Origin of the sequence: Pseudomonas sp. HMSC065H01 (assembly GCF_001815235.1) — a bacterium.
GTDB lineage: Bacteria > Pseudomonadota > Gammaproteobacteria > Pseudomonadales > Pseudomonadaceae > Pseudomonas > Pseudomonas aeruginosa.
The window spans coordinates 199739-257409 of record NZ_KV819908.1; the positions used below are offsets into that span (position 1 = coordinate 199739).

A 57671-nucleotide genomic window follows, 5' to 3' on the forward strand; every position below is an offset into this window, starting at 1 on the left:
CGATCGCCCACTCCACCGTGTACCAGCCGATGAACAAGTCGGTGCATGACTTCAAGATCAGCCCCTTCTCGCGGAACGCCTTCTATGGCGTAGCCAACCAGCCCTGATGCCGACGCCACCCCGGTCGTGAAACGACCGGGGTGCAGAAGAACGGCACGACCCGTACTTCATTTCTTTGCTTTTCCTGCCCGTGTTCCAGAACGGCGCTGCGCGCGTTCCGCCAGGAGCGCTCGCCTCGCCGTATTCGACCGCCGCGCCCAGGCGCGGGCGAAACCGGCGCAAACCTGGTGGGTAAAACAGGTGCCATGACAACAATAAAGGGAGCAATCAGGTGATGAGATACCAACGAGTGACCGGCGCGACGCTGGGATTGGCCTTGATGGCATCGGCCGCGCCAGGCTGGGCAGCGGACGAGCAGGCAACCCCGCCGACCCCGGACAATCCCAGCTACGCCGCCCAGGTGCAGAGCATCCCCAGCGTGGAGAAACCGATCAAGGGCCAGGCCGGCGCCAGCGGGCTGTTCGAGGGGCAGAGCCTGACCCTGACCACCCGCAACTTCTACTCGCGGGAAAACATGAAGGACAGCTTCACCTTCCGCATTCCCAAGGCCGGCGGCGGCTCCCAGCGCATCCACCAGCGCAACGCCTGGGTCCAGGGCACGGTGCTCAAGTACAGCTCGGGCTACACCCAGGGCAGCATCGGCTTCGGCTTCGACGTCGCAGCCTTCAACGAGATCGCCCTGGAGCGCGGCAAGGGCCGCATCGGCGGCGGCGGCAACCGGACCCTGGCGAACAGCGATGGCGAGGCGATCGGCGAGTGGTCCAAGCTGGGCGTCGCCAACATCCGCCTGCGCGCCTCGAATACCGAATTCAAGGCCGGTCGCTTCCTGGTCAACACTCCAGTGTTCAGCTATATCGACAACCGTGCCCTGCCCTCCAGCTTCACCGGCTTCGCCGTGACCAGCGAGGAGCTGGACAACCTCAGCCTGCAGGCCGGCAGCTTCCGCAAGGTCAGCCCGCGGACCGGTTCCGGCGACGAGGACATGACCACCGAGTACGGCACCCGCCAGGTCAAGGGCGACCGCCTGAACTACCTGGGCGGCAACTACAAGCCGCTCGACGGGCTGGAAATCTCCCTCTATGGCTCGCATTTCCAGGACGTCTGGAACCAGTACTACCTGGGCGTGACCCACGACATCGGCGACCTCGAGAACGGCATCGCCCTGCGCACCGCCTTCAACGGCTACCACACCGGCGACACCGGCGCGCGCGAGGCCGGCTACATCGACAACGACACCTGGAGCCTGGCCTTCACCCTCGGCCATCGCGCCCACGCCCTGACCCTGGCCTACCAGCAGGTCGACGGCAACGAATACTTCGACTACGTGCACGAGACCTCGGCGATCTTCCTGGCCAACTCGATGCTGGCCGACTACAACAGCCCCAACGAGAAGTCCGCGCAGATCCGCTACGAGACCGACTGGAGCTACTACGGGGTCCCCGGCCTGAGCACCGGCGTGTGGTACGTGAAGGGCTGGGACATCGACGGCACCCACTACGACGGCGATCGCAACGGTGCCTACGGCAACTACGCCGAGGTGCGCGCCCAGGACGGCGAGAAGCACCACGAGCTGGGCCTGATGGCGGCCTACAAGGTGCAGAACGGGCCGATCAAGGACAGCACCTTCAAGCTCACCTACATGATGCACAAGGCCAGCCAGAACCAGGTCGACGGCAGCGTCAACGAACTGCGCCTGGTCAGCACCTTCCCCTTCAACCTGCTGTAAACCTGCGACAACCGGCGGCCCCGGCGACGGGGCCCACGAGGAGGACCCCATGCTCCATCCGTTGCTCCGACACCTGCCCCTGGCCCTGGCGCTATGCGCCGCCGGCGCGGCCCAGGCGAAGAACCTGGTGGTCTGCACCGAGGCCAGCCCGGAAGGCTTCGATATCGTCCAGTACACCGGCGCGGTGACCGCCGACGCCTCCGCGGAAACCGTGTTCAACCGCCTGCTCGCCTTCCGCCCCGGCACCACCGAGGTGATCCCGGGGCTGGCCGAGCGCTGGGACGTCAGCGCCGACGGACTGAGCTATACCTTCCACCTGCGCCCCGGCGTGAAATTCCATACCACCGACTACTTCAAGCCGACCCGGAGCCTGAATGCCGATGATGTGCTGTGGACCTTCCAGCGCGCCCTCGATCCGAAGCATCCCTGGCATGCCTCGGCGCTGCGCGGCTACGCCTACTTCGACGCGATGGGCATGGGCGAGCTGATCAAGTCGGTGGAAAAGGTCGACGAGCTCACCGTGCGCTTCGTCCTCAACCGTCCCGAAGCGCCGTTCCTGCGCGATATGGCGATGCCCTTCGCGTCCATCTATTCCGCCGAGTACGGCGACCAGTTGCTCGCCGCCGGCAAGCAGGGCCAGCTGAACAACCAGCCGATCGGCACCGGGCCGTTCGTCTTCAAGCGCTACGCCAAGGACGCCCAGGTCCGCTATACGGCGAACCCGGACTACTACGCCGGCAAGCCGCCGATCGACAACCTGGTGTTCGCCATTACCCTCGATCCCAACGTGCGCATGCAGAAGGTCCGTGCCGGCGAGTGCCAGGTCTCGCTGTACCCGAAACCGGAGGACGTGCCGCGCCTGAAGCAGGACCCGAACCTGGCGGTGGACGAGATCGATGCCCTGCTGACCACCTACATTGCCATCAACACCCAGCACAAGCCGCTCGACGACCCGCGCGTGCGCCAGGCGATCAACCTCGCGCTGGACAAGAAGGCCATGCTCGACGCGGTGTTCGGCCCCGGCGCGGCCAGTCCGGCGGTCGGTCCCTATCCCCCGACCCTGCTCGGCTACAACCATTCGATCCAGGACTGGCCGCACGATCCCGAACGCGCCAGGGCGCTGCTCAAGGAAGCCGGCGCGGAAAATCTCAGGATCACCCTGTTCATTCGCAACGGCACCTCGCCTACCATCCCCAACCCCGCCCTGGCGGCACAGATGCTGCAGGCAGACCTGGCCAAGGCCGGCATCCAGCTGACCATCCGTTCCCTGGAATGGGGCGAGCTGCTCAAGCGTTCGAAGGCCGGCGAGCACGACCTGTCGCTGCTTGGCTGGGCCGGCGACAACGGCGACCCGGACAACTTCCTCAGCCCGAACCTGAGCTGCGCCGCCGCCGAGTCGGGTGAAAACCAGGCGCGCTGGTGCGACAAGGACTTCGAGGCGCTGATGCGCAAGGCCCGCGAGGTGAGCGATCCGGCCGAGCGGGCGAAACTGTACGAGCAGGCCCAGGTGGTATTCCACGAACAGGCCCCATGGATACCGCTGGCCTACCCGAAGCTGTTCAACGTCCGGCGGAACACGGTGCAGGGCTACGTGATCAATCCGTTGAGCAACAACAACTTCGCCACCACCTCGGTGAAGCCGTAGAAGAACAAGGACCACAGCCCCGCCGCCAGCGGGGCGCACGGTCCGCGATGAGGAGTTACCCGCCAACATGCTTAGTTTCATTGCACGACGATTGGGGTTGCTGATCCCCACCTTCTTCGGCGTGACGCTGCTCACCTTCGCGCTGATCCGCCTGATTCCCGGCGACCCGGTGGAAGTGATGATGGGCGAACGTCGCGTCGATCCGCAGATGCATGCCGAGGCCCTGCACCGCCTGGGCCTGGACAAGCCGTTGTACCAGCAGTACCTGGACTACGTGGGCAACCTGGCACAGGGCAATCTCGGCGAATCGCTGACCACCCGCGAAGGCGTCTGGCACGAATTCCTCACCCTGTTCCCGGCGACCCTGGAACTGTCCCTGGCCGCCATGCTCTTCGCCGGCACCTTCGGTCTGCTGGCCGGGGTGATCGCCGCCCTGAAACGCGGTTCGCTGTTCGACCACGGGGTGATGACGGTGTCCCTCGCCGGCTATTCGATGCCGATCTTCTGGTGGGGCCTGATCCTGATCATGCTGTTCTCCGTGTCGCTGGGCTGGACGCCGGTGTCCGGCCGTCTCGACCTGCTCTACGACATCGAGCCGAAGACCGGCTTCATGCTGATCGACACCCTGCTTTCCGACGAACAGGGCTCGTTCCTCGATGCCGTGCGCCACCTGATCCTGCCGGCCATCGTGCTGGGCACCATCCCGCTGGCGGTGATTGCCCGCATGACCCGCTCGGCGATGCTCGAGGTGCTGCGCGAAGACTATGTGCGCACCGCCCGCGCCAAGGGCCTGTCGCCGGCCCGGGTGGTCTTCGTGCACGCCCTGCGCAACGCGCTGATTCCGGTGCTGACGGTATTCGGCCTGCAGGTCGGCACGCTGCTCGCCGGCGCGGTGCTGACCGAAACCATCTTCTCCTGGCCGGGCATCGGCAAGTGGCTGATCGACGCCATCAGCCGTCGCGACTACCCGGTGGTGCAGAACGGCATCCTGCTGGTCGCCACCCTGGTCATCCTGGTCAATTTCGTCGTGGACATCCTCTACGGCCTGGCCAACCCGCGCATTCGCCACCAACGCTGAGGAGCCAGCCGATGAACGCCATGCACAACGCTCCCGCCAGCGACCCGAGCCTGGTCTACCCGTCCCCGCTGAAGGAATTCTGGCAGGCCTTCGCGCACAACAAGGGCGCCCTCGGCGGCCTGCTGTTCATGCTGCTGATCGTGTTCTGCGCGCTGTTCGCCCCCTGGGTCGCCCCCTACGATCCGAGCGAGCAGTTCCGGGACTTCCTGCTGACCCCGCCATCCTGGCTGGAAGGCGGCCAGGCGCGCTTCCTGCTCGGCACCGACGAGCTGGGCCGCGACCTGCTCTCGCGGCTGATCCACGGCGCCCGCCTGTCGCTGCTGATCGGCCTGTCCTCGGTGGTGATCTCGCTGATCCCCGGCATCCTCCTCGGCCTGCTCGCCGGCTTCTCGCCGAACCGTGCCGGGCCGCTGATCATGCGCCTGATGGACATCATGCTGGCGCTGCCGTCGCTGCTGCTGGCGGTGGCCATCGTGGCGATCCTCGGCCCGGGCCTGATCAACACCGTGATCGCCATCGCCATCGTCTCGCTGCCGGCCTACGTACGCCTGACCCGCGCCGCGGTGATGACCGAGCTAAACCGCGACTACGTCACCGCCTCGCGCCTGGCCGGCGCCGGCACCCTGCGACTGATGTTCGTCTGCGTGCTGCCGAACTGCATGGCGCCGCTGATCGTCCAGGCCACCCTGAGCTTCTCTTCGGCGATCCTCGACGCCGCCGCCCTCGGCTTCCTCGGCCTCGGCGTGCAACCGCCGACCCCCGAGTGGGGCACCATGCTCGCCTCCGCCCGCGACTACATCGAGCGCGCCTGGTGGGTGGTCAGCCTGCCCGGCCTGACCATCCTGCTCAGCGTACTGGCGATCAACCTGATGGGCGACGGCCTGCGCGACGCCCTCGATCCGAAACTGAAGAACGCGGCATGAGGAGCACAACCATGAACAGCGCATCCGTATCCGTGCCACAGGAGACCGCCGCATGAGCCTCCTCGATATCAAGAACCTCAGCGTACGCTTCGGCGACACCACCGCCGTGCCCGTGGTCGACGGCCTCGACCTGAGCGTCGACAAGGGCGAGGTGCTGGCCATCGTCGGCGAGTCCGGCTCCGGCAAGTCGGTGACCATGATGGCCCTGATGGGCCTGATCGACGCCCCCGGCTGGGTATCCGCCGATCACCTGCGCTTCGACGGCCACGACATGCTCACCCTCAAGGGCCGCCAGCGCCGGCGCATCGTCGGCAAGGACATGGCGATGGTCTTCCAGGACCCGATGACCGCCCTCAACCCCAGCTACACCGTCGGCTACCAGATCGAGGAAGTCCTCCGCCTGCATCTCGGCCTGCGCGGCAAGGCCCTGCGCCAGCGCGCCCTGGAACTGCTCGAACGGGTCGAGATCCCGGCCGCCGCCAGCCGTCTCGACGCCTACCCGCACCAGCTCTCCGGCGGCATGAGCCAGCGCGTGGCGATCGCCATGGCTATCGCCGCCGAGCCCAAGCTGCTGATCGCCGACGAGCCGACCACCGCCCTCGACGTGACCATCCAGGCGCAGATCATGGAGCTGCTGCTGAACCTGCAGCGCGACCAGGACATGGCGCTGATCCTGATCACCCACGATCTCGCCGTGGTCGCCGAGACCGCCCAGCGCGTCTGCGTGATGTACGCCGGCGAAGCGGTGGAGATCGGCGGCGTGCCGGCGCTGTTCGACCGCCCGACCCATCCCTACACCGAGGCGCTGATCAAGGCGATCCCCGAGCACTGTGCCGGCGAAGCCCGCCTGGCCACCCTGCCCGGCATCGTTCCGGGGCGCTACGACCGCCCGCGCGGTTGCCTGCTGTCGCCACGCTGCCCCTATGCCCAGGAGCATTGCCGCCAGGAGCGGCCGGCCCTGGAAGCGCACGAGCGCGGCGCGGTGCGCTGCTTCTATCCGTTGAACCTGCTGAACGAGGTGGCCTGATGGAAACCGTTCTGACCGCCCGTGATCTGACCCGTCACTACGAAGTCTCCCGCGGCCTGTTCAAGGGCCATGCCCAGGTGCGCGCGCTGAACGGCGTATCGTTCGAACTGGAAGCCGGCAAGACCCTCGCCGTGGTCGGCGAGTCCGGCTGCGGCAAGTCGACCCTGGCGCGCGCCCTGACCCTGATCGAGGAACCCACCTCCGGCTCGCTGAAAATCGCCGGGCAGGAGGTCAAGGGCGCCAGCAAGGACCAGCGCCGGCAGTTGCGCCGCGACGTGCAGATGGTCTTCCAGAACCCCTACGCCTCGCTCAATCCGCGACAGAAGATCGGCGACCAGTTGGCCGAGCCGCTGCTGATCAACACCGCGCTGTCGCGCGAGGAACGCCGCGAAAAGGTCCAGCAGATGATGCGCCAGGTCGGCCTGCGGCCGGAGCACTACCAGCGCTACCCGCACATGTTCTCCGGCGGCCAGCGCCAGCGCATCGCCCTGGCCCGGGCGATGATGCTGCAACCCAAGGTGCTGGTGGCGGACGAGCCGACCTCGGCCCTCGACGTGTCGATCCAGGCCCAGGTACTGAACCTGTTCATGGACCTGCAGCAGCAGTTCCGCACCGCCTACGTGTTCATCTCGCACAACCTGGCGGTGGTCCGCCACGTCGCCGACGATGTCCTGGTGATGTACCTCGGCCGACCGGCGGAGATGGGGCCGGCGGACAAGCTCTACGAGAACCCGCTGCATCCCTACACCCGCGCGCTGCTCTCCGCGACCCCGGCGATCCACCCGGACCCGACGAAGCCGAAGATCCGCATCCAGGGCGAACTGCCGAACCCGCTGCACCCGCCGGAGGGTTGCGCCTTCCACAAGCGCTGCCCCTACGCCACCGAGCGCTGCCGCAGCGAGGTGCCCGAGCTGCGCCTGCTCGACCAGCGCCAGGTGGCCTGTCACCACGCCGAGCAGTTCCTCGGCTGAGCGCCACGGGGCGCTCGCCGCCCCGCAGCCCTTCAGAGCTGGCGCAGCAGCGCCAGCCTTACCCCGAACCCTATCAACAACCCACCGAAGCCCCACTGCTGCAGGCGCTGTGCCCGCGGCCGGGACGCCAGCCAACGGCCCAGGCGGCCACCGACCAGGGCGTAGGCGCAGTCGAAGGCCAGGCCAACCAGAACCAAGACCGTACCGAGCGCGGCGAACTGGACGGCCAGCGAACCGGCCCCGGGGCTGACGAACTGCGGCAGCAGCACCGAACAGAACAGCAGGGCCTTGGGGTTCAGCAGGTTGGTCAGGAGTCCGCGCAGCAAGGCCCGGCGGTCGGCGTAAGGGACCACCGGCGCGGAGCCCGCGTCGCTGGTCGGCAAGGCCAGTCCGCCACCGCGCAGCATCTGCAGGCCAAGCCAGGCGAGGTAGGCGGCGCCGAGCAAGCGCACCAGGTCGAAGGTCCAGGGAGCGGTACGGAACAGCAGCGCCAGTCCAGTCGCGGCCATCAGCACATGGCAGGCCCGAGCCAGCGCCAGGCCGAGGGCGGTGACCAGCGCCGCGCGACGGCCCTGGCGGGCGCCGGTCTGGAACAGCAGGAGCATGTCTGGTCCGGGCACCAGGTAAACCACCGCCAGGGCAATCAGGAAAGCGCTCGTGTCCATCGTATCGGCTCCAGGAAGGTGACCCGGATAACGATTCTATGCCCGCAAGGCAGGGCAGGTGCTTGCGTTTTCCACCAGCCTATCCATTCTATTTGGCAGTAAATTCCACTCTCTGGAGACTATCCATCCGGATATGCCAAGATGAAACTCGACGCCTATGACCACCGCATCCTCGCCGCCCTCCAGCGCGACGGCCGCCTGAGCAACGTCCAGTTGGCCGAGGAGATCGGTCTCTCCCCGTCCCCCTGCCTGCGCCGCGTGCGCCTGCTGGAAGAGGCCGGGGTGATTCGCGGCTACCAGGCCAGCATCGACCGCGACGAGGTCGGCCTCGGCCTCACGGTGTTCGTCGGGATCAAGGTGGAACGCCACCGCCAGGAGCAGGCCGAGGCCTTCCACCGTGCGGTGGTCGACCTGCCGGAGGTGATCTCGGTGCACCTCGTCTCCGGCGAGTCGGACTTCCTCCTGCAAGTGGTGGTCCCCGACCTGCGCGCCTACGAACGCCTGCTCAGCGAGACCCTGCTGCGCCTGCCCGGGGTCAGCGACATTCGCAGCAACTTCGCGATCAAGACGGTCAAGGCGCCCTCGCCGCTGCCGCTCGGCCACCTGGCCGGCTGAGCGCTCAGCCGCGGAAGAAGCGGTAGAAGCGCAGCAGATCGGCCTGCTGCGTCGCCAGGTCGCTCTCGACGAAGGTTACCTCGCTATGCGCGGGGCTTTGCGCCAGGCGCGAGAGGTCCAGTGGATGGACGAAGCCCAGCAGCGGATAGCCGCCCATGCTCTGGCGGTCGGCCATCAGCACGATGGGTTGGCCATCGGGCGGAACCTGGATAGCGCCCTCCACCACGCCCTGCGACCAGGCGCGCGGCGCCCCGCGCAGTGGCTTGCCGGCCAGGCGGACACCCATGCGATCGGACCGCGGGCTGATTCGCCAGGCGCTGGCGAAGAAGGCTTGCCGGCTGGCTGCGTCGAAGGCCGCTGCATCGCCGCCGAACAGCACGCGCAAGGGCCGCTGCTGCCGGTAGTCCGGCTGGAAACGCCAGGGCACGCTGGCATCCCACGGACACGCCGCTCCCGCTTCGGCACACGGCAGGCAATCGCCCTCCGCCAGGATCCGGCCATCGCCCTGTAAACCGCCGAGCCCGTCGCGAACCTGGCAGGCGACGCTGCCCAGTACCGGCCTCGCCCGGAAACCGCCGGCGCAGGCCAGGTAGGCACGCTGCCCGGCCTCGGCGAAGCCCAGTTCGATGCGTTGCCCGCGGCGGACCCGGAAGCGACTCCAGGGCAGGCATTCGCGACCGTCCACCGTCAGCGCCAGGCGCGCTCCGGTCAACGCCAGCCAGGTCGCCTTCACCCTGCACTCCAGCACCAAGCCGCCGAAAGCGATTTCCAGCAACGGCGTCCCCCAGGGATTACCGAGCAGACGATTGGCCCAGGCTGCCGCCTGGCGGTCCAGAGGGCCGCCCGGGGATACGCCGAGGTGCTGCCAGCCGCGCCGGCCGTCGTCCTGCAGCAGGCTCTGCGGACCCGCCTTGACGACCCGCAAACCATTCATTCGCGCCCGCCCAGGTCGAGGAAAGCCTCGCGCCCGATGGCGACGAAGCGCACCCGGTCGCCCAGCGCCAGTGGGCACGGAGGAGTGACGGCCGGATCGAACGGACGCCACGGACTGCGTCCCAGCAGGTGCCAGCCGCCGGGCGAGGCCTGCGGATAGATCGCCGTCTGCGCCTCGGCAATGGCCAGGCTGCCGGCCGGTACACGCGCCCGCGGGGTGGCCCGCCGCGGCAGGACCAGGCGCGGATCGAGGCCGCCGAGGTAGGCGAATCCCGGAGCGAAACCGATCGCGCCGACCCGGTATTCGGCCGCGCTGTGCAGTTCGATCACCCCTTCGCCAGTCAATCCGCAGGCAACCGCTACCGTCGCGAGGTCCTCGCCGGCGTACCAGACGGGAATTTCGTGCAGGCGCCCGGCATCCTCGGCGGGACGCCAGGCGTGCCACTCCGCCAGCAGCGGACCCAGGCGTTCTTCCAGTATCTGCGGGGCGATGCGGTAGGGGTCGTAATGCAGCATCAGGGTGGTCCAGCCCGGCACCAGATCCCTGACGCCTTCGCCGAGCCCCTCGCGCAGACGTCTGGCCAGCTCGGCCAGGCGCACAGACAGGTCCACTTCGGGCTCTTCGGCGAGCGTCAGCAGCAGGGCTTCGGCACCAGCGGGTTCGATGCGGATCACAGGCTGTCCAGGGCCGCGCGCAGGCGCCGGAGGACCGCCAGCGACTGCGGGTTGTCGCCATGCACGCAAAGACTGTCGGCGGTCAGGCGCAGCGGGTTGCCGTCGTAGTCGGGGAAGGCTTCGCCGCGGGCGATGGCCAGGGCCTGTTCGATGATCCGCTGCGGATCGTGATGCACCGCGCCGCCAAGCCGCCGCGGCGCCAGCCGGCCGTCCGGCAGGTAGGCGCGATCGGCGAAGGCCTCGAACAGCAGCGGCACGTCGGCCTCGTCGGCCAGTTCCAGCTCGCGGCCGTTGTCGGCCAGGGCCAGCACCATCAGCGGCAGGCCCTTGCGATAGGCGGCGCAGGCGTCGAGCACGGCGCGCAGCAGCTCATCGTCGCCGACCAGGTCGTTGTACAGCGCGCCATGCGGCTTGACATAGGCCACCTGGGCGCCGAGGGAACGGCAGAAAGCGTCCAGCGCGCCGATCTGGTACAGCACCATGGCATGCACCTCTTCGGCAGAGCAGGCCAGCGAGCGCCGGCCGAAGCCGCTCAGGTCGGGATAGGCCGGGTGCGCGCCGATGCTCACGCCATGGCGTACCGCCAGCTCCACCGCGCGCCGCATGGTGAGCGGGTCGCCAGCGTGGAAGCCGCAAGCCAGGTTGGCCTGGTCAACCAGCGGCATGCTGTGGACATCGTCGCCCATGCGCCAGGCGCCAAAGCTTTCGCCCATGTCGCAGTTGAGCAGGATACGCCGGCCGGTGTCGTTCATTGTGCGCTCCTTTCGAGGCCAGGATTACGGAAAAATGAGCGCAGTGCTGGCGAATTAGCGTCAGGTAGCATACTCAGGCACTGAGAACAGGAGTAAATTCTCCTCTTTTGCACCGACGACCTTGCATTCATGAAAGTTCTCATCCTGGCGGCCTATGCGCTGAGCATCCTCTATGTCCATTTTCGCGGCCGGGTACGCCACAAGCTGTCGCGCCAATTGAGCGACCACTCCAGCTTCCTCGCTCCGATCAACTGCCTGATGTACCTGTTCTCGAAGGTACCGAACCGCCCCTACCTGGCACCGCAGACCTTCCCCGAACTGCAGGTTCTGGTCGACAACTGGCAAGCCATCCGCAGCGAGGCGCTGCACCTGCACGGCGCCGGCAACATCAAGCGTTCCGAACAGTACGACGATATCGGTTTCAACTCGTTCTTCAAGAGCGGCTGGAAGCGCTTCTACCTGAAATGGTACGACGAGGCCCATCCCTCCGCCGGACAACTCTGCCCGCAGACCACCGCCCTGTTGCGGCAGATTCCCTCGGTCAAGGCGGCGATGTTCGCCGAACTGCCGCCGGGCTCGAAGCTGGTGCGACACCGCGATCCCTACGCCGGCTCGCTGCGCTTCCACCTGGGACTGTTCACCCCCAACGACCCGGCCTGCTTCATCGAGGTGGACGGCGAGCGCTACCACTGGCGCGACGGCGAGGCGGTGGTGTTCGATGAAACCTTCATCCACTACGCGGAAAACGCCACCGAACACAACCGCATCATTCTCTTCTGCGACATCGAGCGGCCGCTGACCCAGGGCTGGGCCACCGCCTTCAACCGCTGGTTCAGCCGCAACGTGATGGCTGCCGCGGCCGCCCCGAACAACGCAGGCGACCGGACCGGCGGACTCAATCGGATCTTCGACAGCCTCTACAAGATCCGCCTGCAGGGCAAACGTTTGAAGAAGCGCAACCGCAAGCTCTACTACCTGCAGAAATGGGGCTTCTTCGCCCTGGTACTGGCTTTCATCCTGTGGATCTGAGGCCCGGCGACGCAACGCCCCGATAGCTCCGTGGGGCGTATGACACCAACGGCGTCATCCGCCGATACCTCGCCGAAATGGCGGATAACCGCTCTGCGGTTATCCGCCCTACGCCACGGACAACGCGAAGTCCCGATAGCTCCGTAGGGCGCATGACGCCAACGGCGTCATCCGCCGACACCCCGCCGAAATGGCGGATAACCGCTCTGCGGTTATTCGCCCTACACCCCGCAAAGCCCAGCAGTCCCGGCAGTTGGCAACGAAAAGGCTCCCTTGGGAGCCTTTTTCATTCATCCGTTCAGTACACGTCGCGTCGGTAACGTCCTTCGTCGGCCAGGCGTTGCAAGGCCTCCTCACCGAGCACTTCGCGCAGCACCCGGTCGACACCGCCGGCCATGCCCTGCAGGCTGCCGCAGACGTACAAGGCCGCACCCTCGTCAATCCAGCGCCGCAGTTCATCCGCCGCTTCATGCAGGCGGTCCTGGACATAGATCTTCTCCGCCTGGTCGCGGGAGAAGGCCAGGTCCAGGCGTTGCAGCTCACCCCTGGCCAGGGCTTGCTCCAGCTCCGCACGACAGTAGTAGTCGTGGGCGAAATTGCGTTCGCCGAACAGCAGCCAGTTGCGCTTGCGCCCGGCGGCAATGCTGGCGCGCAACAGGCTGCGCAGGCCGGCGAGCCCGGTACCGTTGCCGATGAGGATCAGCGGCACGTCATCCTCCGGCAGGTGGAAGCCCGCGTTGCGGCGCAGGCGCAGGGTCAGCGCGGCGCCGAGCGGCAGGTACTCGGTGAGCCAGCCGGAGCAGATGCCCAGGCTGCCGTCGGCATGCTGCTCCTGGCGTACGATCAGTTGCAGGTCGCCATCGCTCTGCAGCGACGCGATGGAGTACTGGCGCACGGAAAGCGGAATCAGCGCATCCAGCAGCGCCTGCGGGTGCAAGCCGACCAGGTGTTCGAAAGAGTCCGGCAGCAAGCGCCCAGCCAGGGCCTGCTCCAGGCTCTGCTCGACGCCCTCGACCGCCACCCGCGCCTGGCCGTCCAGGTTATGCCGCTGCAGCCATTCGCGGATGCGCGCGGGCGCCTGGTGCGGGACGATCTCCAGCAGATCGCCGGCGCGCCATTGGATGGCGCTGTCGGTCGGCGCACGCAGGTCCAGCAGCCAGGTCGACTCGCCCTGGCTGCCAGGATTCAGGCACTCCCGCCGCGCCAGCGACCAGACCTCGAAGGCCGGCGCTTCCCAGGCCGCCGGGGCGGCACCGCCGGTCACCTCGGCCAGGCTTTCCTGCCATTGGCGCAGGGCCGCGGCGTCGCCATCATCGACCTCCACCGGGGCGAACAGGCTCCGCGCGCCCTGCCCCTGCAACCAGCCCTGCATGCGCCGGGCGAAGCCGCAGAACTGCTCGTACTGGCGATCTCCCAAGGCCAGCAGGGCGTAGCTCAGGCCATCGAGGCTGGCGGCCTGGCCAAGCACCTTGCGTTCGAAGCCGCGGGCGCTGTCCGGCGCCTCACCGTCGCCGAAGGTGCTGACCACGAACAGCGCCTTGCGCGCCTCGGCGAGTTGCCCGGCATCCAGGCGCGCCAGCGATTCGACCCGCACCGGCAACCCGGCCGCCTGCAACTGGCCGGCGCTCTGCCAGGCCAGTTGCTCGGCAAAACCGCTCTGGCTGGCGTAGCCGATCAACCAGGGCTCGCCGCTGGCGCCGGCGCTGCCGCCCAGGTCGGCGCGGCTCGCCCGTACCGCGCGTTTCTTGCGCCGGCGGTCGAGGTAGAGCAGCCAGCCGGTGATGAAGAACAGCGGCATCGCCAGGCTGGCGAGCATCATCAGGATGCGTCCGGCCATGCCGAAATAGCTGCCTACGTGCAATGCATAGACGCTGGCCAGCAACTGGCTGCCGAAAGAACGGTCGCTATAGCGCTGGTCGCTTTTCACCTGGCCGTTGGCCGGGTCCAGGGTCAGGGTGTTGAAGGCACGCTCGTGCGGCGCGTCGGTCAGACGATAGAACACTGTCGCCGGCTGGCCGCCCGCCGGCGGCAGGCGCAGGTTGTAGGCCTGCAAGCGGTCGCCGCCGGCCTGGCGGATGCTGTTCCATACCGCCGCGTAGTCGACCACCAGCGGAGCCGCATCGGCCGGGCGCTCGCCACGTCCGCCCGGCTTGCCGCGCTGCGCCTGCTGGCCGGCGGGCGCGTCGTCGAGCAGTTTGAACAGGCCGTTGCGGTACCACTCGTAGGACCAGTACAGGCCGGTCAGCGCAGCCAGCAGGTAGAGCGCCAGGCACCAGGTGCCGGCCACGGCATGCAGGTCCCAGTTGAAACTGCGCCCCTTGCGCGACCAGTCGAGGGTCAGCCAGGCGCGCCAGTCGAAAACCTTGCGCGGCCAGCGCAGGTAGAGACCGGACAGGCAGAAGAAGATCAGGATCAGGGTGCAGACGGCGGTGACCTGCTTGCCGTACTCGCCCATGGCGAGGAACCGGTGCAGTTGCATCATCAGGTTGAAGAAACCCTCGCCGCGCGGCTCGCCGACGAAAGCCCCGGTGTAGGGATCGATCCAGCGCGACTCGCCGCGGCGCTGTCCCGGCGGCGGGGTATAGAAGATCCGCCCGGCCTTGTCGCTGTCCATCTCGACCCAGACGAAGGCCACTTTCCGCCCCGGCTCGGCACCTTCGATACGGCGCACCAGTTCGTCCAGCGGCAGCACACCCTCGGAGCGCTTCTGCACCACCAGCACGTCAGGGTTGAGCGCGCGCATCAGCTCGTCCTGGAACGACAGGGTCGCTCCGGTGACGCCCATCAGCGCCAGCACCAGGCCGGCGCTGATACCGAAGAACCAATGCAACTGGAACCAGACTTTCTTCACAGGATCACCTTCACGGCCGCCGCGCGGCAACAACGGGACTACGCCGACGCCAAGCGCCGGCCAGACGACACGAGGACGTCGGCGGGCAATTCTATTTGATAATCAGTTGCGATAAAGCCGAATTAACGTTCTTTACGCTCTATTTACCCACCTGGATGCGGGAAAGCCCCATCCCGTAGAGGGAATGGGGCTTTCGTGGGGAGCGAGAGCGGCTGTCAGAAGTGGAAGTTGGTGCTGAACAGTATCGTCCTTCCAGCGGCCTGGGACGCATAGTGCGCCGCATAGGCTTTGTCGAAGTACTTCTTGTCGAACACATTCTGCACGTTCAACTGGAAATCGACGTTCTTGCTCAGTTTGTAGCTGGCCATTGCGTCATAGCGCCAGTAATCGGGGACATAGACGGTATTGCCAACGTCGCCATAGACCTTGTCGACATAGAAAGCCCCGCCGCCGATGGTGGTCTTCGGGAAGATGTCATAGGTGGTCCAGAGACTGAAGCTGTTCTTCGGCGTATTTGGCATCTCGTTGCCGTTGTTGGAAGCCGCCGATGCGTTCACATTGCCGTTACGCCCAGCCTTACCGGCATCGACCAACTCGCTGTCCAGGTAGCTGTAGCCCGCGAACACCTTCCACTTCTCGGTCAGCTTGCCGCTGGCGCTCAACTCCACGCCGTCGACGCGGGATTGTCCGGCGTTGTCGTAGGTCTGGTTGGCGACCAGGATGCGGGTATTGTCCTTGTCGGTGCGGAAGATCGCGGCACTCAGCTCCAGCCGCTCGTTGAAGAAAGCCCACTTGGTACCAAGCTCGTAGTTCGTGGTTTCTTCCGGCTCAAGGTTGTTGCTGATGGCGAACCCGTCGACAGCATTCGAGGTATCCCCATTATCGAGCATGCTACCCGGCGGCGTAGCCGAAGTGGCGTAGGACGCATAGATGCTGCCGTTGGGTACAGGCTTCCACACCAAGCCTGCCTGCCAGTTCCAGAAGCTCGACTTGTCGCTGAGTTTGGTAGCGGGTCTTACACCGTGGTTCTTCGCCGTAGTTTCGAAACTATCGAAGCGCGCGCCAATATTGACCTGCCACTGCTCGTTCAGGTCGATGGTGTCGAACGCATATATTGCCTTGGTGGTGCCGACCGTATTCAGCGGCGCATATTTCCGGGTAATACTGCCATTCCATGGATCGTGCGGATTGGGATTTTCCAGACTAGTGCAGTTATAGCCGCTAGGCGCCCCGATCAGCGATGGATTGCACTTGTTGCTGCCCAGGCCGGTATTGGTATCGACGGTATACCCATCGCGCTTGCTGTCTTCTCGGCTGAACTCCAGGCCGGTGCTGAAGCTGTTCTTGAAGCCACCCAGGTAGAACTCTCCAAACAGGTCAGTCTGGTTGACTGCTGTGGTGGTGGTACTTACCCGATTGTTCTGGCGGCGCCAGACCGAGCCATTGTTGATGTTGCCCTGGCTGTCATCCGGTTGTGTCCACAGATAGTCCTGATGACTGTTGCCGTAACGCGAGGTATTGCGAATAGTGAGGCTGTCAGTCAGATCATGCTCAACGGTGATGGTACTGGTATCGATGCGGCTCTTCTGGAAATCGCGCCCCGTCAGCCCATAGAAATTGCCTCGATCGACATTCACCGGTTTGTCCGGATTGTGCTTGCTGCGATCGCTACTCTTGGCATAGGGAATGCCCGAATCCGGGGTATCGTCACTTTCCAGGTGATAATGGCTGACGGTCACTCGGGTCGGCGAGCCAAGACCGAAGGTGAGCGACGGCGCTACGCCCCAGCGACTGACATCGACTTCATCGCGGCCCGCGACATTGGCATCGTGCTTGAGAAGATTCAGCCGGAATGCCGCATTGCCATCGAGGAATTCCTGGTTGAGGTCCAGGGTGTAGCGGCGAGTCTGGTCAGAACCATAGGTGAAGCCTCCATCGATGAAGTTCCCAGCCTTGGCCTGCTTGCTGACGAGATTGAGGCTGCCGCCGGCCGAGCCCCGTCCTCCGAATGCCGAGTTAGGGCCCTTGCTGACCTCGATCTGCTCAAGGTTGAAGATCTCGCGGGTCTGTGCACCAGTATCGCGTACACCATCGACGTAAGTATCGCTTTGCGCATCGAAGCCGCGAATGAATGGCCGGTCACCGGTGGGATTGCCGCCCTCGCCCGCGCCAAAGGTAATACCTGGAACGGTACGCAGTGCATCCTGGAGAGACACGGCGGCGGTATCCTTGATCACCTGCTTTGGTACTACCGTGACGGAGCGCGGCGTATCCAAGAGCGGCGCGGTGTACTTCTTCGACGCCGAGCGGTCGACGTTGTAGGTGGTTTCGTCCTGCTGCTCGCCGACGATGGTGGCCGCATCCAGCGACAGTACGCGGTCCTTGTCGGTCTTTTTCTGCCCGGCCTCGTCGGCGTGGGCTGCCTGCGGTGCGGCGATGGCGGTGATGGCCACACCGATGGCCGAAGCCAGCAGACGTTGCGAAGAAACGGCGGTATCCGTGGACTGACGCGACATTCGAAACCCCTCCCCGGGAGCTGTGAAGGTCGCGGAATTTATTGCAGATCAGAATTGTTATCAATTATTACGGATTCGCATTCGACAGGAATTTACATTCTTTACAATTTTCTCATTACATTTTTTCCCATCTCGCTCGTCTGGAACATTTGGCGGTTTTACATGGCCAATGCAAATCAATATCATTGGCAATCATTTCGCCTTCATGGACAGCGCCATGTTGCTGCATATTCCCGCCATCTTCACCGCCGAGGAAGTCTCCCGGATCCGCGCAGCCCTGGAGCAGGCGGAATGGGCCGACGGCAAGGCGACCGCCGGCTACCAATCGGCCAAGGCCAAGCACAACCTGCAACTGCCGCAGGACCACCCGCTGGCCCGGGAGATCGGCGAAGCCATGCTGCAGCGCCTGTGGAACCATCCCCTGTTCATGTCCGCCGCCCTGCCGCTCAAGGTCTTCCCGCCGCTGTTCAACTGCTATACCGGCGGGGGCTCGTTCGACTTCCACATCGACAACGCCGTGCGCGACATCCATGGCGGCCGCGAGCGGGTCCGTACCGACCTGTCCTCGACCCTCTTCTTCAGCGACCCGGAGGACTATGACGGCGGCGAACTGGTGATCCAGGACACCTACGGCCTGCAACAGGTGAAGCTGCCCGCCGGCGATCTGGTGCTCTACCCCGGCACCAGCCTGCACAAGGTCAATCCGGTCACCCGCGGCGCGCGCTACGCCTCGTTCTTCTGGACCCAGAGCCTGGTCCGCGAAGACAGCCAGCGCACCCTGCTATTCGAAATGGACCAGTCGATCCAGCGACTCACCCGCGACGTCCCCGACCACCCCTCGCTGATCCGCCTCACCGGTACCTACCACAATCTCCTGCGGCGCTGGTCGGAACTCTGAACATGCGCCACCTGCTGCTTCGTCACGAAGCGCTGGACGCCGAAGGTTTCGCCGCACAACTGGCCGGTACCCCGGGCGAGGTTGCCCAGGCCATCCTCGGCGCTGCGCGCGAGGGCCTGACGGAAGCCCAGGCCCTGCTCGGACAGATCCTTCTGGACGGCCAAGGCATCCAGCGCGACCCGAGCCTGGCGCGGACCTGGTTCACGATCGCCGCCGAACGCGGCCACGCAATGGCGCGCAATATGCTCGCTCGCTGTCTTGAACATGGCTGGGGCGGCCCGGCGGATCCAGCCGCGGCAGCCGTCCACTATCGGATCGCCGCCCAGGCCGGCCTTGACTGGGCCCGCTACAACCTGGCCAATCTCCACGCCACCGGCCGCGGCGTGCCCCAGGACCAGCCGCGCGCCTATGCGCTGTATCGGCAAGCGGCCGAGCAGGGCCACGCCAAATCGATGAACCTGGTGGGGCGCTACCACGAAGAAGGCCTGGTGGTCGCTCGCGACCTGGCGCAAGCTGCGCACTGGTATCGACGTTCCGCCGAGGGCGGCGATTTTCGCGGCCAGTTCAGCCACGCCGCGATGCTCAGCGCCTCGGGCCGCCATGCCGAAGCCGAAACCTGGCTCCGGCGTGCCCTCGAAGGCGGCAACCTGAACTTCCTGCGCAGTGCCCGCCATGGCCTGGAGCAGTCGGCCCACCCGCCATTCCGCAGCCTGGCGCTGGCCTACTACCGACGCGCGGCGCAGTTGGGCGACGACACCGATCGAGAGGCTCTGGAACAGGCGCTCGAACGTCACGGGTACGCACGACTGCCCGTCTGACGAACAACGCCCAACCCTTTGTTCACACCCACATAACACTTTTTTGACAAGCCTTTCCCTACCCTCGCCGCTTCATCGAGGCGAGCGACGATCGCGCCTCCGGTCCATCGTACGAGGCTATCGTGTCCCCCACTCCACCAAGCGTTACGCGCAATCGCATCGACTGGGCCGGCCTGGGCTGGCTGTTCCTGTTCTTCTGGTTCTTCTCCGGCATCACCCAACTGCTCCTGCTGACCTCCGGCAACAGCGGTTTCTCCGGTTTCCGCAACGCCATGGTGCTGAGCACCATCTGGCTTGCGCCGGTGTTGCTGTTCCCGCGCTGGACCAAGCCGCTGGCCGCCGTCATCGGGCTGGTGCTGTGGGCCGCCTCGCTGGTCGGCCTGAGCTATTTCGGCATCTATCACCAGGAATTCTCGCAAAGCGTGATCTTCGTGATGTTCGAGTCGAACACCGCCGAGGCCAGCGAATATTTCAGCCAGTACTTCAACCCCTGGATGACCCTCGGCCTGGTGCTCTACAGCCTGGTCGCCATCCTCCTCTGGCGCCGCCTGCGCCCGGTCTACCTGCCGCGCTTCAGCGCCCTGCCGGTGGCGGTGCTGCTGATCGTCGCGACCATCGGTTATCCGTTCTACAAGCAACTGGTCAGCCAGGGCCGACCCTTCGACGAAGCCCTGGACAAGGTCCAGGCGCGCATGGAACCGGCGGTGCCCTGGCAATTGCTGATCGGCTACCAGCAATACCGCCAGCAACTGGGCAGCATGCAGGCGCTGTTGCAAAAGAACGCGGCCCTACCGCCGCTGAAGAACCTCGTCGATGCCAATGGCGATACGCCACGCACGCTGGTCCTGGTGATCGGCGAATCCACGTCGCGCAAGCACATGAGCCTCTACGGCTATCCACGCGAAACGACCCCGCAGTTGGACGCACTGAAGGCCGCGAACCGGAACCTCACGGTATTCAACAACGTGGTGGCGTCGCGGCCATACACCATCGAGGTGCTGCAGCAGGTGTTGACGTTCGCTGACCAGGAGCATCCCGACCGCTTCCTCACCGATCCGTCGCTGATGAACCTGATGAAGCAGGCCGGCTACAAGACCTTCTGGATCACCAACCAGCAGACCATGACCAAGCGCAACACCATGCTGACGACCTTCGCCCAGCAGACCGATGCGCAGTTCTACCTGAACAACCAGCGCAGCCAGAACGCCAGCCAGCTGGACGGCGCGGTGCTGGCGCCCTTCGCCAAGGTGCTGGACGACCCGGCGCCGAAGAAATTCATCGTGGTCCATCTGCTCGGCACCCACATGAACTACAAGTACCGCTATCCCGCCGACTACGCTCGCTTCGTCGACCGCCAGGGCGCCCCGGCGGCCCTCAGCGATGACCAGGTGGAGGTCTACAACAGCTACGACAACGCCGTGCTGTACAACGACTACGTGGTCTCCAGCCTGATCAAGGGCTTCGCCAACAGCGATCCGAACGGTTTCCTGGTCTACCTCTCGGACCATGGCGAGGAAGTCTTCGACGAAGCCCCGCACGACCGTCTCGGCCGCAACGAAGGCGACCCGACCCGCGGCATGTACACCGTGCCCTTCCTGGTCTGGACTTCGCCCAGCTGGCAGCAGACCCATCCGCGCGACCTGCAGGCCCTGGTCGACCGACGCTACAGCAGCGAAGACCTGATCCATACCTGGTCCGACCTCGCCGGCCTCAACTATGACCTCTTCGATCCGACCAAGAGCCTGGTGAGCAACGACTTCCAGCATGAAGTCCGCTGGATCGGCAACCCCTATGCCCACAATGGCTTGCGCGACTTCGACAAGCTGCCGCTGGACAAGGCCGACGCCGGGCAGCAGGTAGCCCAGGCCGGACGACCCGCGCCAACGACGCCGCGCGCACCGTCCCGCCAGCCGAACGAAGGCTGACCGCCGCCAAGGAATGCGCCCCGCCGAGCGGGGCGTTTTTCCATCCGTAGCGCCCTCAGGGCAAGACCAGGTTGCCCTGCTCGTCGAACGGCCAGAACGGGTTGTAGGCAATTTCCCAAAGGTGTCCATCCGGGTCGGCGACATATCCGGAGTAGCCACCCCAGAACACTTCCTGCGGCATCTTGGTCGCCTGCCCGCCGGCCGCCGTAGCTGCGGAGAACAGACGGTCCACCTCGTCCCGCGAGGCGCAGTTGCAGGCCAGGGTGATAGCCGCGAAGCCGGTCGGGCGATCTTCCACCTGCGCATCCTCGGCGAGGGCGCTGCGTCCGTAGAGGCCGAGGACCAGGTTGCGGCCCTTGAGAAATACCACCTGCTCGTTGCCGTCCGAAGAGGGCTGCCAGCCCAGCGCCTGGTAGTAGAGAGAGGAGCGGGCCAGATCGGCGACCCCGAGGGTCACCAGGGAAACACCATTGCCTGTCATGTCGGCGTCCTTGTCATGGGTTGTCGAACAAGGCTGACACGAGCGCCGCGAGGCTTCCAGAGCGACATGAAAAAGCCCCGCCGAGGCGGGGCTCTTCGTAGCAGAGGCGACTGCGCTAGAGGTAGAACGCCTTCAGCGGCGGGAAGCCGTTGAACTCCACCGCACTGTAGCTGGTGGTGTAGGCGCCGGTAGACAGCCAGTAAAGGCGGTCGCCGCTCGCCAGGTTCAGCGGCAGGCCATACTTGTAGTGCTCGTACATGATGTCGGCGCTGTCGCAGGTCGGGCCGGCGATCACCACCTCTTCCATCTCGCCCTGCTTCTCGGTCCAGATCGGGAACTTGATCGACTCGTCCATGGTTTCGATCAGTCCGGAGAACTTGCCGACGTCGGCATAGACCCAGCGCTCCACGGCGGTCCGCGACTTGCGGGCGACCAGCACCACTTCGCTGACCAGGATGCCGGCATTGGCGATCAGCGAACGGCCCGGCTCGAGGATGATTTCCGGCAGGTCGTCGCCGAAGTCCTCCTTGAGGAAGCGGATGATCTCCTCCGCATAGGTTTCCAGGTCGTTGGTCTTGGTGATGTAGTTGGCCGGGAAGCCGCCGCCCATGTTGATCATCTTCAGGACGATGCCGTCTTCTTCCTTCAGGCGCTCGAAGATCACCTTGACCTTGGCGATCGCCGCGTCCCACACCGAGATGTCGCGCTGCTGCGAACCGACGTGGAAGGAAATGCCGTAGGGCTCCAGGCCCAGCTGGCGGGCCAGGATCAGCAGGTCCATGGCCATGTCGGTCTGGCAGCCGAACTTGCGCGACAACGGCCAGTCTGCGGTAGTCGAGCCCTCGGTGAGGATACGCACGTAGACCTTGGCGCCGGGAGCGGCCTTGGCGATGTTGCGCAGGTCGGCTTCGGAGTCGGTGGCGAACAGGCGCACGCCCTTCTCGTAGAAGTAGCGGATGTCCTTGGATTTCTTGATGGTGTTGCCGTAGCTGATGCGCTCCGGACCGACGCCGGTCTTCATCACCTTGTCCAGTTCGTAGATCGAGGCGATATCGAAGTTCGAACCCTTGTCGCGCAGCAGCTCGGTGATTTCGGTAGCGGGATTGGCCTTCACCGCGTAGTAGATCCTGGCGAAGGGGAAGCAGTCGGTCAGTTGGTCGTAGGCATCGGCGATGGTCTGCTTGTCGATGACTACAAAGGGGGTTTCCTGCTTGTCGGCGAAGGCCTTCATGCGCTGGAAGGTTTCAGGGGCGAAATAATCCTCGACCTTGATGGACATGGTTGGGACTCCCAATGGCAAAACACATGGATTCGTAGGGGTGAAGCTGAACGTCTAATCCGTTTCCCCACTTTGGTTCGCCTACTTCCCAAGGCATGTCGCCGAGTATCACCTGCCTGCCGGCAGCCACCGCCTGTTCATCCTGGTAGGTCGCGCGCGTGTCCCGCGCGACGACCTGGCCGCTTGAGCAGCGGACGTCGCCTTGCCACAAGGCGATCTCTCGTCGTCAGTACTTGAGCCGGATGGATCGTTTCCAGCATGGACGTTCGGGCGCGAACTTTAGGACCAAGGGGACGCGAGATCAATAAAAAAATGCCGCGATTTCGCCTCCGCCTGTCGCACCGCCGGATTGACCTGCTCAGCCTTTACCCCATGTGCATGACAGTGGAATGTCCCCGTCCGCCCAGCGTTCAATCGGATGGACGAAAAACGTCCCGCGCAGGCCTTGCGCCTACACCCGGAACGCGCCGATCAGGCGTTTCAGCTGGGTCACCTGGGCGCCCAGTTCGCGGCTGGCCCGTTCGGTCTGGCTGGCGCCTTCCGCGGTGCGCTCGCCGGCCTGGTTGATCTCGACGATGTTCTGGTCGATATCGTGGGCCACGGCGGTCTGTTGCTCGGCGGCGGCGGCGATCTGCTGGTTCTGGTCGACGATCATGCCCACCGCGCCGAGGATATTCTCCAGTGCCTGCTGCACCTGCGCCGACTCGTTGACCGTGCCATCGGCGGTATGGTGGCTGCTGCCCATCGCCTTCACCGCCGCATCGACGCCGCCCTGCAGGCGCAGGATCATCTGTTCGATCTCGGCAGTGGATTGCTGGGTGCGCTTGGCCAGCGTGCGCACCTCGTCGGCCACCACCGCGAAACCGCGCCCCTGCTCCCCGGCACGAGCGGCCTCGATCGCCGCATTGAGCGCCAGCAGGTTGGTCTGTTCGGCGATGCCCTTGATCACATCCAGCACCTGGCTGATCGAGGCGCTGTCACTGGCCAGGCGATTGATCGCCGCCACCGACTGGTCAATCTCGCCGGCCAGGCGCTGGATGCTACCCACCTGCGACTCGACCAGGCTGCGCCCGCTGAGGGTTTCCTGGTTCACGCTGTTCGCGCTGCTCACCGCCATCGCCGCGCTGCGCGCCACTTCCTGGGCGGTAGCGGCCATCTGGTTCATCGCCGTGGCCACCTGCTCGATCTGGCTGCGTTGCCCGGCTACCGCCTGGTTGCTTTCGGCCGACACCGACTCGACGCGGAGGGTCTGCCGCTCGACCTCGCCGACGGTCTGGCTGACCCGCTCGATCAGGTCGTGGATCTTCGCCACCGATTCGTTGAACGATTGTCCCAGCTCGCCCAGCTCGTCACGGCTGCGGGCCTGGAAGCTGACCGTCATGTCGCCGCCGGCGACGCGCTCCATCATTCGCCCGAGATCCTTCAGGGTGGCACGGGTGGAAACGTAGAAACCGCCGTAGAGGTATAGGATTGCGGCAAAAACCACGGCCAGCGCGGCGACTAGCAACAGCATCTGCGTGCGCACCTGTTGCAGGCGCTTTTGCAACTGGGTATCGAGATAGCCGAGAACGGCGTCGTCGAGCTGGTAGGTCTTGTCCATCGCCGCGCTGACCTGATCGTAGAACTGCGTCCACGGGGTATCCAGCGTCTCGGCCACGATCACCCGGTCCTCGAACAACTGCCCCAGGCTCTTCAGGGTCTCGCGACTGGCCTGGGCGGCCTCCTCGAGCAGCTGTGGGCTGCCGGCCAGGGACTCCTGCAGCTTCAGGCCATACTCGCCATGCAGTTTCTCGAACTCCAGCAGCAGTTCGTCGAGCCGCGCGCTGGAGGACGAATTGAGGAAACCCTGGCCCAGGGAGTAGGCGCCGATGGCGCGCCCCTTGCTGATGGCCGCCGTCACCTCCGGCGTTATCGAGCCGACCAGCTCGCTGAGCTGGCGCACCTGGCGCTGGCTGTCCTGGCTGAGCCCGGCCTGGGCGATGAGCAACTTGATGAATACCTGTGCGCTACCGAGCAGCTTCTCCGCCCGTGCGCCCTTGCCCTGCAGGGACCCTTCGGCCTCCACGGCCTGCAAGCCGTTGAGCAACCGGTCGCGCTGGGCCTCGAATTCGGCTACCGCCGCACCATCCTCGCTGAGCGGCGCCAGCGCCTCGAGCCGCCCGCGCAGCCCCTTCTGGACGTCCGCGATGCGCGCTTCCAGATCGCCGGCCTTGCCGGACTGGCCGATGACCGCATTGATCTGCAACAGATCGTTGAGGGACTCCAGGCTACGCCGGATCTGAAGTCCGCTACCCAGCAGCGTCAAGCTCTGCAGTTCGATCCGGGTGTCGCTGAACTGGCGATAGGCATCGCGCACCAGATAGAAGCTGGTGATCAGCAGCGGCAGGAAGAACAGCACGCTGATCAGGCCGAACTTCATGCCGAAGCTGAGCCGGTTCATCAGCGCGATGGCGGGATAGAGTACGGTCTTCACCCAGACGTCTCCTGATTGTTCTTATCGTTCTGAGAGATGCCGCCGCGTGGCGACATTGACGCACGGAGTCCGCTCGGTAATGGCCTTTCGAAATCATGCGGACACGTTCACCTGTGTACCCGATATCGGCCTGGTGTTCTGTAACTTAAGGTTAACGGGGAATCGCAGGCGGATTCCCCGTCGCTGCGCTCAGAGGAACAGCGCGCAGAAGGCGAACACGGCGTACCAGAGCACGGCCGCGCGCACCAGCAATTGCCAGAGCGCATCCAGGCTGGCGACGCCGGCGGCACCCAGTTCGACCGCTTCGACATCGCTGGCGACCCGTCCGGCCTTGCCCAGCAGCGCGGCCGCCGAGATGTCCCAGGCCAGCAGCCAGTGCAGCAGCACGCGGATAACCGCGAGGAAGTTGCCGACCAGGGCGAAGCTCAGCACCAGCGCACGCACCGGCAACCAGTCGAGGATATGCCGGACGCGCGCCGCCTGTTCGCGCAACGCCGGCTGGCGGGCGTGCTCCAGCGCCAGTGCCAGCAGGCGATAGGCCAGGGCCGCCACCGGGCCGAGCAAGGCATACCAGAAGATCACTGCGAAGAAGCTCTGGTAGCCCTGCCAGAGCAGATGGCCGTGCACCCGGCCGATCAGTTCGCTCTCGCTGCCGCCCAGGATCCCCAGATCGCGTTCGGCGACATGGAAGGCAGCCTGGGCCTCCTCGCGCCGCCAGGCGTCGCGGAACGGCCCGAGGTCGGCCATGACGTCGCCGCGGCCGAGACTGTAGACCACCACCAGAAGATGCAGCGGAAGGCTCAGCCAGCCATAGGCCAACGGCTGCAGCAATGTCAGCAACAGGGCCAGCGGCAGCAACGGCAGGACCACCGCGAGCAGCAGCCCCAGCCAGGAGCGGCGGGACACCGAGGGCAGGTCCTCGACCAGGCCCAACCAGGCGAGCCAGGCGCCATCGCGCTGGATACGCCGGCGCCAGCCGGAGAACTTCTCCAGCGCAAGGGCCAGCAGCAACACCAGGAACGTCATGTTTCCTCCTTGGAATCGGTCAATCCGGCGCGGTAGCGCGACCAGTCGAAAGCCTCGCCGGGATCGGTCTTGCGCTCCGGGGCGATATCGCAGTGGCCCTGGATGCGTTCCGGGGTGATCGCCGGGAAGGCCGCACGCAACAGCCGCGTCAGCCCGACCAGGGCAGTGTACTGCGCGTCCGTGTACGGTTCCGTGTCGGTCCCCTCCAGTTCGATGCCAAGGGAGAAGTCGTTGCACGCCTCGCGACCGTCGAAGCAGGAAACCCCGGCATGCCAGGCGCGGTCGTGACAGGAGACGAACTGGGTGATGGCGCCGTCGCGTTCGATGAGGAAATGCGCGGAAACCGTCAGGTGGCGGATCTCCTCGAAATAGGGATGTTCGTTCGGGTCCAGGCGATTCTGGAAGAACGCCTGGACCTTGCCGGTGCCGAACTGTCCCGGCGGCAGGCTGATATTGTGGATGACCAGCAGCGACACCGCGTCCCCTTGCGGACGCAGGTTGAAATTCGGTGAAGGGCAGTGGCGGACGCCACGGACCCAGCCGGTAACGGAATCGAAATGCATACGGGCTCCTGAACGAGCCCCCACTCTAATCCAGCGGCGCCGGAATGACGATCAGGCGGGCTCTGGATCGGCCGCTTCGACATGCTTCGAGGAAAGGTATTACCCGCAAGAACGAAAAGACCCGGCATCCGCCGGGTCCTCGAGAAGCGGCTAGGCGCCCTTGAGGCGCCGCAGGTTGCCGATCACCGACTCCAGGGCCCGGTCGAACAGCAAGGCATCGTCCAGCAGGCGTACCGCCTGCCGGCGAAACTCCACCGCCAGGCCCATGCGGGTCTTTTCCAGGACCTTCATCCCGGTGCGATTGACGAAGATGTAGCGACCGGTGGGCCGGATCACTGCCGCCAGCTTGCAGCGCAGCTTGTGCTCGGCGTCCTCCTGGATCTCCACCCAACTGCCGACACGCAGCGCATCGACCCGCAGCAGTGCCTCGTCGTTGTCCGGCAGGCGCACTTCGCTCTCGACAGGCGCCGGGGCGGCGTCCGGCGAGGTCAGGACGATTTCCTCGACCACCCGCAGCATGACCGGCGCCCGGGGCTTTTCCGCGGCCGTGCCCGGGCTCGCTTCGTCGAGCAGGGGGCTGTCCGCGACCGCCGCCTCGCCGCGCTTGTCGCGCTGCAGACCCTGGACATGCAGGGTTTCCAGCTGGCTGAAGAATTCTCCGGTGGAAAACGGATCGAAGGCTGCGCTGGCCAATCCCTCGCGCAGCGCCTTGAGCAGGCCTGGCACACGCTCCAGCAACTGTTGGCGGGACAGCGGATCGTCATGCGGGCCGACGCTCCAGATCAGCTCGTCCATGGTATCCAGGGCCTCCCGCCACTCGGCCGAAGCCTTGCCATGCTTGAGGCAGATCAGCAGCATCACCTTGCTCCAGGCATCCCGCAGCAGGCGCACCACCACCTCCGGCAGGACCTTGCCGAGCAGTCGCTGGTTCAGCACCTGCTCCACGTCCTGACGAGCCAGTTCGGCCTTGGCGCGGCCTTCCTCGGCGTCGCGGGTGCGCTGCTCGAGGAGCTCGCTGCGGCGGCGCTCGTCGCCGGTGAAGGCAATGAAGTCCTCCAGCAACTCGGCGAAGATCGCCGGGTCGTCGACAAAGTCGTTCAACAGCCGCATCACGACCTGTTCGATCTTCTGGTACAGGCTGTCGCGCCGGGCATCATTGTGTTCGGCCCAGCCCAGCGACGCGGATGCGATCTCGTTGAGCAGGCGACGCGCCGGATGGCTACCGCGGCTGAAGAAGGTCTTGTCGAGCAGGGCCACCTTGAGCATCGGGATCTGCATCCGACCGATCAGGGCCTTCAGCGAGTCAGGCAGGGTGCGGTCATCGAGAATGAATTCGAACAGCATCGACACCAGGTTGATGACGTCATCGTCCACCTGGCCGACCACCCGAGAACGGCCGCTCTTGTGGCTGACCCGCTGGAGCAGTTGGTCGACCCCGTCGCGGACGTCGAACTCCGCGGCGCCAGGGCCCGGCAAGTGCTGTTGCAGGTGGGAAAGCAGGCGCATCAGGTCGTTGCTGGAAATCGGCGCGGCATTCTCAGGCGTTTCGCGACGGTAGAAGGAAGGATTGTCGCGGACCTGCGCCAGCAGTTCCTGTAGCGCGCCGAAGACTTCCTGCTGGCCGCCGTCGAGTAGCGCAGCCTGTGCCTGCAGGGTCCCGGCATCGCGTACCGCTTCGGGACGGACAGCGGGCTGACGCCGCGGCAGTGCGGATTTGAGTTCCGGCAGCACGCCCGCAGCGACCAGGATCTGGTTGGCCTCGGCGTACAACTGGTCGCAATGGGCCAGGACGTACTTCTCGAACAGCTTGAGAATGATCAGCTTGACCTTGATCTCGACGCCGAGCCCCTGGCAGGCATCGAGGAAAGCCGCGGTCAGCGGACGCGGAGCGAGGGGATTGCTCTTCTCGTCGACCTTCCGCCCGACCAGGGTGTTCAGGCGGGTGCTCAGGTGGGCCAGCGCGGTGGCATCGCGGCTCATCACCCGCGCCACCATCGCGTCCACCGCGACGGACTCCTCCAGTTCCTCGTTCTGTACCAGGCTGAGGCTATCGAAGGACACGGTATCCAGGGTCGGCACGGATTTGCCGGACTGTACCTGGTTGAGCGCCGAGAACTCCTCGAAGACCTTCTGCAGGTAGACCCGCTCGATACTCTTGCGCTTGAGGCGCAGGTCGCGCATGGCTTCGAAGAAAGCGTTCTGTTCGAGGTTGCTGGTGGCTCGGTCGGCCATTTCGAAGAGGGTGTCGTCGGCGTTGTCGAACAACGCCTGCAACGCCTGTTTCAGCTGCAACGCCGCCTTGTCGCGCACCTGCACGAGGATGACCGGCAGGCGCCCCGCTCCGGCGTTCGGCGACGGCTCGGAAGCGACCCTGGTCAGGTGCACCACATTGGCATCGTTCTGCATCGGGACTCTCCTGCCACCCTCGCGGCCGCGCATGGAATGGCAAAAATCGGGCACAGAGGATCGATTGGCGTCGTCCGTAACGTCAATTTCCAGGCGTCAAAAACAAGTATCTACATTCATTATAGAGATACTTTCAAATCTAGATAGAGGGTTTTCCTATAGACATGACTCTCTTCACACAAGCGAAGGCCGATGAATGGCGGCCGTCCCGACCGGCGCCCAGGCAGGCACAGACGCCGTCCGCTGCGCTCCGTATAATCGCCCGATCTCGTATAGGAGCCCGCCATGCCTAACCTCACCCTTGCCGACCTCCAAGGCGAAATCCAGGCCAACGTCCGCACCGCCCTGGCGGAAGACGTCGGCGGCGGCGACCTTACCGCTCAGTTGATCGATCCACAGCGCGAGGCCGAGGCCCGGGTGATTACCCGCGAGCACGCGACGATCGCGGGCCGCGCCTGGGTCGACGAGGTCTTCCGCCAGGTCGATCCCCGAGTGCTGGTGACCTGGCAGGTGGAGGACGGCCAGCGAGTCGAGCCGAACCAGATGCTGTTCCAGCTAAAAGGTCCGGCCCGCGCCCTGCTCACCGGCGAGCGCAGCGCGCTGAACTTCCTCCAGCTGCTTTCCGGTACCGCCACCCGCAGCCAGCACTACGCCGACCTGGTCGCCGGCACCGCGGTGAAGCTCCTCGACACGCGCAAGACCCTGCCCGGCCTGCGCCTGGCGCAGAAGTACGCGGTCACCTGCGGCGGTTGCCACAACCATCGCATCGGCCTCTACGATGCCTTCCTGATCAAGGAAAACCACATCGCCGCCTGCGGCGGTATCGATCGGGCAATCGCCGAAGCCCGGCGCATAGCACCCGGCAAGCCGGTGGAAGTGGAAGTGGAGAACCTCGATGAACTGCGCCAGGCGCTGGAGGCCGGCGCCGATATCGTCATGCTCGACGAACTCAGCCTGGACGACATGCGCACCGCCGTCGCCCTCACCGCCGGCCGTGCCAAGCTGGAAGCTTCCGGCGGAATCAACGAGGGCACCCTGCGCAACATCGCCGAGACCGGCGTCGACTACATCTCCATCGGCACCCTGACCAAGGACGTCAGGGCTGTCGACCTGTCCATGCGCCTCACCCTCTGAACGAATCGCAGGCGAAAAAAAGCCCCGCCGAAGCGGGGCTTTTTATGCGACTGGTGCCGGATAGAGGAATCGAACCCCCGACCTTCTCATTACGAATGAGCTGCTCTACCGACTGAGCTAATCCGGCGGCGGCGTGGAAACTATCATCAAATCATCGATAGTTCAACACCATCCAGCGCTTACAAAATTACTTAGAGCAACCTTTCGGAATAAACTGCTCATCCTGATCACTGGTGCACTTCCAGAGACCATCAGCTGCAGTACGAGTCAGGGTAATAATTTTCCCTTTATTCTTCGGTCCTGCACCGCCCATAGTGAAAGTCAAAGTAATATCTGCAGTACCATCAGCAGGATCGGGTTTGAGTGCGATAGTACCCAGTTTGTTAGCATCTGCCGCCACCCCCAGAGGAACCTCTTTCTTAGTAGCGTCCTCTGTACCTGTACCGCTCTTCACGCTCCAACCACGAGAAAGCGCCTCTTCAACGGTAGTCTTCAACGGATTGACCGAAGCAAGAGCAGATGCGCCTTCCGAACGAGCTACATAATTCTGATACTGAGGAATGGCAATTGCAGCCAAGATACCGATGATCGCAACCACGATCATCAGTTCGATCAAGGTAAAGCCTTTTTGAGCTTTCATGAATATCTCCATTGATATGTATAGGCCTAACGCCTAACCCTACCAAGCACTTACCATGCCAAATACCGTTCACATAGCGAGCAAGGCCGTCTTATGCCCTTCCCGAGGAGACTCAAACTTAAAACGGACAGGATGTGACACTTTTTGACAGCCGGACTCCCCCGATTTGGCAGACCCTGTTATCTGCGTTATAAGGCACTTCAATAGCCCTCTGCGATTTCCTTCTCCATGAACGACAGCATCCAACTGAGCGGTCTGTCCCGACAGCTCGTCCAAGCCAATCTACTCGACGAAAAGACCGCCCTGCAGGCCCAGACGCAGGCGCAGCGCAACAAGCTGTCGCTGGTGACGCACCTGGTGCAGAACAAGCTGGTAAGCGGCCTGGCCCTGGCCGAATTGTCCGCCGAGCAGTTCGGCATCGCCTATTGCGACCTGAACAGCCTGGACAGGGAAAGCTTTCCGCGGGACGCCATCAGCGAAAAGCTGGTCCGCCAGCACCGGGTCATTCCCCTGTGGCGACGGGGCAACAAGTTGTTCGTAGGCATCTCCGACGCCGCCAACCACCAGGCCATCAACGACGTCCAGTTCAGCACTGGCCTGACGACCGAGGCCATTCTGGTCGAGGACGACAAGCTCGGCCTTGCCATCGACAAGCTATTCGAGAATGCAACCGACGGCTTGGCAGGTCTCGATGACGTGGACCTGGAAGGACTGGATGTAGGCGTCAAGGAAACGTCCGGACAAGAAGATACTGGCGCGGAGGCAGACGACGCTCCCGTCGTCCGCTTCGTCAACAAGATGCTGCTGGACGCTATCAAAGGCGGGTCTTCCGACTTGCACTTCGAGCCCTACGAGAAGATCTACCGGGTGCGCTTCCGTACCGACGGCATGCTTCACGAAGTGGCCAAGCCGCCGATCCAGTTGGCCAGTCGTATCTCTGCTCGTCTCAAGGTAATGGCCGGCCTGGATATCTCCGAACGACGCAAGCCGCAGGACGGACGGATCAAGATGCGCGTGTCGAAGACCAAGTCCATCGACTTCCGCGTCAACACCCTGCCGACCCTGTGGGGCGAGAAGATCGTGATGCGGATCCTCGACTCCTCCAGCGCGCAGATGGGCATCGACGCCCTGGGCTACGAGGAGGACCAGAAGGAACTCTACCTGGCCGCACTCAAGCAGCCGCAGGGCATGATCCTGGTCACCGGCCCCACCGGCTCGGGCAAGACGGTATCGCTGTACACCGGTCTGAACATCCTCAATACCACCGACATCAACATTTCCACCGCCGAAGACCCGGTGGAGATCAACCTGGAAGGCATCAACCAGGTCAACGTCAATCCGCGCCAGGGCATGGACTTCTCCCAGGCGCTGCGCGCCTTCCTGCGCCAGGACCCGGATGTGATCATGGTCGGCGAGATCCGCGACCTGGAGACCGCCGAGATCGCCATCAAGGCGGCGCAGACCGGGCATATGGTGATGTCCACCCTGCACACCAACAGCGCCGCCGAGACCCTGACCCGCCTGCTGAACATGGGCGTACCGGCGTTCAACCTGGCGACCTCGGTGAACCTGATCATCGCCCAGCGCCTTGCGCGAAAACTCTGTTCGCACTGCAAGAAAGAGCACGACGTACCGAAGGAAACCCTGCTTCACGAAGGTTTCCCAGAAGAGTTGATCGGCACCTTCAAGCTGTATTCACCAGTGGGCTGCGACCATTGCAAGAACGGTTACAAGGGCCGTGTCGGTATTTATGAAGTAGTTAAAAACACCCCGGCCCTGCAGCGGATTATCATGGAGGAAGGCAACTCCATCGAGATCGCCGAGCAAGCCCGCAAAGAAGGCTTCAACGATCTGCGCACCTCAGGCCTGCTGAAAGCCATGCAGGGGATCACCAGCCTGGAGGAAGTCAACCGCGTGACCAAGGATTAATCCATGGCGGACAAAGCGTTAAAAACCAGCGTTTTCATCTGGGAGGGCACCGACAAGAAAGGCGCCAAGGTCAAGGGCGAACTGACCGGGCAGAATCCCATGCTGGTGAAAGCCCATCTGCGCAAGCAAGGCATCAATCCGCTCAAGGTACGCAAGAAAGGTATCTCCCTGCTGGGCGCAGGCAAGAAAGTGAAACCCATGGACATCGCCCTGTTCACCCGGCAGATGGCGACCATGATGGGCGCTGGCGTTCCCCTCCTGCAATCGTTCGACATCATCGGCGAGGGCTTCGACAACCCCAACATGCGCAAGCTTGTGGATGAAATCAAACAGGAAGTTTCCTCAGGTAACAGCCTAGCCAACTCCTTGAGAAAAAAGCCCCAGTATTTTGACGAGCTTTATTGCAACCTGGTAGATGCAGGGGAACAGTCTGGCGCCTTGGAAAACCTTCTCGATCGGGTGGCAACCTATAAAGAAAAGACGGAATCACTGAAAGCCAAGATCAAAAAGGCGATGACCTATCCCATTGCCGTCATCATTGTCGCACTGATTGTATCTGCGATCCTCCTGATTAAAGTGGTTCCACAATTTCAGTCGGTCTTTGAAGGTTTCGGCGCGGAACTTCCCGCCTTTACCCAGATGATTGTCAATCTATCGGAGTTCATGCAGGAGTGGTGGTTCTTCATCATACTGGCGATAGCGATATTTGGCTTTGCATTCAAAGAATTGCATAAACGCTCACAAAAATTCCGTGACACACTCGACAGAACGATCCTCAAACTTCCCATTTTCGGAGGCATCGTCTACAAATCTGCGGTCGCCCGTTATGCACGGACCTTGTCCACGACCTTCGCCGCGGGTGTTCCCCTGGTCGATGCGCTCGACTCCGTCTCCGGAGCGACCGGCAATATCGTGTTCAAGAACGCGGTCAGCAAGATCAAGCAAGACGTTTCCACCGGCATGCAGCTCAACTTCTCCATGCGCACCACCAGCGTCTTTCCCAACATGGCGATCCAGATGACCGCCATCGGCGAGGAGTCCGGTTCGCTCGATGAGATGCTGAGCAAAGTCGCCAGCTACTACGAAGAGGAAGTCGACAACGCCGTGGACAACCTCACCACGCTCATGGAACCGATGATCATGGCCGTTCTCGGCGTACTGGTTGGCGGTCTGATCGTGGCCATGTACCTTCCGATCTTCCAACTCGGCAACGTCGTCGGATAACTGATGCCCCTCCTCGACTACCTGGCCAGCCATCCGCTGGCCTTTGTCTTGTGCGCCATCCTCCTTGGCCTGCTGGTCGGCAGCTTCCTCAACGTCGTCGTGCATCGCCTGCCGAAGATGATGGAGCGCAACTGGAAGGCCGAAGCCCGCGAAGCGCTCGGGCTGGAGCCGGAACCCAAGCAGGCGACCTACAACCTGGTGCTGCCGAATTCGGCGTGCCCGCGCTGCGGCCACGAGATCCGCCCCTGGGAAAACATCCCGCTGGTCAGCTACCTGGCGCTGGGCGGCAAGTGCTCGTCCTGCAAGGCCGCCATCGGCAAACGCTACCCCCTGGTGGAACTGGCCACCGCGCTGCTTTCCGGCTACGTCGCCTGGCATTTCGGCTTCACCTGGCAGGCGGGCGCGATGCTCCTGCTGACCTGGGGTCTGCTGGCGATGAGCCTGATCGATGCCGATCACCAACTGCTGCCGGACGTGCTGGTGCTGCCGCTGCTCTGGCTGGGCCTGATCGCCAACCATTTCGGCCTCTTCGCCAGCCTCGACGATGCGCTGTTCGGCACGGTGTTCGGCTACCTGAGCCTGTGGTCGGTGTTCTGGCTGTTCAAGCTGGTGACCGGCAAGGAGGGCATGGGCTACGGCGACTTCAAGCTGCTGGCCATGCTCGGTGCCTGGGGCGGCTGGCAGATCCTGCCGCTGACCATCCTGCTGTCGTCGCTGGTCGGGGCGATCCTCGGGGTGATCATGCTGCGCCTGCGCAACGCCGAAAGCGGCACGCCGATCCCCTTCGGTCCCTATCTGGCGATTGCCGGGTGGATTGCTTTGCTCTGGGGTGATCAAATAACCCGGACCTATCTGCAATTCGCCGGATTCAAATGACCCAACCCTGGATACTAGGCCTCACGGGCGGTATCGGCAGCGGCAAGAGCGCAGCCGCCGAGCATTTCATTTCCCTCGGCGTCCACCTGGTGGACGCCGACCATGCCGCCCGCTGGGTGGTGGAGCCGGGGCGTCCGGCCCTGGCGAAGATCGTCGAACGCTTCGGCGACGGCATCCTCCTGCCCGATGGCCAGCTCGACCGCGCCGCCTTGCGCGAGCGGATCTTCCAGGCGCCGGAGGAACGGCGCTGGCTGGAGCAATTGCTGCACCCGCTGATCGGCGCGGAGATCGTCCAGTACCTGGCCAGGGCCGAATCGCCCTATGCCATCCTGGTCTCGCCGCTGCTGGTGGAGTCCGGCCAGCGCCAGATGACCCACCGCGTGCTGGTGGTGGATACCCCGGAACATCTGCAACTACAGCGCACCATGCTTCGCGACAAGGTCTCCGAGGAGCAGGTGCGCTCGATCCTCCAGGCCCAGGCCCGGCGCGACGAGCGCTTGAAGCACGCCGACGACGTGCTGGTCAACGACGGCGACCTGTCCCACCTGCAGCGTGAAGTCGAGCGACTGCACGCCTTCTACCTGACCTTGCGAGGAGGCCGAGCATGAGCCAGCCCCTGACCGTGGAGTGCCCGACCTGCGGCGCGCCCGTCGAATGGAAAAGCGACAACAAGTACCGCCCCTTCTGCTCCGACCGCTGCAAGCTGATCGATCTCGGCGCCTGGGCCGCCGAGGAACATGCGATCCCCGGCGACACCCTGGAAGACGACATCTTCTCCGCCGACCTGCCGCCTCGCGAGCATTGAACGCAACGGGCCAGCCAATCCGGCTGGCCCGTTCCTTCAGGGGCGCATGAAAGCGTAGTCGCGCTGGTCGTCGAGATTCTCCGCAAGAAACTGCAGTTCGCTGGCCAGGTCGCCAGCATCGCGCTCCGCCCGGTTCAGTTCGACGATTGCGCTGAGCAACGCGCGCAGGCGCATTGCCCGGTCCGCCTCGTCGCTCTTCGACAGCAACTCTCGCAGGCCCTCTCGGGCCCATTCATGGACACCCATGTTCCGCTCCTCACCTGGGAAAACGGCAGGATCGCGGCCGGCTTCGTCCGAAACACTGACGCAAGTCAGCCGCCGCCCGCCATGAACCTGGCGAATGACTGGTCATCAGGGCTTGCGCTCTTCGTCCTTCCAGGGCGCCTGCAGGTAGCGCGTGCGATTGAAGGTTTCCAGCCACTCCGGGTAGTAGACCACCAGGCCGGTGATCACCGTGCCGTTGATGAAGGCCTCGGGGAACATGATCAGCCACAGGTAACCGGCGAAGTCCTCCAGCCAGGGCGGCATCGGGAAAAGGCCGTCGATCCAGACCACGCCAAGGCCGAGCAGCAGGACCACCACCGCGGTGAGGGCCGCCGGGAAGAAACCGCAGCAGAAGATGTAGACGAACAGGTTGCGCGGCTGGCGCTTTTCCACGAACAACGCCGCCAGCTCCGCGATCAGCGCGGGGATCGCCACCAGCAGCACGCCGTTGACGCCGATCGCCAGCCAATCCTGGCGGCCGAGCAGGCACAAGCCCAGTTGCGCCACCAGCCCCACCACGATCGCCAGCGGCCAGTCGAGCAGCAAGGTGACGGCGGTCATGCCGATGAAATGGAAGGACAGCCCCGATTCGAAGTCCCGGCGCACCAGCCAGAGCAGGAACAGCCCGAGCATGGTACCGAACACCAGGTGCTGGCGGCGGGTATCGCTGACCAGCTCGACCCAGGGCGCGCGCCAGGCGGCGAGCAGCAGCACCGGCGCATAGATGGCCCAGCCCAGTTCCAGGCTTTCCGCCGACAGCAATTCGGCAGCGATCACGGCTGCAGTTGTTCCAGGGCGATGCGCAGGGCCACCGGCGAATCCAACTGGCGGGTTTCCAACACGCGGCGCTGCTCCAGCCTGACCCAGAGGACCTTGCCCTCGTCCGAGGCATAGCGAGAAGCGATGGCCGCGTCGCGATCGAGCAGCACCGGATAACTGTAGTCACGCATGGCCGGCACCGCGAAAAGCCGGGAAATCAGCGCCGGCATGCGGCTGATGTCCGCCAGGAACAGCGCGTGGCGCGCCTCCAGGTAGCCCTTTGGGCGTTCCGCCAGCGCCGCCTTGACCAGCTTCGAGCCGTCCATGTCCCGCGCCACCAGCAGGACCCGGGTGGAGTCGTCCAGCGAGTGCGCCTTTTCGAACTGGTCCTGCAACGTCCAGGGCTCCAGGGTGGAGCCCTTCTCCACGGCCAGCGCCAGGCCGGGCAGCAGCATGGCCAGCAGAACCCAATGCAATCGTTTCACGCGTGTCCCTCCCGAGTGGAAAATACCTGGATGTCCTTGCGCCGCTCCCAGTCCGACTGGGCTCGCCAGAATGCCTGGGCCTCCTCGGCGGCATCCAGGACGAAGACATGGGATTTGCCGATCCCCTCCCTCGCCAGACGCGCCAACACCTCGTCGAGCATCCGCCGCGCGAGCCCCAGCCCTCGATAACCGGGATCGACCACCAGGTGCTGGAGGTAACCACGGCGACCGTCATGCCCGGCCATCAGGCAGGCGATCACCTCCCCTTCGGTTTCGACCAGCAGGCTCAGCCCGGGGTTGCGTTGAAGGTAGGCGAGGAAGAAGGGATAGGCGTCCTCCGCACGGAGGCGGATACCTGGCGTTCGCGACCACAGCGCGAAGAGTGCCGGGTGATCGGCGGCGATGACGCTGCGAAGTTGCATCGGAACGGCTCCGGCCCAAGGGGAACGGCAGTGTACACCGAGCCTCGCCGCTGGCGCGCTCCGGGACGGATTGTCGCAGCCGGAGCGCCTGCGGGCTGGAAAGCGGGCCCGCCGGCAGACTAAGCTGAGCCCATGAACGAAGCGGATTATCTGCGCCTGCTCACCCGTCAGGCCGAACAAGCCAACGACTTCCTCTCCAACGCACGTAAATGGGACCGCGAGCGCTGGGTCTGCCAGCGCTTCCTCGAAGCCCTCAACGTGCCCTATCGCCAGGAGGATTTCGCCGCCCCCGGGGAACAGCCGCCGGACGTCCTGTTCAAGGGTGCCGGCTTCGAGGTGTTCTTCGTCCTCGATGAAGGTCGCCGGCTGAACGAGGAGTGGCGCGAGGAACTGACCCGTCGCCGCCAGGCCGTCAGCCTGCGCCAACTGATCCGACGCGAAGAGCGGCCACAACGGATCGCCGCCGCCGAGCTGCAGGCACGACTGGCGCCAACCCTGCGCAAGAAGGCGCACAACTATAGCGAGCGCGGCATCGACCACGGCGAACTGGACCTGCTGGCCTTCGTCAACCTGAAGCGCGCGGTGCCCGATTTCAATACGCCCTTCCCGCCGCCCACCGAATACCTGCGCCAAGGCTGGCGCTCTCTGTCGATGGTCGGTCCGACCTTTGCCCGGGTGCTCTTCGCTCACTCCGGCGCCCCCGAATTCCTGCGCGCCAACCTCGGCCGCAGCATCCTGTTCGACGCCGGGGTAGGCCTGTGAGCGAAGGGCGGGTGAAGTGGATCGGCGTGCGCTCCGGCAGCCGCGCGCCGATCCAGGAACTGGAGGCGGTGGAGGCACGGCGCGGCCTGGGACTGACAGGCGACCACCCGCACCCGCCGCGCCAGGTCACCCTGGTGCAGTGGGAACACATCGAGGCCCTCGGTACCCTGCTGGGCAGGCCGCTGTTGCCCAACGAGATGCGCCGCAACATCGCCGTCGCCGGCATCAACCTGCTCAGCCTGAAGGACCGTCGCTTCCGCCTCGGCGGCGCGCTGCTGGAAACCACTGGCTGGTACCAACCCTGCGGACGCCTGGAAAAGCACATCGACCACCGCACACTGAAGAGCGTGCGCGAACAGGGCGGCATCACCGCGCGGGTGATCGGCAGCGGAGTGATCCGCCTCGACGATCCGCTGGTGATCGAGCCCCCTGTCTGTCTAGAATGACCGACATCGAAAACGGAGGCCTGCCATGTCCAGCCGACTGAGCCCCGAAGACCAGCAGAAGGTCGAGCAGTACCTCGCCTCGCCGCTGCACCAGGTCGAGCGTGCGCCGTTCCGCCCGTGGTTCCTGATGTTCGTCCTGCTCGCCGTGGTCATCGGCCTGGGCCTGCTCAGCCGCCTCCTCAGCTACCTGGCCTGAGTCGTCCGGTCGAGCCACGCTCCCGACGACCGCCTCACGGAATTCCCACTATGAGATATCCACATGTCCCATCGCATCGTGATCGTCGGCGGCGGCGCCGGCGGGCTGGAGCTCGCCACCCGTCTCGGCCGCACCCTGGGTAAACGCGGCAAGGCCCAGGTCACCCTGGTCGACGCCAACCTCACCCACATCTGGAAACCCCTGCTGCACGAAGTCGCTGCCGGCTCGCTCAACTCCTCCGAGGACGAGCTGAACTACGTCGCCCAGGCGAAGTGGAACCACTTCGAATTCCAGCTCGGCCGCATGCAGGGCCTGGATCGCGCCGGCAAGCGGGTCCGCCTGGCCGCACTGGTGGACGAGAATGGCGTTGAACTGGTTCCCGAGCGCGACATCGCCTACGACACCCTGGTGATCGCTGTCGGCAGCACCACCAACGACTTCGGCACCGAGGGCGCTGCGGAACATTGCATTTTCCTCGATACCCGCGCCCAGGCCGAACGCTTCCACCGACAACTACTCGGCCAGTACCTGCGTGCGCATACCGGGCACGACGCGAACAACAACGCAGTGAGTATCGCCATCATCGGCGCCGGCGCCACCGGCGTCGAACTGGCTGCGGAACTGCACCACGCCGCGCAGATGCTGGCCGCCTACGGGCTCGACCGGATCCGCCCGGAAGACCTGCACATCAGCCTGGTCGAAGCCGGCCCGCGGGTGCTGCCGGCGCTGCCCGAGCGTATCAGCCAGCCGGTACACCAGACCCTGAGCAAGCTCGGCGTACGGGTGATGACAGGCTCCGCGGTGAGCAAGGTAGATGCGGACGGCCTCTGGACCGGCGACGGCGAATTCGTCCCGGCGACGCTCAAGGTGTGGGCGGCGGGCATCCGGGCTCCGGCCTTCCTCAAGGAACTCGACGGCCTGGAAAGCAACCGTATCAACCAACTGGTGGTCCGCCCGACCCTGCAGACCACCCGCGACGACGACATCTTCGCCTTCGGCGACTGCGCCGCCTGTCCCCAGCCGGCGCAACCGGGAGAGCAACCGCGCAACGTGCCGCCACGCGCCCAGGCCGCGCACCAGCAGGCCTCGCTGCTGGTGAAATCGCTGCGTGCCCGTCTCGAAGGCAAGCCGCTGGGCGAATATCACTACCGCGACTACGGTTCGCTGATCTCGCTGTCGCGCTTCAGCGCGGTCGGCAACCTGATGGGCAATCTGATGGGTAGCGTCATGCTCGAAGGCTGGCTGGCGCGGATGTTCTACGTATCGCTATACCGCATGCACCAGATGGCGTTGTACGGTCCGCTGCGCACCGCGATGCTGATGCTTAGCGGCCGCCTGCGCAGCACCGAGCCACGCCTCAAGCTGCACTGAGCCATTACGCCCCGTTTGCCGTCGGCGCGGGGCGTTCCTTCAACAGCGAAGCTGGCGCAACTGCGCCAGCCGACTGGCGGTACGCTGCATGTCCGCAGGCAGGTCGCTGCCCTCGACCAGGTCCGGCAGCGCCTTTTCGGCACTCAGGAAAAAACGCCGGTCATTGTCGTAAAGGACGTCGACGAGATTGATGAAGCGCTGCTGGGCGGCGACCGAACAGCGCGCCATCGGCGGTACGCCCTCCAGCACCCAGGTAGAGAAGCGTTCGCCGAGGGCAAGGTAGTCCATCACCGCGGTTGGCGCCTCGCAAAGGTCGGCGAAGGCGAACCACACCAGGTCGCCGCACACCGCGCGCGCCTGCAACGTCCTCGCGCCGCTTTGCAGGGTCACGCGTTGCGAGGGCTCGGGCGCGGACAAGCCCAGCTCGTCCAGGCAAGCGCATGAGGCTGGCCAGCAATACCCGCCGCTGGCATAACCGGAAGCGATCTCCTGCCGCGGCGAAATCGTCCGGTAGTCCCGGGCGCCGGCTACTTCCAGCACTTCCATGCGCGTCTCGATCAACCGGATCGCCGGCAGGAAGCGTTCGTGGTAGAGCGGATTGGGCAGCAGTTGCCGCGGAGCGTAGTTGGAGGTGCAGACCAGGGTGATCTTCCTGCGGAACAGCTCCCTGAACAGGCGTGTTATCAGCATCGCGTCGCCAATGTCGTGGACATGGAATTCGTCGAAGCAAAGCAGCCGGCAGTCTCCTAGCAGTTCGTCGAGCGCACCGCCCAGGGCATCGGGCCGCCCCTGGCGGCGGAACATACCGTCATGAAGCCGGCGAAAGAACGCATGGAAATGCGTCCGGCGCAGGCCCTGCAAATCGGCGCTGCGAAAGAAGCCATCCATCAGCCAGCTCTTGCCGCGCCCGACCGGCCCCCACAGGTAGAGGCTGCGCGGCGCTTGCCGGAATAGCGACGGACCTCGACGCAAGCGCTCCGCCAATCGATCGAGATGAAGAATGGCATTGCCCTGGGCTGCGTCCAGCACATAGCCGCGCCGTTGCGCCTCTTGGTGGAAATAGCGGGCTACGGGCGTTGTGGGCTTGGTGCCGGTCATGGGTGAACGCCACGAAAAAGAACCGAAAGACACACTCCGTTGATGCTCAGCCTGAGAGGGCCCTTAAACCGAGAACGGCATTCTAGCGCTGCGTCCTGCCCATGCTCCAGCCGCCAGACCGAACGGCGGGCGATAGTCGGACAGGCCCTTTGATCATGACCGCCACGGTCGCGATACGGAATCGCGCTCAGCCGCTACTTCCGCCCCACTGTTTCCGCCGCTTCCGCTGCCGAGCCCATTATCACCGGAGTTTTTCCTACAGCAGTCCTCCCAGTCCCCTACGAAAACCAAGAAGTTCTACCGGCCAAAGCCAGAAAACTACGATTGTCGCCGTTTCAGCCTCGCCTCAGGCTATCGCCCACTCGACTCTCCGCCTTGAAACCGATCGTTCTGCACATGCCTGCGGATATCGGCTTCTTTTCTCTGCAAGAACCGCGCTCCGGGCCGATTGACCATGCATCCAGCTTTTCCGCGTAACCAGGCTAGCCTTTCTTTCCCACCTCCCTCTCCAAAACCTTCCGGCAGTTCCACTTCGATTGTTCCATCCCTCAGGGCCGGACCGCTGCTCCGTACGGGCCTCATGGGAATGGCCATGTTGTCGTCCTGCCTTGCCAATGCCGCCCCGGATGCGGGGCAGGCGCTGCGTGACGTGGAAAGCCGACGCCTGAACCTGCCCGCGCCGGTGGAACTGGACGCCGAGCGCCCCAGCCCCGAGGACGGCGTATCACGGGCTGCCGAAGAGGGCGGCCCGACGGTGCTGGTCAAGCGCTTCCAACTCAGCGGCAACAGGCAGTTCGACGATCGATGCCTGCTGGCGCTCCTGCACGACCTGCCGGGCCAGGAACTCAATCTGAGCCAATTGCACGCCGCCGCCGCCCGCATCGGCGATTTCTATCAGGAAAAGGGATATGTGCTGGCGCGCGCCTTCCTCCCGGCACAGGAAATCCAGGATGGAACGGTACGCATCGAAGTGCTCGAGGGACGCTACGGCAGGATCGAACTGCACAACACGTCCCGAACGCTGGACCGCGTTCTACTCCGCCCCTTGAGCGCACTCGAACGAGATACCGCGGTCCAGGGCTCGGAGCTGGAGCGTGCGCTTCTGCTCCTGAGCGACATTCCCGGCCTCCAGGCCAAAGGCACCCTGCTGCCGGGCCAGGCGCAGGGAACCACGGACTTGCGCGTCGAGGCCCGCCCCGGCCCGCTGGTCGGCGGCAGGCTGGAGGCAGACAACTATGGCGGCCGCTACATGGGGGAATATCGCCTGGGAACCACCCTCGACTTCAACAGCCCGCTGCGACTGGGCGACCAGGCGAGACTGAGCCTGCTGGGCAGCGACCGGCACCAACGCTACTACCGTGCAGCCTATCAACTGCCCCTTGGTTCCCGAGGCACGCGCATCGGACTGGCCCACGCCGAGACGACCTATCGACTGGTACGCGATTTCTCGCGCCTGGACGCCCATGGCCGGGCCATTACCGACAGTCTGTTCGTCAGCCAGCCCCTGCTGCGTAGCCGCAGCTTAAGCCTGTCCACCCAGTTGCAATATGAAAACAAGCGACTTCGCGATGACCAGGAGCGTACCGGGAGGCATAGCCGCAAGGAGATCCGCCTGTGGACCGCCAGCATCAGCGGAAACGCCCAGGACCGCTTGTTCGGCGGTGGACAGAGCGGCTTCTCGCTGGCCTATGCCCACGGCCAGCTCGCCATCGACTCCGGCGAAGAGCGGCTGCTGGACCGCTACACCATCGGTACCGCCGGCAGCTTCGACAAGATCATGCTCAACGCCGTACGCCTGCAGCACCTGGGCGACCGCCTGCAGTTGTTCGCCCAACTCAACGCCCAGTGGAGCGGCGGCAACCTCGACAGCGCGGAACAGTTCGACATGGGCGGCCCCTACGGCGTTCGGGCGTTCCCCCTGGGCAGCTACAAGGGCTACGGCGACGAAGGCTGGCAAGCCAGTGCGGAGCTGCGCTACAGCCTGGCTCCGGGCTGGCAGCTGAGTTCGTTCGTCGACCAGGGCGCGGTGAAATTCCTCAAGCACCCCAACACCACGGAAGGCAATCGCAACCGCATGGCCGCCGTCGGCAGCGGCGCAACCTGGTACGGAACGGATCACCAGGTCAGCCTGACCGCCGCCTGGCCCCTGAGCCAGGAAAACAACATCGAGCCCGAGCGCACTCCCCGGCTGTGGTTGCAAGCGACCCGCTACTTCTGAGCAAGCTCCCGCCCGCCATGCCGGCGGGCCCCACTGAAAGGAAAAGCCATGAACAAGAGCTATACGCTGGTCTGGAACCAGGCCACAGGCTGTTGGAACGTCGCAAGCGAAGGTACCCGTCGGCGCAGCAAGAGCGGACGCGGCAAGGCGCTCGTAGTCGCCGGAGCGTCACTGCTCGGCCTGTTCTGCCAGGCCCCCGCCTTCGCCCTGCCCAGCGGCGCCACGGTCGTTTCAGGCGATGCCGGATTCCAGACATCCACCGATGGCCGGCATATGGTCATCGACCAGCAGAGCCACAAGCTGATCACCAATTGGAACGAGTTCAGCGTCCGTGCCGATGAGCGGGTCAGCTTCCACCAGCCGGGCCAGGACGCCGTCGCCCTGAACCGGGTGATCGGCCGCAACGGCAGCGATATCCAGGGGCGGATAGATGCCAACGGCAAGGTCTTCCTGGTCAATCCCAACGGCGTGGTCTTCGGCAAGTCCGCCCAGGTCAATGTAGGCGGCCTGGTGGCTTCCACCCTGGACCTGGCCGACAGGGACTTCCTCGCCGGCAACTACCAGTTCTCCGGCGACTCCGGCGCAACCGTAAGCAATGCCGGCAGCCTGCAAGCCAGCGAAGGCGGCAGCATCGCCCTGCTGGGCGCCCGGGTCAGCAACGACGGCGTGATCCAGGCGCAACTCGGCGACGTGGCCCTGGGCGCAGGCCAGGGCATCAACCTCAATTTCGACGGCGACGGCCTGCTCAACCTGCAGGTGGACAAGGGCTCGGTCGACGCTCTCGCACACAACGGCGGCCTCATCCGCGCCGATGGCGGCCAGGTGCTGATGAGCGCCCGCAGCGCCGACAGCCTGCTCAAGACCGTCGTCAACAACCAGGGCACTCTCGAGGCCAGGACGCTACGCAGCGCGGAAGGACGCATCGTCCTCGACGGCGGCGAACAGGGGACCGTGCGGGTGGCCGGCAAGCAGGACGCCAGCGCCATCGGCGGAGGCAATGGCGGCCTGGTGCTGAACCAGGGCGCGAACGTCGAGATACAGCGAACCGCGCAGGTGGACACCCATGCCGACCAGGGCGCAACCGGCACCTGGAGGATTCTCTCGCACGAGGTCAGCGTAGCCGCTGTCGGCCAGGCAAACGCTGCCGGTGATGGTTCCGGCCAGGTCCATGTAGCGCAGGGCCCAGCCGGGGCCAATGCGTCCGATAGCAACGGCGTGACCATCGTTCAGCAGCAGCCGGCCGTCGACCTCGCCGCCGGCGCCAACGGTACCTCCGCAGTGCAGAGCCAGAGCGGCGCCAACATCGGCTCGGGCGCCAATGGCATCAGCGTCGTGCAAAGCCAGAATGGCGCCAATATCGGCGCCGGCGCGAGTGGCATCAGCGTCGTGCAGAGCCAGAACAGCCCCAATATCGGCTCGGGCGTCAATGGCGTGACTGTCGTGCAGAGCCAGAACGGTGCCAATATCGGTTCTGGCGCAAGTGGCATCACCGTTGTGCAAAGCCAGAATGGCGCAAATATCGGTTCAGGCGCGAGTGGCATCAGCGTCGTGCAGAGCCAGAGCGGCCCCAGCATCGGCTCGGGCGTCAATGGCGTCACAATCGTGCAGAGCCAGAGCGGTGCCAACATCGGCCCCGGCGTCAGCGGAATCGATGTCGTCCAGACCCAGACTCTCCCCAACCTGAGCCCAGGCGCCAATGGCTCCAGCATCGTCCAGGTCCAGACGCTACCCGATATCGCCGCCGACGCCGGCAATGTGCATGTCGTGCAGGTCCAGACCGGCGGTAACAAGGTCTTCGGCAACTCCGCCACCAACGTCAGGTCACGTACCGTTCAGGCCCGGAGCAACGAGAATGTCGGTTCCGGCCTGGCGAATCCAAGCAGCGCGGGAAAAGGCCCGACGTTGCATGCCGATACCCTGGCCCGCAACCTTTCCACAAGCAACGTCGAAGTGGTCGCCACCCGGGGCAACGCGCATGTCGGCGCGCCGCTGTCCTGGGACAGCGGCAACGGCCTGACGCTAACCGCCGAGCGCGGGGACCTCAGGATCAATGGCGCGCTGACGGCCCAGGGGGAAAACGCCAGCCTTACTCTCAATGCCGGGCAGCGCCCTCTCCGTATCGACGACAGCCTCTCTCTCACTGGCCAGGGAGCCCGGGTCGAATTCAATTCGGACAAGGGTTATGCCCTGGCCGAAGGCACCCGGATCACCCTGTCCGGCAAGAACGCAGGATTCCGCGCCAATGGGCGGGACTACAGCGTGATCCAGGACCTGCAGCAGTTGCGCGGCATCGATAGGGACCTGGGCGGCAGCTATGTCCTCGGCAATCGAATCGCAGGCGGCAACTCCAGCTTCCTGTCGATAGGCAACGCGAGCGCCTTCGGCGGTACCTTCGACGGCCTGGGCAACACCATCGATAATCTCGCCGTCTACGGCACCGGCGCCTACTCCGGCCTGTTCAGCGTCAACCGGGGCACCCTCCGCAACCTGAACCTGGAACGCATTTCCGCCGATGGAGCACAGGCCACCCACTACAACGTCCAGGTCGGTAGCCTGGCCGCCGTCAACCTCGGTCGCATCGACAATGTGAACGCCAGCGACATCCGTATCGCCGCGGCCTCGAAGCTGAACAGCCTCGGCGGGCTGGTCGCACTGAACCTGGGCAGTATCGACAACGCCAGCGCCAGCGGCACGCTGGTCGGCAACCGCCACACCTATGCTCTGGGCGGACTCGCAGCCGAAAACATCAGCACAGCCAGGGGCGTGGCCAGCATCTCCAACAGCCGGGCCGATTTTGCCATCTCCGGCCAGTTGAAGGACCATGCCAGCCACTACGGCGCGGGGGGCCTGGTAGGCAGGAACCGCGGCGGCCTCATCCGCAGCAGCGGCAGTCAGGGAACGCTGTCGCTGAGCGGTCACGGAATGAACCTGGGAGGACTGGTCGGATACAGCTCCGCCGGCGGACTGGCGGACGTATCCGCCTCCGTCGACGTCTCAGGCAACGGACAGCACGGCCTGTACGGAGGGCTCATCGGCCTCAACGTAAACAGTGGTATCGCCCACGCCACGGCCAGCGGCAAGGTCCGGGGCACAGACGCGGAAGCACTGGGCGGGCTGATCGGCCGGAACCTGAACGCGGCCATCAACAACGCCAGCGCCCATGGCGATGTCAGCCTGCAAGACGGTCGCTACCTGGGAGGCCTGATCGGCCACAACCAGGCAGGCAATCTGGCCAACGTCAGTGCCAGCGGCAACCTGAGTGGTGGGTCGCTGCTCCAGGCCGGCGGCCTGATCGGTCTCAACGCCAATGCCTCGCTGGTCAATGCCTCCGCCAAGGGCAATGTCGCTACCCGCGGAGCAGAAGCGGTTGGCGGTCTGCTCGGAGAAAACCTGTACGGCTCCGTCATCAACGGCTCCGCCAGTGGCGAAGTCACCGACGGCAGCGGCAAAACCCTGGGTGGCCTGATAGGGTCCAACCTCGGCGGCAATCATTCCAACCTGAAGGCCTCCGGGTGGGTAAACGCAGGGGCGAACAGTGACGTGGGAGGGCTGATCGGCCACAACCGGGGCGGCAACCACAGCACCCTGGCGGCATCCGGCAATGTCACCGGGGGCAAGGGCAGTCGCGTCGGCGGACTCGTCGGCTATAACGATGCCGCCTCGCTGACGAACGTCTCGGCTTCGGGCAACGTCAGCGCCAGTGGTTCCAGGGCCATCGGCGGGTTGATCGGCAGTGACCTGCGAGGGTCGCTGATGCTCGCCAGCAGTCATGGAATCGTGAACGACAAGACCGGCCACAACCTGGGAGGGTTGGTCGGCCGCGGTGAAAACACCTCGATCCGCTCCGCCAAGGCCAGCGGTGCGGTGAGCGGAGGCGCCGGGATCAGGGCCGGCGGACTGGTCGGCTCCCTGGAGGGCTGGCAGGCTCTCATCCTGGGGGCCTCGGCCGGCGGCGATGTGACGGCGGGCTACGATAGCTATATTGGCGGGCTGGTGGGCTTCAGCACCGCCACCATCAGCGGCGCTTCCGCTTCCGGCAAGGTCGGAGGCTCGGGTCTGCTGGGCGGCCTGGTCGCCTGGAACCAGGGGAATGTCATGGGTTCTTCGGCCAGCGGCAGGCTGGAGCCACAAATCCCCAACCAGATCCATGGCGGACTGATCGGCATCAATTTTGGCTGGCAGTCCTGGAACTCGGTATACGGGGCTGCGGCGACCGTTCCAATGATAGGTCGCCACTACAACCTGTGAATCGATTCTCCCGGTACCCGTACCGGGAGGCTTCCTGTTCGATGGAGCGGCCGGGCCTCAGGGCCCGCCGCCTCCAGACGCTCGATGAATGCCATGCGGGAAGGCCAGGCGTCGGAGAAACAGGGCTGGAAGAGCGGCCCCTCCTCCTTCCCACAGGCCAGCATTCGGAAAATAAGGGTACAGAAACGAAAAAGCCCACCTTCGCAGGTGGGCTTTTTCGTCTTGAATATGGTGGTGTAGTTTAACAGAAAACCAAACCCACATATCAGCAGTCTCTCAGCCCCGGTCGGAAGCCTTGAGACCCTCGCGCGATTCCGGGGAAGGATTTCGCGCAACCGCACATGCCCATGATTGTAAGTTCAGAGAGGCCGATTGGCACTCGCAGTTGCCACGACTGCCGGGGAATCTCGGGGCCGCAACTTGGCTTTCCTCTCGTTTGTCGCCGTAATGCCCGGCACGAACGACGAAAGGAAATGCCATGCAAACCGAACCCGCCTTCACCGAAACGGAGCTTGCACGTCGGTGGAACGTCAGCATCAAGACCCTGCAACGCTGGCGCAGTGAAGAACGCGGCCCGCCGTACATCAAGCTCTCAAAGGCCGTCCGCTACCCAGTGGATGAGATCGTCACCTATGAGCAGGCGATCCGCCTGGGCATGTCCAACGAAGCGCCGTTGCCATCTTTATGCGACGCGCAGCCCGTTGTCGAATCTCCAACGCCCGTCGCCCCCGAACCAAAGCGGTACTACTTGAGCGAGGCCTTCGCGCTCATCGCGCAGTACGGCAGTCTTGAAGCGGCCGAGGCCGCGCTGACGGAGGCGCGCGATGAAACCCAAGGTTGATGCCGATAGACAGGGTGTTGTGTCCAGCCCGGATGAGCCAGTCATCACGTATCCGGTCCTCGATGAAAACCAGTTGTCCTCGAGGTGGAATCTCTCACCCAAGACGCTGCAAAAGTGGCGCTCGGAAGGAATCGGCCCGCCTGCCTGGCACCTCAACAGATCTATCCGTTATCTTCTGATGGAGGTCGAGGCCTTCGAGCGCAAGGCTCGGGTCACTTGGAAATCCCCAACCGGACGCCCTTTGTCCGAATCGTCTCCCACGGCACGTGAAGATGCCATCGAGCAGATGATGCAGAAACGGCCTGAGCGCCGTGATCGGGTTTTCTACTCCGCCAAGGATGTGGTCGACATCACTGGCTTGCCCGGTTACTGGATTCACCAGAATCAGGAACGCCTGCGGCTCGGCATTCCGTTCTACCGGATCGCAAACGGTGACGTCATCCGCTTCAGCATCGAGGAACTCTTCCTCTGGGAGATGCATCACCTGCGCCCATGCCGGTACCCGATGAAAGGGAATGCTGATGCCCCGTAGTTGGGGCGGGCCGTGGCGAAGTGTGTTGCCCTACGTTCCGATATTTCGTTGATTAATTGAAACTGGAGAACAAATGGAACACACTCCATCAATGCTCTCCGAGACCCACACCCAGCGCATCCTTGATCTGGCCAGCCAGAGAGGGCTGCTGCGTGCCAGCGACTTGGACGCCATCGGCTCGCCCCGGGTCATCCTGACGCGCATGACTGCAGCAGGACTGCTGGAACGGGTCGGGCGTGGTCTTTACCGTCTGCCAGGCGCACAGGTGACGGAATTTGAGAGTCTTGCCCTTGTCGCCACCAGGGTGCCACAAGCCGTGTTCTGCCTGCTCACCGCACTCCAGTTTCACGGGCTGACCACCCAACTACCGCGTCAAGTCTGGATCGCCATGCCACGCGGCAGCCACTCACCCCGGATCGACTATCCGCCGATCCGGATGGTTCAGATGGCCGGTAGGGCCCATCTGTCAGGCGTCGAGGAGCACTTGTGCAACGGGGTGAAGGTGCGGATCTACAGCCCGGCCAAGACCGTGGCCGATTGCTTCAAACATCGCAACAAGATCGGTCTGGATGTGGCGCTGGAGGCCTTGAAAGACGCCTGGAGGATGCGCAAGGCGTCCGCAGACGACCTGTGGCGCTACGCTCAGGATTGCCGCGTCGCCACCGTGATGCGCCCCTACATGGAGGCAGTCGCCCACGAGTGACGCCATGGCCGCCGAGATGGGCGGGCTTCTCTTTGGTTTAAGAATTTGGTAGGATTTCAGTTGTTTTAAACCCAACCCAAGGAGGCGTCATGATTGCAGATCGCATTCGTCAAGCACGATTGGCGGCAGGACTGACCCTGGGTGCGTTGGGCGAACAGGTGGGTGTTTCTCACACCGCCATCCAGAAGTACGAGAAGGGGCTGCTGACGCCGTCGTCGACTCAACTGCTCAAGCTGGCCCGCGCCTGCGGCATTCGGACCGAATACTTCTTCCGTACGCACACGGTTGAACTGCTGCAGCCCGAGTTCCGCAAGCTCTCAAGCTTTGGCAAGACGGCACAGGATGCGCTGAAGATCAAGGTCGTCGAGTTGGTGGAAAAGCGCGTGGAGTTGCTCGGCGCATTTCCCGAACTGCCGTTCCCGGCTTTTGCGCCGCCCGCGAATCTGCCCGAGCACATCACCTCGCTGGATGAGATCGATGCGTTCTCGGATTCGGTCCGCAACGCTTGGCAGTTGGGGCTGAATCCGATTGCTGACCTCACCGACACCCTCGAAGGCCTTGGCTTGCTGGTCATCGTGGTCGATGAAGAGAACCCAGGCTTCTCTGGCTTGACGGCCAAGGCACGGACCGAAGATGGCCGGGAGTATCCGGTCGTGGCTGTTTCCAAACGCTGGCCCGGTGATCGACAGCGGTTCACGCTGGCGCATGAGCTGGGGCACCTGCTGCTCGAAGGACGACTGGCTGACGGCATCAACGAAGAAAAAGCCTGCGACCGGTTCGCCGGTGCCTTCCTGGCTCCGCGTGTCGCGGTGTTGCAGTTGCTTGGGGCACAACGCCATGCGCTGGAATGGCAAGAGCTGTACGTGCTCAAGCACGAGTTCGGTCTGTCGATGACTGGATGGCTGCAGCGCGCGAAACAGTGTGGCGTGATCACCGAGGCCGCTTACCTCTCCATGTTCAAGCGGTTTTCGGCCAAGGGCTGGCGCAAGACCGAGCCTGGCGAACCACTGCCGAAAGAGCATCCCCGACTGTTTGATCAGTTGGTGTACCGCGCCTTGGCCGAGCAATACATTTCCGAAGGCAAGGCGGCGGAACTGCTGGGCATCCCGATGATGCGCTTCCACAAAGAACGCCAGCTGGAGTCATCGGATGCGGTTGCTCATCAGTGATGCGAACATCTTGATCGATATGGAAGCGGGAGCGTTGATGGAGACGCTCTTCCAGCTTCCGATGCAGTTCGGCATCCCTGATCTGCTGTACTACGAAGAAATTGAACCGGGCAGTCCGGGCCTTGAAGACCTGGGCTTGCAGGTCATGGAGGTCAACGGCGATTTCGTGGCGTATGCCGAGCAGTTGCCAGGCCAGCACAACCATCTGCTTCCGGCGAAAAACGGTCCCAAGCCCAGTCACAACGACTACTTGGCACTGGCGCTTGCGAAGCAGGAGACCTGTACCTTGCTGACCGGCGACGCCAATTTGCGGATTGTTGCCAACAAGGAGCAGGTCAACGTCATGGGCACCATCGGGCTGCTGTGCGCCATGATCGAGAACCAACTGCTTACAGTCGACGACGCCTTCAAGGCACTTGACCGAATGAAGTCTGGCAAGCGACGGCTGCCCTGGCCGGAAGCCGAAAAAGTACTGAACGCGCTGCGTTGATCAGGGGCCTTGTCATCAGCAGTTGCCTGCTTTGGCTAGCTCCGAGTATTTCCTACTTTTCGATAGCAAGCTGGGCATGGATTCTGTGATCTGGCCATCTTCACGGCGCTGAACCCAGGTCTAACTCAAGCCAATCCCTCCCAGCCCAAAGAAAGCCGTCCTCCCCTGGTATGGCAGAAGCGCCCTTCGGCCGCATAGAAAAGTGTTGCCTTTTCCCTGTTGTCTTGAGCGACCAAGTTGTCTGGCAAGTTCCGCATTGACAGTAGAAGTCTTGCTGCTGCCCACGTTCGAATCTCGCCGGATGTCCACAAAGTTGGGCAAGTGCTGCGACCTGTTCGATGGCCACCTCGACGGCGTCCTCAACTTGCGAATTGGCCGCACCTTTGAGTGATGCCTTCAGTTCGGCTGCTTTCTGACCATCGAGTGGCGCGAGGAGCCTGACGTGGGTAGGCGAAATAGATTCAAACTGTTCGGGCCAAGTCTCGGTTAGCTTTTTGGCCGGTGTGGGCAACGGCCCCAGTTTTCGGCCATGAAACTGGAGCAATTGCCGCAACATCCACTCATCAATCAATTTGCCGACCTTCTCCACGACATAGAGATCCAGCGGAGACACAGGCAGACTCTGCGGCGATGCGACACTGGTTGGCACGCCTGGCCAACACACGATGCGATCAGGCTCCAGACTCTCACTGATATTTATTGACGCGCCGAACCAGGCAATCGGCACGATCCTCAGGGTAGATCCCTCAGACTGAGTTACGACCCAATCATGTACATCACGCCGTAGTACGAAACGCCGTCCCGCCCAACTGAAGACGAAATTTCCATCAACCCTGCGCAGACCATACCGTTCAAGCGCCCGCCTGATCACAAGACCAACGTAACTGACGTAAGCCAGTTGCAATTGCAGTTGCCGCGCCAAGCGCTCTTCCGGGGGTAAGAGCCGGTCTTCTCGATCATCTTTCAACTTCTCCCAAAGCGGGGGCAGATGACGATAGTGCGGGTCGTGGTTGAGAATGTTTGTCCGGTGAACTTGGGCAGGAACCACAGATGCAGGAGGCACCAGCGAATAAAGCCCCCTTTGCTTCAACCCTCTGATTGCACGCAACTGGGACTCCAAGTCGCTGAGTGCACGCTTTCCTGCCTCCAACTGCATCCCGGTCTTGTCATCAAGATATGACTCCCCCCAAAGGCGACAGATATCCTGGCGAAGTCGAAAATGCGTCTGCTCAGAGTCCTGGAACTCCAAAGCTCGCTCCAGTCGTGAATTGACTCCCCGTATGCGAGCCAATCTCCTAGCAAGGTGTCGATCAAGGCGATCTAGTAGCCGCTTGTAGAGTCTGTTCTCATAGATGGCATAGTCGTCCTCGCTGAAACGTGCAAGAACCTTGCGCGGTTGAACACCACTGAGCGTACGCTGCTGCCAGCAATCAGAGTGTGATGCCAGGTGACTTAATGCCGAAGTCGCGAGGCGTCGAGCTCGCGCCACTGGCGCAACCAAGTCGTCATATCGAAGGTCTCTGCGGGGGCGGTCAGATATTGAATGCAGATGACCATCTCTGAGTACCGCCGCCAAGTCGCGCTCGAGTTCTTCGAGCGCGCATTGGGCGGCCATCTCAGCGGGCAGCATGGGCGAGACATTTGCATCATGTGCGTGAGCGATTTTTCCGGCAATGGAAATAATCGCCTCTGCAGACAGATCGGAGTCCGCCTGATCGTCGTCAGACTGATCGATAGCGAGCACCTGGGATTCAGTGTCTTGAATCCGGAGGACGCCCGATCCGTCATCCGAGAGCAGATCGCCGGGCTGCAAGCGGCTGTGTCCATTGACCACGAGTGGCTCAAGCAACCAATACCGCCCCGGCAGAAGTGCGTCGGGTAGGCGGCTGAGTTTGCCACCCGTAAGGCGGTCCAGAAACATCATGCCCCACGTTCCTTGCGGCGACGGTCTTCAGCCAACAAGGCAATGGAACGGCGAGGCTCCGATTTCCACCCCTTCCATACTGTGGTCAGCGCTTGTTCGATGGCGGCTAGATCATCGATGGTCGCATCGTATCTACCAGTGACCTTTCCGCGCCTGAATACTCTGCTGGCAAGCAAATGGTCCAGAGCATCTTCTTTGCGACCGCCGGCGGCCATGTAAACAGGGACAAATCGCATGGCCTGACGTTCGAGTCGATTGCCCCAACCCAAGTCAAAGCGATCCTGCAAGATGCTCGTGAGCGGGCCCGTGGTCAACTCCGCCAACAACTCTGAAACCTCATCAGCGTTTTGTGTCACAGCAGCATCGAAACGCTCCATCAAAGATCCATAGCTAAAGCTGGCCTTCGGCTTTGGCTCCACCTTGAATCCCGCTTCGTGGCGGGGAAGCGTCATGACATGAGCACGGTCGTAGGTTTTATCAGCGAACTCGTTCGTTGTTTCATCGTGGTTAGCAGTGCCTACAAACCAGACGTTGTGGGGAACCCGAATCCTACGCCCCTCGACCAGCAGCGCTGGTGCGTTCGGCAACTGGCTCTCCGACAAACTGATGAGTCGATCTCTTGGGTCATTCTTTTCGAGCGCCGAGAGGAATTCAGCAAAATACTGCTCCGGGCGCGACAGGTTCATCTCGTCCAGCAAGATGATGTTGCACCGGTCCTTGTAAGCGGCAGTTTGCGCACGGTAGAGACCTTGCAGGCAGTCGCGCTCATAGAAGCGCTTTTCGAAAGCGTTGTAGTGCCCCAGTAGATCATCACGGTCTCGCCAGCCAGCCTGGACGGCGATGTCAGTGCAATGCCCCCCGACAGCCTTTGCAAATGCCTTCGCCAAGCTTGTTTTGCCTGTGCCGCTGATTCCCTGAAAGATGTGAAGCTGGCTCATGGCCAACCCAGCAATAAGCAACTGAATATCTTCGAGGCGGAAATGCAGTGTTGCACCTTCTTCCGCTTGAGCGATCCGGTGCTGCAATTCAACAGAGAATTTTTTCAGATCAGGAACGTCTTGCTCCGGCAGGCTCAACTCCTTGGCCTTGCGATCCTTAATCCAATCGGCAGGGGACGCAGAATCCATCCAGGCCATCTGAGGGAACGGCTTCTCAGATTGCTGTGACTGAGTTAGGTCATCTACCGTTTTGCCCAAGTCATTGAGTCTTGCACTCAAGATCTGATTGTTCTTTTCCAGGGCGCGCTTTTCTCTTTCCAGGTTCTCTTTGTCACTCACGCCGAGGCGGAGGCGATGAAGCTGAGCTTTTGCATCAGCCAAATCCAAATGAACCTCGTCGAGTTGAGCCTTTTGCTCATCACGGAGTTTTCGCAGCGCCTCGTTCTCAAATTGCAACTGATCATCCTGGCTGTTTGCAATTTGGTTTTCCAATTGAGTGACTCGACGTTTTTGGGCAGCCAACTCGTCAAGTATCTCGCGGGCAGACCTTCCCGCCAGTGCCTCTGAGAACTCCCGGTATTGCTCTAGTTTCTGTTCAGTCAATGTCCAATCGCGGTAAACCTTTTCAAGGCGTGCCTCTGCGCGTAGTCGAGCATCGGTCAATCTGGCAATTTCCTGACTGGCCTCGCGAAGTGCATCTTCGCGGATCTGTACACGTTCACGCTCAAGCTCTTTCCACTCAGCATCTAGTCGCCGCTGTTGCTGCTGTAGAGCTCTCTCCTTGTTTGCAATCTCCGCTTCACGCTCCATCAGTTCGGATGCGCGCGCGGACTCATCGTCACGTGCTTTCTGCTCCGCTTGAAGGATGCCGAGTTGAATCTCAGTCTTCTTAGACTCGAGCTCCACGATTTCCTTTTTGAGATCACTTAGTGCGGCCACGTTTTGGGAGGCAAAACCGGAACGCGCATCCAACTCTCGCTTCTCAAGTTCACGCTCCTTATCGGCCAAACTTGATTCGGACTTTTTTATCTCAACTTGTCTTTGCTTCAACTCTTCGTCGAGTTTGTGGATCTCTTCGGTCCGCTTCTTGTTCTCATCACTTCGGCGGGAGAATGCCTCCTCCTTGCGAACCAGATCCTCTGTCCGCTTCTGCGCGTCTTCATGTAGATCACGAACTCTCTTTGCGACATCAGAGATATCCGCGAGCAACCTCTCGAGCTCGATTTTTTTCTCGGGCTCAACCTTATCCAATTCGCTGACCTGATCTTTCTCCAAGTCGGGGAGTGCCACAGCGGAAGCATCGCCTTGCACCAGCGATGCAAGGGAGCCAATTCCAGCAGTTGCTTTCTGCCATGCCGATGCGACCGCACTTTGTGCAGCATTCGTGTTTTGCGCGACTGGGGCTTTGTTCCCCTTATTGTGTTTTGCCATTTCAATACCAGCCCTTAAAAATTTGAACCCATTCGATGACAAAGTCAGCGTGTTCCATAGCTTCTTCTCTATCGATTCTTTCGCTACCTGAGTGCCCGGCTTTTTTGTTGCGAGCATCGGCCATATCAAGCAGACGAGTCAGTTGGAGCTCATCGGCGGATAACTTGAGGAAGGGGTGTGATGCTTGGTCCACTGTCCCTAACAGCCCCGCAAACAACAATGCCTTGAGCGAACTGCTACCGCGCTTCACAGCTGTGCGCACCTGATCCAGGCGCTGCTCAGATAAACGCTTGATTACGTCATCAGTGAGGCAAGGAAGGTTAAAGAACTGGAGGTAGTATTGGGCCTCACCATCTTTCCAATCCCGCTGGTCTTTCCAGTGCGGCAATCTACGAATGTCCGATGGGTATGCTTTCAACAGCCACTGCAGCACGCTTTCGGCCAGGTTGTGAGTCTCAATGAGAAGGCTGGTCACATCTTCCTGCCAGGATCTCTCCTGACTGGCAAGTACGGCTCGTCGTCTCAGAACGCTGGCGAGATATCCCTCAACAATTGGCACCTTCCGCGACCAGTTGTAGTCGGCCAGTAGTGTCAAGTCGATCTGGTTCTCCAGGGATCGGAGCCACTCCTCTGCCGATAAATCGTTCGATCTTGTCTCACCCACCGCGTCAGCGATGTATCTTGCAAGTCCATCGTTTCGCGGCAAGACTTCCTGCAGGGGTTTGCGTAACCACGACGCAGCCTGCTGCAACCCGAACGGATCGGCAACCAACCAGGGTTGTGGCCCAGCCTCGTCTGGAAAGATCCATGTCCACAACCACATCGGCTGCGTCGAATCTTCGACGAAGCTCAGGCTCTCAATGCGGACACGTGCCGAAAGCTCGTCATCACGCTGTTTGGCGTGGTCGTGATCCGTCCGATAGCGCTGAAACGCATCAAAGAGGGCCGCTGTATCCAGTGCGCCCTCTCGGAAGTGATTGAGGCGGAAGGGGCGATCCTCCTTTCCGGAATCGAGGTCTCGCAGGAACACTGGGTAACCACGTTCATCGACTCGCTTCGCTTCGATCTCTGGAAGTTCTTCAGTGAATCGCGGCAGCCAGTTCCCCGAAATCGCGTCCTGATATGCGTACCCCATGCGGACTTCCTCGCTGGCATCCTGAGCCTCTTCGAGGACACGCTCACCTTGAGAGGTGACTGATCCCGAGGTGGTCATCCAGCCGTTCGGGATCAGTTGAGTTGCAATGATGAATGCCACCAGTTCTCGGTCCAACCCCAGCAACTCAGCCATTTCCGAACTGCCCTGGCATCTGGCCCTTGCCAGTCCAAGGATCGCCTGCTGGAACAGGTTCAACTTGAGGACACGATTTGTTGGATAAAGGACCTTCCAAACGCGGACAGGCCACAGAAGCGGCCGCCCACCCGGGGGACGAC

At 63.4% G+C, this 57671-nt stretch carries 49 protein-coding genes, 1 tRNA gene and 2 pseudogenes (1 of these 52 cut by a window edge); 29 read left to right on the plus strand and 23 right to left on the minus strand.

The features are described from left to right. The 7 genes and pseudogenes from HMPREF3014_RS35445 to HMPREF3014_RS23485 form a co-directional block, all read left to right on the plus strand. A pseudogene (locus HMPREF3014_RS35445) lies at positions 1-107 on the plus strand (peptide ABC transporter substrate-binding protein); the annotation flags it as partial. 224 nt (positions 108-331) lie between these two features. Beyond that, positions 332-1786 (plus strand): OprD family outer membrane porin, encoded by a 1455-nt coding sequence (locus HMPREF3014_RS23460; RefSeq protein ID WP_003120938.1) that lies wholly within the window; start codon positions 332-334, stop codon positions 1784-1786. 49 nt (positions 1787-1835) lie between these two features. Next, on the plus strand, positions 1836-3431 hold the full coding sequence (locus HMPREF3014_RS23465; protein ID WP_003094445.1) for an ABC transporter substrate-binding protein: 1596 nt from the start codon (positions 1836-1838) through the stop codon (positions 3429-3431). Between the two features lie 67 nt (positions 3432-3498). Then, positions 3499-4509: an ABC transporter permease subunit gene (locus HMPREF3014_RS23470; RefSeq protein WP_003105448.1), complete on the plus strand. Its 1011-nt coding sequence runs from the start codon at positions 3499-3501 to the stop codon at positions 4507-4509. 11 nt (positions 4510-4520) lie between these two features. Then, positions 4521-5432 carry an ABC transporter permease subunit gene (locus HMPREF3014_RS23475; RefSeq protein WP_003105451.1) on the plus strand — a complete coding sequence of 304 codons (912 nt, stop codon included), beginning with the start codon at positions 4521-4523 and terminating at the stop codon, positions 5430-5432. Between the two features lie 52 nt (positions 5433-5484). Further along, positions 5485-6459, plus strand: a complete 975-nt coding sequence (locus HMPREF3014_RS23480) for an ABC transporter ATP-binding protein (RefSeq protein ID WP_003094451.1) — start codon at positions 5485-5487, stop codon at positions 6457-6459. Next, on the plus strand, positions 6459-7430 hold the full coding sequence (locus HMPREF3014_RS23485) for a peptide ABC transporter ATP-binding protein (protein ID WP_003110330.1): 972 nt from the start codon (positions 6459-6461) through the stop codon (positions 7428-7430). The genes HMPREF3014_RS23480 and HMPREF3014_RS23485 overlap by 1 nt, the downstream gene beginning before the upstream one ends. Before the next feature lie 32 nt (positions 7431-7462). Here the strand turns inward: HMPREF3014_RS23485 and HMPREF3014_RS23490 are convergent, their stop codons facing one another. Next, positions 7463-8095: a LysE family translocator gene (locus HMPREF3014_RS23490; RefSeq protein WP_003161745.1), complete on the minus strand. Its 633-nt coding sequence runs from the start codon at positions 8093-8095 to the stop codon at positions 7463-7465. A 141-nt stretch (positions 8096-8236) separates the two neighbouring features. On the opposite strand from HMPREF3014_RS23490, the gene HMPREF3014_RS23495 reads away from it, so the two are divergent. Beyond that, entirely contained in the window at positions 8237-8710 is a 474-nt protein-coding gene (locus tag HMPREF3014_RS23495; protein ID WP_003094456.1) for an Lrp/AsnC family transcriptional regulator, read from the plus strand. 4 nt (positions 8711-8714) lie between these two features. On the opposite strand, the gene HMPREF3014_RS23500 is transcribed toward HMPREF3014_RS23495, so the two are convergent. From HMPREF3014_RS23500 to HMPREF3014_RS23510, 3 genes are read right to left on the minus strand one after another with little or no spacing between them, the layout of a single operon-like run. Beyond that, complete coding sequence (locus HMPREF3014_RS23500; RefSeq protein ID WP_009875885.1) at positions 8715-9644, minus strand: 5-oxoprolinase subunit C family protein; 930 nt, start codon at positions 9642-9644, stop codon at positions 8715-8717. Next, complete coding sequence (gene pxpB, locus HMPREF3014_RS23505; RefSeq protein WP_003161747.1) at positions 9641-10318, minus strand: 5-oxoprolinase subunit PxpB; 678 nt, start codon at positions 10316-10318, stop codon at positions 9641-9643. Before pxpB ends, HMPREF3014_RS23500 begins: the two co-directional genes overlap by 4 nt. Continuing rightward, the gene (locus tag HMPREF3014_RS23510; RefSeq protein WP_003120940.1) at positions 10315-11070 is read right to left on the minus strand and encodes a 5-oxoprolinase subunit PxpA; all 756 of its coding nucleotides are present in this window, start codon (positions 11068-11070) and stop codon (positions 10315-10317) included. The genes pxpB and HMPREF3014_RS23510 overlap by 4 nt, the downstream gene beginning before the upstream one ends. 129 nt (positions 11071-11199) lie before the next feature. Here HMPREF3014_RS23510 and lpxO point away from each other — a divergent pair, with 129 nt between their 5' ends. Further along, positions 11200-12099 (plus strand): lipid A hydroxylase LpxO, encoded by a 900-nt coding sequence (gene lpxO, locus HMPREF3014_RS23515; protein ID WP_003134871.1) that lies wholly within the window; start codon positions 11200-11202, stop codon positions 12097-12099. A gap of 298 nt (positions 12100-12397) precedes the next feature. Here lpxO and HMPREF3014_RS23520 read toward each other — a convergent pair whose 3' ends face one another. Both HMPREF3014_RS23520 and piuD read right to left on the minus strand, forming a co-directional pair. Next, positions 12398-14950, minus strand: a complete 2553-nt coding sequence (locus HMPREF3014_RS23520; RefSeq protein WP_023087803.1) for a PepSY domain-containing protein — start codon at positions 14948-14950, stop codon at positions 12398-12400. A gap of 215 nt (positions 14951-15165) precedes the next feature. Next, on the minus strand, positions 15166-17466 hold the full coding sequence (piuD, locus tag HMPREF3014_RS23525; RefSeq protein WP_003104896.1) for a TonB-dependent siderophore receptor PiuD: 2301 nt from the start codon (positions 17464-17466) through the stop codon (positions 15166-15168). 217 nt (positions 17467-17683) lie between these two features. Between piuD and HMPREF3014_RS23530 the strand changes: the two genes are divergently transcribed. From HMPREF3014_RS23530 to HMPREF3014_RS23540, 3 genes are all read left to right on the plus strand, one after another. Further along, positions 17684-18364 carry a Fe2+-dependent dioxygenase gene (locus HMPREF3014_RS23530; RefSeq protein ID WP_003145945.1) on the plus strand — a complete coding sequence of 227 codons (681 nt, stop codon included), beginning with the start codon at positions 17684-17686 and terminating at the stop codon, positions 18362-18364. 2 nt (positions 18365-18366) lie between these two features. Next, the gene (locus tag HMPREF3014_RS23535; RefSeq protein WP_003145947.1) at positions 18367-19182 is read left to right on the plus strand and encodes a tetratricopeptide repeat protein; all 816 of its coding nucleotides are present in this window, start codon (positions 18367-18369) and stop codon (positions 19180-19182) included. Positions 19183-19304: 122 nt separating this feature from the next. Then, positions 19305-21107: a phosphoethanolamine transferase CptA gene (locus tag HMPREF3014_RS23540; protein WP_003104902.1), complete on the plus strand. Its 1803-nt coding sequence runs from the start codon at positions 19305-19307 to the stop codon at positions 21105-21107. Positions 21108-21162: 55 nt separating this feature from the next. Here HMPREF3014_RS23540 and HMPREF3014_RS23545 read toward each other — a convergent pair whose 3' ends face one another. The 7 genes and pseudogenes from HMPREF3014_RS23545 to HMPREF3014_RS23570 all read right to left on the minus strand — a co-directional run bounded on the left by HMPREF3014_RS23545 (position 21163) and on the right by HMPREF3014_RS23570 (position 29335). Beyond that, positions 21163-21588 carry a VOC family protein gene (locus tag HMPREF3014_RS23545; protein ID WP_003094613.1) on the minus strand — a complete coding sequence of 142 codons (426 nt, stop codon included), beginning with the start codon at positions 21586-21588 and terminating at the stop codon, positions 21163-21165. 115 nt (positions 21589-21703) lie between these two features. Continuing rightward, positions 21704-22867, minus strand: a complete 1164-nt coding sequence (locus HMPREF3014_RS23550) for a type III PLP-dependent enzyme (RefSeq protein ID WP_003094617.1) — start codon at positions 22865-22867, stop codon at positions 21704-21706. Between the two features lie 451 nt (positions 22868-23318). Continuing rightward, positions 23319-24032 (minus strand): methyl-accepting chemotaxis protein, encoded by a 714-nt coding sequence (locus tag HMPREF3014_RS35450; RefSeq protein ID WP_369700134.1) that lies wholly within the window; start codon positions 24030-24032, stop codon positions 23319-23321. A 144-nt stretch (positions 24033-24176) separates the two neighbouring features. Then, a pseudogene (locus HMPREF3014_RS35455) lies at positions 24177-25307 on the minus strand (HAMP domain-containing protein); the annotation flags it as partial. A gap of 222 nt (positions 25308-25529) precedes the next feature. Further along, positions 25530-26366 (minus strand): regulatory signaling modulator protein AmpE, encoded by an 837-nt coding sequence (gene ampE, locus HMPREF3014_RS23560; RefSeq protein WP_003104909.1) that lies wholly within the window; start codon positions 26364-26366, stop codon positions 25530-25532. After that, positions 26363-26929: a 1,6-anhydro-N-acetylmuramyl-L-alanine amidase AmpD gene (ampD, locus tag HMPREF3014_RS23565; protein ID WP_023084738.1), complete on the minus strand. Its 567-nt coding sequence runs from the start codon at positions 26927-26929 to the stop codon at positions 26363-26365. The genes ampE and ampD overlap by 4 nt, the downstream gene beginning before the upstream one ends. 150 nt (positions 26930-27079) lie before the next feature. Continuing rightward, the gene (locus HMPREF3014_RS23570; protein ID WP_003104913.1) at positions 27080-29335 is read right to left on the minus strand and encodes a DUF1631 domain-containing protein; all 2256 of its coding nucleotides are present in this window, start codon (positions 29333-29335) and stop codon (positions 27080-27082) included. A 285-nt stretch (positions 29336-29620) separates the two neighbouring features. Here HMPREF3014_RS23570 and nadC point away from each other — a divergent pair, with 285 nt between their 5' ends. After that, positions 29621-30469: a carboxylating nicotinate-nucleotide diphosphorylase gene (gene nadC / locus HMPREF3014_RS23575; RefSeq protein WP_003104915.1), complete on the plus strand. Its 849-nt coding sequence runs from the start codon at positions 29621-29623 to the stop codon at positions 30467-30469. Between the two features lie 51 nt (positions 30470-30520). Here the strand turns inward: nadC and HMPREF3014_RS23580 are convergent. Continuing rightward, positions 30521-30596, minus strand: a tRNA-Thr gene (locus HMPREF3014_RS23580). Between the two features lie 60 nt (positions 30597-30656). Next, a complete protein-coding gene (locus HMPREF3014_RS23585) occupies positions 30657-31109 on the minus strand; it encodes a pilin (protein WP_024947914.1) in 453 nt (150 codons plus the stop codon). Between the two features lie 228 nt (positions 31110-31337). Between HMPREF3014_RS23585 and pilB the strand changes: the two genes are divergently transcribed. Genes pilB through yacG form a run of 5 tightly spaced genes read left to right on the plus strand, consistent with a single transcriptional unit; the run spans position 31338 to position 35943 of the window. Next, positions 31338-33038 (plus strand): type IV-A pilus assembly ATPase PilB, encoded by a 1701-nt coding sequence (pilB, locus tag HMPREF3014_RS23590; RefSeq protein WP_009875880.1) that lies wholly within the window; start codon positions 31338-31340, stop codon positions 33036-33038. Between the two features lie 3 nt (positions 33039-33041). Further along, positions 33042-34262: a type 4a pilus biogenesis protein PilC gene (pilC, locus tag HMPREF3014_RS23595; RefSeq protein ID WP_016253888.1), complete on the plus strand. Its 1221-nt coding sequence runs from the start codon at positions 33042-33044 to the stop codon at positions 34260-34262. Between the two features lie 3 nt (positions 34263-34265). Beyond that, on the plus strand, positions 34266-35138 hold the full coding sequence (gene pilD / locus HMPREF3014_RS23600; RefSeq protein WP_023087804.1) for a type IV prepilin peptidase/methyltransferase PilD: 873 nt from the start codon (positions 34266-34268) through the stop codon (positions 35136-35138). Next, entirely contained in the window at positions 35135-35746 is a 612-nt protein-coding gene (coaE, locus tag HMPREF3014_RS23605) for a dephospho-CoA kinase (RefSeq protein ID WP_003112838.1), read from the plus strand. Before pilD ends, coaE begins: the two co-directional genes overlap by 4 nt. Beyond that, positions 35743-35943 carry a DNA gyrase inhibitor YacG gene (gene yacG / locus HMPREF3014_RS23610; protein ID WP_003094656.1) on the plus strand — a complete coding sequence of 67 codons (201 nt, stop codon included), beginning with the start codon at positions 35743-35745 and terminating at the stop codon, positions 35941-35943. Before coaE ends, yacG begins: the two co-directional genes overlap by 4 nt. A gap of 36 nt (positions 35944-35979) precedes the next feature. Here yacG and HMPREF3014_RS23615 read toward each other — a convergent pair whose 3' ends face one another. The 4 genes from HMPREF3014_RS23615 to HMPREF3014_RS23630 all read right to left on the minus strand — a co-directional run bounded on the left by HMPREF3014_RS23615 (position 35980) and on the right by HMPREF3014_RS23630 (position 37873). Continuing rightward, the gene (locus HMPREF3014_RS23615) at positions 35980-36189 is read right to left on the minus strand and encodes a hypothetical protein (protein ID WP_003094660.1); all 210 of its coding nucleotides are present in this window, start codon (positions 36187-36189) and stop codon (positions 35980-35982) included. A gap of 105 nt (positions 36190-36294) precedes the next feature. Continuing rightward, a complete protein-coding gene (locus HMPREF3014_RS23620) occupies positions 36295-36984 on the minus strand; it encodes an energy-coupling factor ABC transporter permease (protein WP_003103868.1) in 690 nt (229 codons plus the stop codon). Further along, on the minus strand, positions 36981-37451 hold the full coding sequence (locus tag HMPREF3014_RS23625) for a hypothetical protein (RefSeq protein ID WP_003103866.1): 471 nt from the start codon (positions 37449-37451) through the stop codon (positions 36981-36983). Before HMPREF3014_RS23625 ends, HMPREF3014_RS23620 begins: the two co-directional genes overlap by 4 nt. After that, positions 37448-37873, minus strand: coding sequence for a GNAT family N-acetyltransferase (locus HMPREF3014_RS23630; protein WP_003103865.1), 426 nt, complete (start codon positions 37871-37873; stop codon positions 37448-37450). The genes HMPREF3014_RS23625 and HMPREF3014_RS23630 overlap by 4 nt, the downstream gene beginning before the upstream one ends. A 132-nt stretch (positions 37874-38005) precedes the next feature. Between HMPREF3014_RS23630 and HMPREF3014_RS23635 the strand changes: the two genes are divergently transcribed. From HMPREF3014_RS23635 to HMPREF3014_RS23650, 4 genes are all read left to right on the plus strand, one after another. Next, positions 38006-38635 carry a DUF1780 domain-containing protein gene (locus HMPREF3014_RS23635; protein WP_003094668.1) on the plus strand — a complete coding sequence of 210 codons (630 nt, stop codon included), beginning with the start codon at positions 38006-38008 and terminating at the stop codon, positions 38633-38635. Further along, positions 38632-39081 (plus strand): MOSC domain-containing protein, encoded by a 450-nt coding sequence (locus HMPREF3014_RS23640; RefSeq protein WP_003094670.1) that lies wholly within the window; start codon positions 38632-38634, stop codon positions 39079-39081. The genes HMPREF3014_RS23635 and HMPREF3014_RS23640 overlap by 4 nt, the downstream gene beginning before the upstream one ends. Positions 39082-39106: 25 nt before the next feature. Beyond that, positions 39107-39277 carry a DUF3094 family protein gene (locus HMPREF3014_RS23645; protein WP_003094672.1) on the plus strand — a complete coding sequence of 57 codons (171 nt, stop codon included), beginning with the start codon at positions 39107-39109 and terminating at the stop codon, positions 39275-39277. Positions 39278-39340: 63 nt separating this feature from the next. Continuing rightward, positions 39341-40648, plus strand: coding sequence for an NAD(P)/FAD-dependent oxidoreductase (locus HMPREF3014_RS23650; RefSeq protein WP_003112837.1), 1308 nt, complete (start codon positions 39341-39343; stop codon positions 40646-40648). Positions 40649-40687: 39 nt separating this feature from the next. Here the strand turns inward: HMPREF3014_RS23650 and zapE are convergent, their stop codons facing one another. Next, positions 40688-41779, minus strand: a complete 1092-nt coding sequence (zapE, locus tag HMPREF3014_RS23655; RefSeq protein WP_049284759.1) for a cell division protein ZapE — start codon at positions 41777-41779, stop codon at positions 40688-40690. Positions 41780-42326: 547 nt separating this feature from the next. On the opposite strand from zapE, the gene HMPREF3014_RS23660 reads away from it, so the two are divergent. From HMPREF3014_RS23660 to HMPREF3014_RS23690, 7 genes are all read left to right on the plus strand, one after another. Beyond that, positions 42327-43964: a ShlB/FhaC/HecB family hemolysin secretion/activation protein gene (locus HMPREF3014_RS23660; RefSeq protein ID WP_025324684.1), complete on the plus strand. Its 1638-nt coding sequence runs from the start codon at positions 42327-42329 to the stop codon at positions 43962-43964. Between the two features lie 48 nt (positions 43965-44012). Beyond that, complete coding sequence (gene tpsA4, locus HMPREF3014_RS23665; protein ID WP_003455748.1) at positions 44013-48212, plus strand: two-partner secretion system exoprotein TpsA4; 4200 nt, start codon at positions 44013-44015, stop codon at positions 48210-48212. Positions 48213-48690: 478 nt separating this feature from the next. Next, on the plus strand, positions 48691-49053 hold the full coding sequence (locus HMPREF3014_RS34845; protein ID WP_034067996.1) for a helix-turn-helix transcriptional regulator: 363 nt from the start codon (positions 48691-48693) through the stop codon (positions 49051-49053). Next, positions 49037-49585, plus strand: coding sequence for a MerR family transcriptional regulator (locus HMPREF3014_RS34850; protein ID WP_052155242.1), 549 nt, complete (start codon positions 49037-49039; stop codon positions 49583-49585). The genes HMPREF3014_RS34845 and HMPREF3014_RS34850 overlap by 17 nt, the downstream gene beginning before the upstream one ends. 73 nt (positions 49586-49658) lie before the next feature. Then, complete coding sequence (locus HMPREF3014_RS23680; protein WP_235556626.1) at positions 49659-50288, plus strand: type IV toxin-antitoxin system AbiEi family antitoxin domain-containing protein; 630 nt, start codon at positions 49659-49661, stop codon at positions 50286-50288. An 89-nt stretch (positions 50289-50377) separates the two neighbouring features. Beyond that, the gene (locus tag HMPREF3014_RS23685; RefSeq protein ID WP_034067993.1) at positions 50378-51457 is read left to right on the plus strand and encodes a helix-turn-helix domain-containing protein; all 1080 of its coding nucleotides are present in this window, start codon (positions 50378-50380) and stop codon (positions 51455-51457) included. After that, positions 51438-51947 (plus strand): PIN domain-containing protein, encoded by a 510-nt coding sequence (locus tag HMPREF3014_RS23690; protein WP_034067992.1) that lies wholly within the window; start codon positions 51438-51440, stop codon positions 51945-51947. Before HMPREF3014_RS23685 ends, HMPREF3014_RS23690 begins: the two co-directional genes overlap by 20 nt. A gap of 100 nt (positions 51948-52047) precedes the next feature. On the opposite strand, the gene HMPREF3014_RS34465 is transcribed toward HMPREF3014_RS23690, so the two are convergent. The 3 genes in view from HMPREF3014_RS34465 to HMPREF3014_RS23705 are tightly spaced (each overlapping or abutting the next) and all read right to left on the minus strand, a layout consistent with a single transcriptional unit that may run on beyond the window. Next, entirely contained in the window at positions 52048-53871 is a 1824-nt protein-coding gene (locus HMPREF3014_RS34465) for a DUF2357 domain-containing protein (protein WP_071537752.1), read from the minus strand. Further along, on the minus strand, positions 53868-56357 hold the full coding sequence (locus tag HMPREF3014_RS23700; protein ID WP_235556627.1) for an AAA family ATPase: 2490 nt from the start codon (positions 56355-56357) through the stop codon (positions 53868-53870). Before HMPREF3014_RS23700 ends, HMPREF3014_RS34465 begins: the two co-directional genes overlap by 4 nt. Then, positions 56242-57671: the 3' portion of a hypothetical protein gene (locus HMPREF3014_RS23705; RefSeq protein ID WP_034067988.1), read on the minus strand. 34 nt of this gene lie beyond the right edge of the window; the window shows 1430 of its 1464 coding nt (coding positions 35-1464); the start codon falls outside the window, past its right edge; its stop codon occupies positions 56242-56244. The genes HMPREF3014_RS23700 and HMPREF3014_RS23705 overlap by 116 nt, the downstream gene beginning before the upstream one ends.

Coding starts and splice junctions, on each gene's coding strand:
- HMPREF3014_RS23465 (WP_003094445.1), top strand. CDS start 1,836: ATGCTCCATCCGTTGCTCCGACACCTGCCCCTGGCCCTGGCGCTATGC.
- HMPREF3014_RS23470 (WP_003105448.1), top strand. CDS start 3,499: ATGCTTAGTTTCATTGCACGACGATTGGGGTTGCTGATCCCCACCTTC.
- HMPREF3014_RS23475 (WP_003105451.1), top strand. CDS start 4,521: ATGAACGCCATGCACAACGCTCCCGCCAGCGACCCGAGCCTGGTCTAC.
- HMPREF3014_RS23480 (WP_003094451.1), top strand. CDS start 5,485: ATGAGCCTCCTCGATATCAAGAACCTCAGCGTACGCTTCGGCGACACC.
- HMPREF3014_RS23485 (WP_003110330.1), top strand. CDS start 6,459: ATGGAAACCGTTCTGACCGCCCGTGATCTGACCCGTCACTACGAAGTC.
- HMPREF3014_RS23490 (WP_003161745.1), bottom strand. CDS start 8,095: ATGGACACGAGCGCTTTCCTGATTGCCCTGGCGGTGGTTTACCTGGTG.
- HMPREF3014_RS23495 (WP_003094456.1), top strand. CDS start 8,237: ATGAAACTCGACGCCTATGACCACCGCATCCTCGCCGCCCTCCAGCGC.
- HMPREF3014_RS23500 (WP_009875885.1), bottom strand. CDS start 9,644: ATGAATGGTTTGCGGGTCGTCAAGGCGGGTCCGCAGAGCCTGCTGCAG.
- HMPREF3014_RS23510 (WP_003120940.1), bottom strand. CDS start 11,070: ATGAACGACACCGGCCGGCGTATCCTGCTCAACTGCGACATGGGCGAA.
- lpxO (WP_003134871.1), top strand. CDS start 11,200: ATGAAAGTTCTCATCCTGGCGGCCTATGCGCTGAGCATCCTCTATGTC.
- piuD (WP_003104896.1), bottom strand. CDS start 17,466: ATGTCGCGTCAGTCCACGGATACCGCCGTTTCTTCGCAACGTCTGCTG.
- HMPREF3014_RS23530 (WP_003145945.1), top strand. CDS start 17,684: ATGTTGCTGCATATTCCCGCCATCTTCACCGCCGAGGAAGTCTCCCGG.
- HMPREF3014_RS23535 (WP_003145947.1), top strand. CDS start 18,367: ATGCGCCACCTGCTGCTTCGTCACGAAGCGCTGGACGCCGAAGGTTTC.
- HMPREF3014_RS23545 (WP_003094613.1), bottom strand. CDS start 21,588: ATGACAGGCAATGGTGTTTCCCTGGTGACCCTCGGGGTCGCCGATCTG.
- HMPREF3014_RS23550 (WP_003094617.1), bottom strand. CDS start 22,867: ATGTCCATCAAGGTCGAGGATTATTTCGCCCCTGAAACCTTCCAGCGC.
- HMPREF3014_RS35450 (WP_369700134.1), bottom strand. CDS start 24,032: ATGAACCAGATGGCCGCTACCGCCCAGGAAGTGGCGCGCAGCGCGGCG.
- ampE (WP_003104909.1), bottom strand. CDS start 26,366: ATGACGTTCCTGGTGTTGCTGCTGGCCCTTGCGCTGGAGAAGTTCTCC.
- ampD (WP_023084738.1), bottom strand. CDS start 26,929: ATGCATTTCGATTCCGTTACCGGCTGGGTCCGTGGCGTCCGCCACTGC.
- HMPREF3014_RS23570 (WP_003104913.1), bottom strand. CDS start 29,335: ATGCAGAACGATGCCAATGTGGTGCACCTGACCAGGGTCGCTTCCGAG.
- nadC (WP_003104915.1), top strand. CDS start 29,621: ATGCCTAACCTCACCCTTGCCGACCTCCAAGGCGAAATCCAGGCCAAC.
- HMPREF3014_RS23585 (WP_024947914.1), bottom strand. CDS start 31,109: ATGAAAGCTCAAAAAGGCTTTACCTTGATCGAACTGATGATCGTGGTT.
- pilB (WP_009875880.1), top strand. CDS start 31,338: ATGAACGACAGCATCCAACTGAGCGGTCTGTCCCGACAGCTCGTCCAA.
- pilC (WP_016253888.1), top strand. CDS start 33,042: ATGGCGGACAAAGCGTTAAAAACCAGCGTTTTCATCTGGGAGGGCACC.
- pilD (WP_023087804.1), top strand. CDS start 34,266: ATGCCCCTCCTCGACTACCTGGCCAGCCATCCGCTGGCCTTTGTCTTG.
- coaE (WP_003112838.1), top strand. CDS start 35,135: ATGACCCAACCCTGGATACTAGGCCTCACGGGCGGTATCGGCAGCGGC.
- yacG (WP_003094656.1), top strand. CDS start 35,743: ATGAGCCAGCCCCTGACCGTGGAGTGCCCGACCTGCGGCGCGCCCGTC.
- HMPREF3014_RS23615 (WP_003094660.1), bottom strand. CDS start 36,189: ATGGGTGTCCATGAATGGGCCCGAGAGGGCCTGCGAGAGTTGCTGTCG.
- HMPREF3014_RS23630 (WP_003103865.1), bottom strand. CDS start 37,873: ATGCAACTTCGCAGCGTCATCGCCGCCGATCACCCGGCACTCTTCGCG.
- HMPREF3014_RS23635 (WP_003094668.1), top strand. CDS start 38,006: ATGAACGAAGCGGATTATCTGCGCCTGCTCACCCGTCAGGCCGAACAA.
- HMPREF3014_RS23645 (WP_003094672.1), top strand. CDS start 39,107: ATGTCCAGCCGACTGAGCCCCGAAGACCAGCAGAAGGTCGAGCAGTAC.
- HMPREF3014_RS23650 (WP_003112837.1), top strand. CDS start 39,341: ATGTCCCATCGCATCGTGATCGTCGGCGGCGGCGCCGGCGGGCTGGAG.
- HMPREF3014_RS23660 (WP_025324684.1), top strand. CDS start 42,327: ATGGGAATGGCCATGTTGTCGTCCTGCCTTGCCAATGCCGCCCCGGAT.
- tpsA4 (WP_003455748.1), top strand. CDS start 44,013: ATGAACAAGAGCTATACGCTGGTCTGGAACCAGGCCACAGGCTGTTGG.
- HMPREF3014_RS34845 (WP_034067996.1), top strand. CDS start 48,691: ATGCAAACCGAACCCGCCTTCACCGAAACGGAGCTTGCACGTCGGTGG.
- HMPREF3014_RS34850 (WP_052155242.1), top strand. CDS start 49,037: ATGAAACCCAAGGTTGATGCCGATAGACAGGGTGTTGTGTCCAGCCCG.
- HMPREF3014_RS23680 (WP_235556626.1), top strand. CDS start 49,659: ATGGAACACACTCCATCAATGCTCTCCGAGACCCACACCCAGCGCATC.
- HMPREF3014_RS23685 (WP_034067993.1), top strand. CDS start 50,378: ATGATTGCAGATCGCATTCGTCAAGCACGATTGGCGGCAGGACTGACC.
- HMPREF3014_RS23690 (WP_034067992.1), top strand. CDS start 51,438: ATGCGGTTGCTCATCAGTGATGCGAACATCTTGATCGATATGGAAGCG.
- HMPREF3014_RS34465 (WP_071537752.1), bottom strand. CDS start 53,871: ATGATGTTTCTGGACCGCCTTACGGGTGGCAAACTCAGCCGCCTACCC.
- HMPREF3014_RS23700 (WP_235556627.1), bottom strand. CDS start 56,357: ATGCTCGCAACAAAAAAGCCGGGCACTCAGGTAGCGAAAGAATCGATA.